57 protein-coding genes, 1 tRNA gene and 2 pseudogenes are annotated in these 53,922 nt (G+C 57.4%); 24 read left to right on the top strand and 36 right to left on the bottom strand.

Annotation, left to right across the window (positions count from 1 at the left end):
• From NZ705_07155 to NZ705_07140, 4 genes are all read left to right on the top strand, one after another.
• On the top strand, positions 1-859 hold an 859-nt coding region (locus NZ705_07155), incomplete at its 5' end, for a ribonuclease J (protein ID MCS7292733.1).
• Positions 856-1,674 carry a hypothetical protein gene (locus tag NZ705_07150; protein ID MCS7292732.1) on the top strand — a complete coding sequence of 273 codons (819 nt, stop codon included), beginning with the start codon at positions 856-858 and terminating at the stop codon, positions 1,672-1,674. The genes NZ705_07155 and NZ705_07150, both read left to right, overlap by 4 nt.
• Positions 1,640-2,056: a hypothetical protein gene (locus NZ705_07145; protein ID MCS7292731.1), complete on the top strand. Its 417-nt coding sequence runs from the start codon at positions 1,640-1,642 to the stop codon at positions 2,054-2,056. The genes NZ705_07150 and NZ705_07145 overlap by 35 nt, the downstream gene beginning before the upstream one ends.
• Positions 2,057-2,245: 189 nt before the next feature.
• Positions 2,246-2,554, top strand: a complete 309-nt coding sequence (locus NZ705_07140) for a hypothetical protein (GenBank protein MCS7292730.1) — start codon at positions 2,246-2,248, stop codon at positions 2,552-2,554.
• 799 nt (positions 2,555-3,353) lie between these two features.
• Here NZ705_07140 and NZ705_07135 read toward each other — a convergent pair.
• The 5 genes from NZ705_07135 to NZ705_07115 form a co-directional block, all read right to left on the bottom strand.
• Positions 3,354-4,175 (bottom strand): Dam family site-specific DNA-(adenine-N6)-methyltransferase, encoded by an 822-nt coding sequence (locus tag NZ705_07135; GenBank protein MCS7292729.1) that lies wholly within the window; start codon positions 4,173-4,175, stop codon positions 3,354-3,356.
• Between the two features lie 45 nt (positions 4,176-4,220).
• Positions 4,221-5,405: a substrate-binding domain-containing protein gene (locus tag NZ705_07130; protein ID MCS7292728.1), complete on the bottom strand. Its 1,185-nt coding sequence runs from the start codon at positions 5,403-5,405 to the stop codon at positions 4,221-4,223.
• 58 nt (positions 5,406-5,463) lie between these two features.
• Positions 5,464-6,489: a PstS family phosphate ABC transporter substrate-binding protein gene (locus NZ705_07125; GenBank protein MCS7292727.1), complete on the bottom strand. Its 1,026-nt coding sequence runs from the start codon at positions 6,487-6,489 to the stop codon at positions 5,464-5,466.
• A 199-nt stretch (positions 6,490-6,688) separates the two neighbouring features.
• Positions 6,689-6,760: transfer RNA gene (locus NZ705_07120), tRNA-Lys, on the bottom strand.
• A 105-nt stretch (positions 6,761-6,865) separates the two neighbouring features.
• The gene (locus NZ705_07115; GenBank protein ID MCS7292726.1) at positions 6,866-7,063 is read right to left on the bottom strand and encodes a hypothetical protein; all 198 of its coding nucleotides are present in this window, start codon (positions 7,061-7,063) and stop codon (positions 6,866-6,868) included.
• 216 nt (positions 7,064-7,279) lie between these two features.
• On the opposite strand from NZ705_07115, the gene NZ705_07110 reads away from it, so the two are divergent.
• Positions 7,280-7,597 (top strand): DUF1825 family protein, encoded by a 318-nt coding sequence (locus NZ705_07110; protein ID MCS7292725.1) that lies wholly within the window; start codon positions 7,280-7,282, stop codon positions 7,595-7,597.
• The gene (locus tag NZ705_07105) at positions 7,587-8,093 is read left to right on the top strand and encodes a hypothetical protein (protein ID MCS7292724.1); all 507 of its coding nucleotides are present in this window, start codon (positions 7,587-7,589) and stop codon (positions 8,091-8,093) included. The genes NZ705_07110 and NZ705_07105 overlap by 11 nt, the downstream gene beginning before the upstream one ends.
• On the opposite strand, the gene NZ705_07100 is transcribed toward NZ705_07105, so the two are convergent.
• Positions 8,068-11,763, bottom strand: coding sequence for a CHAT domain-containing protein (locus tag NZ705_07100; GenBank protein MCS7292723.1), 3,696 nt, complete (start codon positions 11,761-11,763; stop codon positions 8,068-8,070). The two genes, NZ705_07105 and NZ705_07100, sit on opposite strands and share 26 nt — an antisense overlap.
• Before the next feature lie 59 nt (positions 11,764-11,822).
• Positions 11,823-12,680 (bottom strand): N-acetylmuramoyl-L-alanine amidase, encoded by an 858-nt coding sequence (locus tag NZ705_07095; protein MCS7292722.1) that lies wholly within the window; start codon positions 12,678-12,680, stop codon positions 11,823-11,825.
• A 110-nt stretch (positions 12,681-12,790) separates the two neighbouring features.
• On the opposite strand from NZ705_07095, the gene NZ705_07090 reads away from it, so the two are divergent.
• Positions 12,791-12,907: a photosystem II reaction center protein Ycf12 gene (locus NZ705_07090; GenBank protein ID MCS7292721.1), complete on the top strand. Its 117-nt coding sequence runs from the start codon at positions 12,791-12,793 to the stop codon at positions 12,905-12,907.
• Here the strand turns inward: NZ705_07090 and NZ705_07085 are convergent.
• Together NZ705_07085 and NZ705_07080 are read right to left on the bottom strand one after the other, a co-directional pair.
• On the bottom strand, positions 12,878-13,552 hold the full coding sequence (locus tag NZ705_07085; protein ID MCS7292720.1) for an SDR family oxidoreductase: 675 nt from the start codon (positions 13,550-13,552) through the stop codon (positions 12,878-12,880). The genes NZ705_07090 and NZ705_07085 overlap by 30 nt on opposite strands.
• A 467-nt stretch (positions 13,553-14,019) precedes the next feature.
• Complete coding sequence (locus NZ705_07080) at positions 14,020-15,573, bottom strand: hypothetical protein (protein ID MCS7292719.1); 1,554 nt, start codon at positions 15,571-15,573, stop codon at positions 14,020-14,022.
• A 560-nt stretch (positions 15,574-16,133) separates the two neighbouring features.
• Between NZ705_07080 and NZ705_07075 the strand changes: the two genes are divergently transcribed.
• The 3 genes from NZ705_07075 (at position 16,134) to NZ705_07065 (ending at position 18,364) form a co-directional block, all read left to right on the top strand.
• Positions 16,134-16,511 carry a hypothetical protein gene (locus tag NZ705_07075; GenBank protein ID MCS7292718.1) on the top strand — a complete coding sequence of 126 codons (378 nt, stop codon included), beginning with the start codon at positions 16,134-16,136 and terminating at the stop codon, positions 16,509-16,511.
• 19 nt (positions 16,512-16,530) lie between these two features.
• Positions 16,531-17,892 carry an Ig-like domain-containing protein gene (locus NZ705_07070; protein MCS7292717.1) on the top strand — a complete coding sequence of 454 codons (1,362 nt, stop codon included), beginning with the start codon at positions 16,531-16,533 and terminating at the stop codon, positions 17,890-17,892.
• Positions 17,893-18,025: 133 nt separating this feature from the next.
• Entirely contained in the window at positions 18,026-18,364 is a 339-nt protein-coding gene (locus NZ705_07065) for a hypothetical protein (protein ID MCS7292716.1), read from the top strand.
• Positions 18,365-18,455: 91 nt separating this feature from the next.
• Here NZ705_07065 and NZ705_07060 read toward each other — a convergent pair whose 3' ends face one another.
• From NZ705_07060 to NZ705_07050, 3 genes are read right to left on the bottom strand one after another with little or no spacing between them, the layout of a single operon-like run.
• Positions 18,456-19,442: a hypothetical protein gene (locus tag NZ705_07060; GenBank protein MCS7292715.1), complete on the bottom strand. Its 987-nt coding sequence runs from the start codon at positions 19,440-19,442 to the stop codon at positions 18,456-18,458.
• Between the two features lie 29 nt (positions 19,443-19,471).
• Positions 19,472-19,903 carry a hypothetical protein gene (locus tag NZ705_07055; protein MCS7292714.1) on the bottom strand — a complete coding sequence of 144 codons (432 nt, stop codon included), beginning with the start codon at positions 19,901-19,903 and terminating at the stop codon, positions 19,472-19,474.
• 41 nt (positions 19,904-19,944) lie between these two features.
• Complete coding sequence (locus NZ705_07050; GenBank protein ID MCS7292713.1) at positions 19,945-20,820, bottom strand: AAA family ATPase; 876 nt, start codon at positions 20,818-20,820, stop codon at positions 19,945-19,947.
• A 65-nt stretch (positions 20,821-20,885) separates the two neighbouring features.
• Here NZ705_07050 and NZ705_07045 point away from each other — a divergent pair, with 65 nt between their 5' ends.
• The 3 genes from NZ705_07045 to NZ705_07035 are packed head-to-tail and all read left to right on the top strand — an operon-like array spanning position 20,886 to position 23,824.
• On the top strand, positions 20,886-21,563 hold the full coding sequence (locus tag NZ705_07045) for a hypothetical protein (protein ID MCS7292712.1): 678 nt from the start codon (positions 20,886-20,888) through the stop codon (positions 21,561-21,563).
• 8 nt (positions 21,564-21,571) lie between these two features.
• Positions 21,572-23,110, top strand: a complete 1,539-nt coding sequence (gene purH / locus NZ705_07040; GenBank protein ID MCS7292711.1) for a bifunctional phosphoribosylaminoimidazolecarboxamide formyltransferase/IMP cyclohydrolase — start codon at positions 21,572-21,574, stop codon at positions 23,108-23,110.
• Positions 23,111-23,113: 3 nt separating this feature from the next.
• Positions 23,114-23,824: an N-acetylmannosamine-6-phosphate 2-epimerase gene (locus NZ705_07035; GenBank protein ID MCS7292710.1), complete on the top strand. Its 711-nt coding sequence runs from the start codon at positions 23,114-23,116 to the stop codon at positions 23,822-23,824.
• A 562-nt stretch (positions 23,825-24,386) separates the two neighbouring features.
• Here the strand turns inward: NZ705_07035 and NZ705_07030 are convergent.
• Positions 24,387-25,673, bottom strand: a complete 1,287-nt coding sequence (locus NZ705_07030; protein MCS7292709.1) for an efflux RND transporter periplasmic adaptor subunit — start codon at positions 25,671-25,673, stop codon at positions 24,387-24,389.
• Between the two features lie 41 nt (positions 25,674-25,714).
• A complete protein-coding gene (locus NZ705_07025; GenBank protein ID MCS7292708.1) occupies positions 25,715-26,740 on the bottom strand; it encodes a hypothetical protein in 1,026 nt (341 codons plus the stop codon).
• A 202-nt stretch (positions 26,741-26,942) separates the two neighbouring features.
• Between NZ705_07025 and NZ705_07020 the strand changes: the two are divergent.
• Positions 26,943-27,842: pseudogene (locus NZ705_07020) on the top strand (methyltransferase domain-containing protein).
• Between the two features lie 259 nt (positions 27,843-28,101).
• On the opposite strand, the gene NZ705_07015 reads toward NZ705_07020, so the two are convergent.
• The 5 genes from NZ705_07015 to fdxB form a co-directional block, all read right to left on the bottom strand.
• Complete coding sequence (locus NZ705_07015; protein ID MCS7292707.1) at positions 28,102-28,635, bottom strand: DUF2854 domain-containing protein; 534 nt, start codon at positions 28,633-28,635, stop codon at positions 28,102-28,104.
• A 131-nt stretch (positions 28,636-28,766) separates the two neighbouring features.
• On the bottom strand, positions 28,767-29,834 hold the full coding sequence (locus NZ705_07010) for a sulfate/molybdate ABC transporter ATP-binding protein (protein MCS7292706.1): 1,068 nt from the start codon (positions 29,832-29,834) through the stop codon (positions 28,767-28,769).
• Positions 29,791-30,504 carry a molybdate ABC transporter permease subunit gene (gene modB / locus NZ705_07005; protein ID MCS7292705.1) on the bottom strand — a complete coding sequence of 238 codons (714 nt, stop codon included), beginning with the start codon at positions 30,502-30,504 and terminating at the stop codon, positions 29,791-29,793. Before modB ends, NZ705_07010 begins: the two co-directional genes overlap by 44 nt.
• Positions 30,501-31,280, bottom strand: coding sequence for a molybdate ABC transporter substrate-binding protein (gene modA, locus NZ705_07000; protein MCS7292704.1), 780 nt, complete (start codon positions 31,278-31,280; stop codon positions 30,501-30,503). The genes modB and modA overlap by 4 nt, the downstream gene beginning before the upstream one ends.
• Before the next feature lie 380 nt (positions 31,281-31,660).
• Positions 31,661-31,957 (bottom strand): ferredoxin III, nif-specific, encoded by a 297-nt coding sequence (fdxB, locus tag NZ705_06995; protein ID MCS7292703.1) that lies wholly within the window; start codon positions 31,955-31,957, stop codon positions 31,661-31,663.
• Positions 31,958-31,979: 22 nt separating this feature from the next.
• Here fdxB and NZ705_06990 point away from each other — a divergent pair, with 22 nt between their 5' ends.
• The gene (locus NZ705_06990) at positions 31,980-32,213 is read left to right on the top strand and encodes a molybdopterin-binding protein (protein MCS7292702.1); all 234 of its coding nucleotides are present in this window, start codon (positions 31,980-31,982) and stop codon (positions 32,211-32,213) included.
• Here the strand turns inward: NZ705_06990 and NZ705_06985 are convergent.
• From NZ705_06985 to nifB, 15 genes and pseudogenes are all read right to left on the bottom strand, one after another.
• Positions 32,210-32,533 carry an iron-sulfur cluster assembly accessory protein gene (locus NZ705_06985; GenBank protein ID MCS7292701.1) on the bottom strand — a complete coding sequence of 108 codons (324 nt, stop codon included), beginning with the start codon at positions 32,531-32,533 and terminating at the stop codon, positions 32,210-32,212. The genes NZ705_06990 and NZ705_06985 overlap by 4 nt on opposite strands.
• Before the next feature lie 10 nt (positions 32,534-32,543).
• The gene (locus NZ705_06980; GenBank protein MCS7292700.1) at positions 32,544-33,296 is read right to left on the bottom strand and encodes a HesA/MoeB/ThiF family protein; all 753 of its coding nucleotides are present in this window, start codon (positions 33,294-33,296) and stop codon (positions 32,544-32,546) included.
• Positions 33,289-33,612, bottom strand: a complete 324-nt coding sequence (nifW, locus tag NZ705_06975) for a nitrogenase-stabilizing/protective protein NifW (GenBank protein ID MCS7292699.1) — start codon at positions 33,610-33,612, stop codon at positions 33,289-33,291. The genes NZ705_06980 and nifW overlap by 8 nt, the downstream gene beginning before the upstream one ends.
• 2 nt (positions 33,613-33,614) lie before the next feature.
• A complete protein-coding gene (locus tag NZ705_06970; protein ID MCS7292698.1) occupies positions 33,615-34,070 on the bottom strand; it encodes a NifX-associated nitrogen fixation protein in 456 nt (151 codons plus the stop codon).
• Positions 34,071-34,074: 4 nt separating this feature from the next.
• A complete protein-coding gene (gene nifX / locus NZ705_06965; protein ID MCS7292697.1) occupies positions 34,075-34,470 on the bottom strand; it encodes a nitrogen fixation protein NifX in 396 nt (131 codons plus the stop codon).
• Between the two features lie 19 nt (positions 34,471-34,489).
• A complete protein-coding gene (nifN, locus tag NZ705_06960; GenBank protein MCS7292696.1) occupies positions 34,490-35,767 on the bottom strand; it encodes a nitrogenase iron-molybdenum cofactor biosynthesis protein NifN in 1,278 nt (425 codons plus the stop codon).
• Complete coding sequence (nifE, locus tag NZ705_06955) at positions 35,745-37,139, bottom strand: nitrogenase iron-molybdenum cofactor biosynthesis protein NifE (GenBank protein ID MCS7292695.1); 1,395 nt, start codon at positions 37,137-37,139, stop codon at positions 35,745-35,747. Before nifE ends, nifN begins: the two co-directional genes overlap by 23 nt.
• 7 nt (positions 37,140-37,146) lie before the next feature.
• Positions 37,147-38,676 (bottom strand): nitrogenase molybdenum-iron protein subunit beta, encoded by a 1,530-nt coding sequence (gene nifK / locus NZ705_06950; GenBank protein ID MCS7292694.1) that lies wholly within the window; start codon positions 38,674-38,676, stop codon positions 37,147-37,149.
• Positions 38,677-38,688: 12 nt separating this feature from the next.
• Positions 38,689-40,191: a nitrogenase molybdenum-iron protein alpha chain gene (gene nifD, locus NZ705_06945; GenBank protein MCS7292693.1), complete on the bottom strand. Its 1,503-nt coding sequence runs from the start codon at positions 40,189-40,191 to the stop codon at positions 38,689-38,691.
• A gap of 42 nt (positions 40,192-40,233) precedes the next feature.
• Positions 40,234-41,115 (bottom strand): nitrogenase iron protein, encoded by an 882-nt coding sequence (gene nifH, locus NZ705_06940; GenBank protein MCS7292692.1) that lies wholly within the window; start codon positions 41,113-41,115, stop codon positions 40,234-40,236.
• Between the two features lie 129 nt (positions 41,116-41,244).
• A complete protein-coding gene (locus NZ705_06935; protein ID MCS7292691.1) occupies positions 41,245-41,493 on the bottom strand; it encodes a NifU family protein in 249 nt (82 codons plus the stop codon).
• Positions 41,494-41,511: 18 nt separating this feature from the next.
• A pseudogene (nifU, locus tag NZ705_06930) lies at positions 41,512-42,075 on the bottom strand (Fe-S cluster assembly protein NifU).
• 10 nt (positions 42,076-42,085) lie between these two features.
• Positions 42,086-43,291: a cysteine desulfurase NifS gene (gene nifS / locus NZ705_06925; protein ID MCS7292690.1), complete on the bottom strand. Its 1,206-nt coding sequence runs from the start codon at positions 43,289-43,291 to the stop codon at positions 42,086-42,088.
• The gene (locus tag NZ705_06920; GenBank protein MCS7292689.1) at positions 43,288-43,566 is read right to left on the bottom strand and encodes a hypothetical protein; all 279 of its coding nucleotides are present in this window, start codon (positions 43,564-43,566) and stop codon (positions 43,288-43,290) included. The genes nifS and NZ705_06920 overlap by 4 nt, the downstream gene beginning before the upstream one ends.
• The gene (gene nifB, locus NZ705_06915) at positions 43,544-44,971 is read right to left on the bottom strand and encodes a nitrogenase cofactor biosynthesis protein NifB (GenBank protein ID MCS7292688.1); all 1,428 of its coding nucleotides are present in this window, start codon (positions 44,969-44,971) and stop codon (positions 43,544-43,546) included. The genes NZ705_06920 and nifB overlap by 23 nt, the downstream gene beginning before the upstream one ends.
• Before the next feature lie 605 nt (positions 44,972-45,576).
• Between nifB and NZ705_06910 the strand changes: the two genes are divergently transcribed.
• The 8 genes from NZ705_06910 to NZ705_06875 all read left to right on the top strand — a co-directional run bounded on the left by NZ705_06910 (position 45,577) and on the right by NZ705_06875 (position 51,746).
• The gene (locus tag NZ705_06910) at positions 45,577-45,837 is read left to right on the top strand and encodes a hypothetical protein (protein MCS7292687.1); all 261 of its coding nucleotides are present in this window, start codon (positions 45,577-45,579) and stop codon (positions 45,835-45,837) included.
• Between the two features lie 43 nt (positions 45,838-45,880).
• The gene (gene nifV / locus NZ705_06905; GenBank protein MCS7292686.1) at positions 45,881-47,074 is read left to right on the top strand and encodes a homocitrate synthase; all 1,194 of its coding nucleotides are present in this window, start codon (positions 45,881-45,883) and stop codon (positions 47,072-47,074) included.
• Positions 47,050-47,334: a nitrogen fixation protein NifZ gene (locus NZ705_06900; protein MCS7292685.1), complete on the top strand. Its 285-nt coding sequence runs from the start codon at positions 47,050-47,052 to the stop codon at positions 47,332-47,334. Before nifV ends, NZ705_06900 begins: the two co-directional genes overlap by 25 nt.
• Positions 47,335-47,636: 302 nt before the next feature.
• Positions 47,637-49,010, top strand: a complete 1,374-nt coding sequence (locus tag NZ705_06895) for a helix-turn-helix domain-containing protein (protein ID MCS7292684.1) — start codon at positions 47,637-47,639, stop codon at positions 49,008-49,010.
• Between the two features lie 25 nt (positions 49,011-49,035).
• Complete coding sequence (locus NZ705_06890; protein ID MCS7292683.1) at positions 49,036-49,356, top strand: DUF3067 family protein; 321 nt, start codon at positions 49,036-49,038, stop codon at positions 49,354-49,356.
• Positions 49,357-50,607: a hypothetical protein gene (locus NZ705_06885; GenBank protein ID MCS7292682.1), complete on the top strand. Its 1,251-nt coding sequence runs from the start codon at positions 49,357-49,359 to the stop codon at positions 50,605-50,607.
• 15 nt (positions 50,608-50,622) lie between these two features.
• On the top strand, positions 50,623-50,988 hold the full coding sequence (locus tag NZ705_06880; GenBank protein ID MCS7292681.1) for a hypothetical protein: 366 nt from the start codon (positions 50,623-50,625) through the stop codon (positions 50,986-50,988).
• Between the two features lie 56 nt (positions 50,989-51,044).
• Positions 51,045-51,746 carry a pentapeptide repeat-containing protein gene (locus NZ705_06875; GenBank protein MCS7292680.1) on the top strand — a complete coding sequence of 234 codons (702 nt, stop codon included), beginning with the start codon at positions 51,045-51,047 and terminating at the stop codon, positions 51,744-51,746.
• Positions 51,747-51,750: 4 nt separating this feature from the next.
• Here the strand turns inward: NZ705_06875 and NZ705_06870 are convergent, their stop codons facing one another.
• Together NZ705_06870 and rpe are read right to left on the bottom strand one after the other, a co-directional pair.
• On the bottom strand, positions 51,751-52,299 hold the full coding sequence (locus NZ705_06870; GenBank protein MCS7292679.1) for a M23 family metallopeptidase: 549 nt from the start codon (positions 52,297-52,299) through the stop codon (positions 51,751-51,753).
• Positions 52,300-52,357: 58 nt separating this feature from the next.
• On the bottom strand, positions 52,358-53,047 hold the full coding sequence (rpe, locus tag NZ705_06865; GenBank protein ID MCS7292678.1) for a ribulose-phosphate 3-epimerase: 690 nt from the start codon (positions 53,045-53,047) through the stop codon (positions 52,358-52,360).
• Between the two features lie 152 nt (positions 53,048-53,199).
• Between rpe and NZ705_06860 the strand changes: the two genes are divergently transcribed.
• A partial coding sequence (locus NZ705_06860) for an AAA family ATPase (GenBank protein ID MCS7292677.1) occupies positions 53,200-53,922 on the top strand: 723 nt, incomplete at its 3' end.

The following is a 53,922-nucleotide window of genomic DNA, read 5'->3' as shown; positions in this document are numbered from 1 at the left end:
GTCGCAAGGGGAGCCGTTGTCAGCCCTAACGCGCATCGCCAACCGCGAGCACAAGGACATCCAGATTCGCCCAACGGATACGGTGGTGTTTTCGGCCAACCCCATCCCGGGCAACACGATTGCGGTGGTCAATACAATTGACAAGCTCATGGCCCAGGGGGCCAAGGTGATTTACGGCAAGGAGCGGGGGATTCACGTGTCGGGCCACGGATGCCAGGAGGACCAAAAACTTATGCTGGCCCTGACCAAGCCCAAGTTCTTTATCCCGATTCACGGCGAGCACCGGATGCTGGTCAAACACAGCGAGACGGCCCAGGCGCTGGGCATCCCCAAGGAAAATATCGTGATTGTGGACAACGGGGATGTCATTGAACTGACGCCGGACCGGATACAGGTGGTGGACCGGGTGAAGGCGGGCATTGAACTGGTGGATGCGTCAGGCGATGGGATTGTCAGCGGTCAGGTGCTCCAGGACCGGCAACAGTTGGCGGGTGAAGGCGTGGTTACAGTGGCGGCGGCGATTGACGGCCAGGGACAACTCTGGGCTATGCCGGAAGTCCATATCCGGGGTGTAGTGACGACCCTATCCACGAACGCGCTGCGGCAACTGGTTCACGACACGCTCACCCAAACGGTACAAGAGCGCTGGTCGGAATTCGCCGTCAATGGCACCGAAATTGACTGGACAGGACTGCGGGATGCCCTGGAGTCGGCTCTGCAGCGGCTCATCCGGCGGGAGTTCAAAAGTCAACCCCTGCTTATCTTCCTGCTGCAAACGCCCACGCCTACGACTGCGCCAGCAACTGAGGACACCCAACGCCGGAGCCGCAAGCGCCGGAGTGAAGTGGCGACCCTATGACCACCCTGCGCCGGGACTTTGCCACGCGGGAAGCGTTAGTGGCTTACATCGCCCAGGAATTTCCTGAAGCCACAGGGCCAGTGAGTCCGATACGCGGCGGGCGGCAGGCTGCGTTGGCCCAACTGGCGACCATCCAACCAGAGACCTACGGGGATACCCGCAATTATCTGGATGGAACCGTCACCCGCCTGTCGCCCTATCTCCGGCACGGCGTGTTGACTCTGGTGGAAGTGCGGGACTGGTTGCAGCAACAAGGGTACTCTTGGAAGGTGGCGGAACCATTGGTGCGGCAATTGGCCTGGCGTGCGTACTGGCAAACGCTGTACGACCAATGGGGCGACGGCATCTGGGAGGACCGGGAACCCTACAAAACCGGGTGGCAGCCGGAGGACTACGCCGATGACTTGCCTGGAGATATTCCTGACGCCAGCACGGGGTTGCTGTGTATTGACAGCTTCAGCCGCGAACTCCAGGACACGGGTTACCTACACAATCATGTGCGCCTGTGGCTAGCGGCTTACGTGGTGCATTGGCGGCGAGTGAAGTGGCAAGCGGGGGCGCGCTGGTTTCTAGAGCATCTGCTCGACGGGGACCCAGCTAGCAATAACTTGTCGTGGCAGTGGGTGGCCAGCACGTTTAGCCACAAACCCTACTATTTCAATCAGGAGAATTTGGCCCGCTACAGCCGCCGTCGCTGGTGTGAGGCCTGTCCCCACGATGGTCGCACTACTTGTCCCTTTCGGGGGAGCTATGAACAACTCGCCCAGCGCCTGTTTCCCCATGCCGACCCCCATCGTCTGGGTACACGGCGATAGCTTGAGTCCTACCAATCCCGCTCTGGCGGCTTACCCCAATGCGCCAGCAGTGTGGGTTTGGGATGACGAATTGCTGCGAGAGTGGCGGATTAGCCGCAAGCGCATCGTTTTTATTTACGAATGCCTGCTGGAGTTGCCGGTGGAAATTCGCCGGGGTCATGTCGTCGCCGAAATTTGTGCCTTTGCCCAGGAAAAAGGAGCGCAAAAAGTAGTGACGACGAGCAGCCCTAGTCCCCGTTTCAAACAGTGCTGCCGAGAATTGGCGCAAATGTTAGAAGTAGAAGTTTTATCGGCGCCGGTGTTGGTACCATGCACGCCCGACATGGATTTGCAACGATTTTCCCGTTATTGGAAGGTAGCAGAAAAGGTCATTTATCGCTAAGTTGTTCATGCTCATGGTCCTTTGGAACGCAAGCCCGTTCTTGATTTTCCAATGATCTCTTCGACAAACTGAGGTAGCTTAGCTATCGGCGCAGGTTGAATCTTGCAGCTTCGGTTACCCTAAGGGATTCCCGACGCTTGAGATAGTGTGGTTTGATAAATCTTGGGAGTGGGCTATGTCGAATTTTTTATGAAGTTGTTGCGGCTGTACCTGATTCTGATGACGGTGGTCTGGGCAAGTATGTTGATAGCGGTTGTGTTGCCAGCCTTTGCAAGGGGGATGCTAGGATGGACCGAGGCGCGCACAGCAGCCCAACGGTTACTAGTAGGGGCCGTGTGGACCTTACCAGGGACGTTAGGGTCGGCTGTCATCGTAAGCTGGCTATGTTTTTGGCGGCGCTGGCAACGGTGGGCGTTTTACTCTTCGCTCCTACCGGTTGTGAACGTGCTGGTAGCAGGTGTGGCCTGGTGGTGGGAAGCTGGAGTCCAAAGCCGCTGAAGGATATAGCGAGTTGCAGGGCGAAGCTCCAACCCTGGTTTTCACTCTGACAAACTAAAGTCGCTTGGCTATATGGGCGGCGTGGCAGAGTCAAAAATTTCCCAAATGAGAACGTTACTGGCGCGTAAATTTACAGTTTCCGACTGTTAGCTAAGGCAATAAAATTTCCTATATCCATTAGTCGAACGCGGTGAGCCTGAGGAATGTAAGTACTGAGGTTTCCCCCCAGGTAGAAAGATTGAATATTGCTGTTCCAACCTGGGCCACCCAGAATGAGATAGGCGTAGGGAAACCCGAAATTTTGAATGGCATGAATAAGCTTTATAGCAGGAAACATTTAGGTTGTTGCGCCTGGGAAGCAACCAACAGCGAAACATGTAGGGTTCCGGTTGCCGCCTATGTCAAGCATTGTGTGCTTAGCTATATAACTTCAAATGGTGCCTTTTCTTGGGCTGTTCCAGACATCTGCTGCTATAGCTGGGCCATCTATGGTTGTCAGCTCTTGGGTCGCAGGGCGCAGCTCCACCTTGGGGTTTCCTGCCATCGCCCTGACAAACCGAAGCTGCTCAGCTATATTTTAGTGAAACAGGTATATAGCAGACAACATTTAAGTTGGCGTACTTGAGCAGCAGGCAAGGCAAAAGCGTCAAGGTTTCCAGTTGCTGCTCATGCCGAACATTGTGTGCTTAGCTATACCAGCAAGGCCAGGACTGAGAGCATATTGAGGCGTGAATGAATAACCATTCTGTTGCAGGACAGGGATAATCAGGGATTGAAACACTTGACCGCTTCTCATCCTCTATTCACGAGCCAACTTCATTGCCAGTATCTCTCTTGCCGGCGACCGGTCGCCATTGCAGGCAATCATGCGTGGAGCTTCCACCACCTGCACGTAAAACCCCAAATCACGGTACAGGCGGATTATTCTATCGGTCGCTTGATTCGAGGCTACAACTGGACCCGGATGCTGAGCTAACCAGTGGGCCAGGCGCACCTGGTCCTTCCAACCAAAGTCCTCCTGGCTATAACTGGTGAACTCCACATCGTAGGGAGGGTCAGCGTAGATAAAATCGGTAGGTTCCAACTCCAAATCACCAAAATCACCACAACGGAATTCCCAGCGCTGGAGCAAGGGCTGGTATTCCAGAAAATTGCTGCGGTAATGGATCACGCGATAACGACCAAACGGCACATTAAACTGACCCTGGCGGTTGAAGCGACAAAGGCCATTGTATCCGGTCCGGTTGAGATAGTAAAAAAGGGCGGCTGCCAGGGGAGTATTAGCCTGGTGGTTCGCAATCAACTCGTTAAATTTTTGCCGGTGTCTGTAGTAACAGGCAGCGTTATTTTCCATCGGCAAATCAATCACTAAACCGTTTTGCAGTTGGCGATAGAAGTTGATGAGATGGGGATTGATGTCATTTAGTAGCGCCCGCTGGGGACGCAACCCCAAAGCAATCGCCAAGCCGCCCACAAAGGGTTCCACTAGCCGGAAGGACGAGTAGGGTTGCCACAGGGATTTCAGCGTGGGGACTAACCAGCGCTTACCACCAGCCCATTTCAACGGTGGGGGTAGTTCAACAACTTCGGGGAGTAAAGCTGATAGAAAAGAAATTTGCACCAGAATCCAAGGGGAAAACCCGTCCTAGCTTATTTAACATTAACATCACCGCAACGGCGCAAAACCCGCTTCTTTAATCAGGCGTTGGCCCTCATCGCTGAGAAAGAAATTGGCGTAGGCGACGCTGGCTTTTTCATCAATCGTTCCATCGCGCTTGATGATGAGAAAAAGACGACGGGTAATGGGATAGGTGCCGTTGGTGAGTACTTCCAAATTGACCTCCCGACCGTTGATGTCAGGTGCAACGTAGGGAGCGCCCGCCTCCTTGGCAATCGGCACAATGCGCACCATCTCCTGGCGCACCACCTCGGAAACCGTCGCGTAACCAACTCCTCCCGGCGTTGCCCCAACCTTGCGTAGGGAATCTGTTGTATCACGGGGTTCGCGGACGTTCGGCCCTAGGGGGTTATTAAGCAGCACCGCTTCTTTGAAAAAGTCCACCGTTCCCCCGGCTTGCAGATTGCGGCTAAAGGGCACCACCGGCAAATCGGGGCCGCCCACCTGCCGCCAATTCGTTACTCGGCCTGTGAAAATCTCCCGCACCTGCGCCACGGTTAAGCCAGGGATTTTGACCTGGGGATTCACGTAGATGGCAATCGCGTCGTTCGCGATGGGGACTTGCTCGAGGCGGAACCCCCGTGTCTGGGCGCGTTGAAATTCCTCATCCTTCAGGGGTCGCGACGACTGGGCAATTGCTAGTTGACCATTAATGAGCATTTCAATCCCGGCACCGGAACCGGGTTTCCCCCCTGGCGGTTCCACATAGCGCAACCGGAACTGAGGATGGGCCTGATAGATTGCCTGGTTGATCCGCTCCGACCGCAAGGGCGCAAACGTGGTGGAACCCCCGTAATTGAACGTCCCTGCTGGCACATCCGGTACATCCGCCAAGCGGGAGACGATGGTGATGCCAGGCGACTGACCCGCCGGCGCAACAGGGGTTACAGCCACCGGTGCTGGGGGATTTCCGCTCGGGTCAGGACGCGCGGGCGCAACCGTCGCATTGGGGTTCGGCGACGAGGTGACCACTGGTGCTGGCCGCATCAACTGAGTCACGAGCCAGTACCCTCCACCCCCTAACACGGCAACTCCCGCCAATGTCATCAGAACCGGCACCACTGGCAACCCTTTCTTCAGGGAATAGCCACAAATCTCACACTTGCGGGCGCCAAGGGGATTCCGGTCGTAGCCGCACTGGGGGCACTTGTCGTAACTGTAGTCCTGGGTCATCTCCAGCACCCGAACAGTTCCACTCGTATCTTAGCCGCATCCTGCTAAAGTTTGCTACCTAACGTAGAGGCGCAAAACCCGCTTCCTTCACCAACTGTTGTCCCTCATCACTGAGAAACAAATTGGCATAGGCCACACTGGCTTTTTCGTCTAACGTCCCATCCCGCTTGATGATGATAAATAACCGCCGGGTGATCGGGTAAGCGCCGTTGGTAATGACATCCAAATTCACCTGCTGACCGTTGAGGTCTGGCGCTACGTAAGGCGCTCCTGGCCCTTTGGCAATCGGCACAATGCGCACCATTTCCTGACGCACCACCTCCGAAACCGTGGCGTACCCGACCCCGCCCGGCGTCTTACCCACCTGACGCAACGAATGGGTGGTATCGCGGATTTCTCGCACATTTGGCCCCAGCGAATCCCCCAGCAGCACCGTCTCTTTGAAAAAGTCCACCGTTCCCCCTGCTTGCAGATTGCGGCTAAAGGGCACCACCGGCAAATTTGGGCCGCCTACCTGTCGCCAATTCGTTACTCGGCCTGTGAAAATCTCCCGCACCTGGGCGACCGTCAGCCCTGGCAAGGCTGCTCTCACCTGGGGATGCACATAAATCGCCAGCGCGTCAAAAGCGATGGCCACCTGCTCGAGCCGAAACCCCCGGAGCTGCGCCCGGCGAAATTCTTCATCCTTGAGGGGTCGCGACGACTGGGCGATGGAGAGCTGACCCTCGAGCAACATCTGAATCCCAGCACCGGAGCCGGGTTTCCCCCCCGGCGGTTCTACGTAGCGCAGCCGGAACTGGGGATGGGCCTGGTAAATGCGCTGGTTAATCCAGTCGGCCCGCAGGGGCGCAAACGTGGTGGAACCCCCGTAATTGAACGTCCCCGCCGGCACATCCGGTACATCCGCCAAGCGGGAGACGATGGTGATGCCAGACGACTGACCCGCCGGCGCAACAGGGGTTACAGCCACCGGTGTTGGTGTGACGCTTGGACCCGCTGCGGGCGTGGCAGCCGTCCCTGACGTTTGCCGGGCCACCTGGGTCAAGACCCAAAATCCCCCTGCGCCTAGGACGACAGCACCCACTATCGTCGCTATGACAGGAACAATCGGAAAACGCTTTTTCAGCCGATAACCACAAATTTCACACCTGGACGCACCGATAGGATTCCGGTCATAACTACATTGCGGGCACTTGATATAGTTTCCGTCCCAAGCCATACGCTGTGCCCAAATGGTTTCACCCGTATCTTAGCGCTACCCAAAACGGCTGTAGCTTTCTCCATGGGTCGGCTGGGGATCGAACCCAGGGCCAATCGGTTAAAAGCCGAGTGCTCTACCGCTGAGCTACCGACCCGCGTCCAGTGCTCCAGTTTAACATAATTTCAATTTTTCCTTAGGAAACCAACAAAAATAGGGGGTAGTCAGACTACCCCTCGCTGCCCTAATCTGAAGACTCGACCTAGCTCAGAGCGCTCGGCCCGTGGTCGTAGTCAATGCGAAACGTCGGTTGCACCTTTCCTTGGATATGGCCAAAGTAACCCGGCAGTTGGTGAACTCCCGCTTCCGCCGCCGTCCGGCCTAACAGACTTTGCTGCCGATTCCGGATCTGGGCCGTCCGTTGCACCATCAGTAGCCGTGCCCGTTGTTGCATGTCCATCGTTCCTGTCCCTCCGCCTGACGTGATGTGGTCGTTGCTCTCTGCAGGAAATTATCTTACCTTTCTGTATCCAATGATACAGAATTTTTAGGGGATTTGTCCACAGGGGTCGTAAAAAACTGTCACAAACGGCGGGGATGGCGGATTTCCCCACTCCAGGGGGCGCTGGCTAGGCGTTAAGGTGAAAGAAAGCGGAGTTAGAGCAGGTTGGCGCCTATGAGTTTTTTTGACTCGGAGATTGTGCAGTCGGAGGCTCGCCAGATTTTCCAGGACTATCAAAACCTGTTGCAGTTGGGCAGTCAGTATGGCAAGTTTGACCGGGAGGGCAAGCGGCTGTACATCGAGCAGATGGAAAACCTGCTGGAGCGGTACCGGATTTTTATGAAGCGAGTGGAGCTGTCGGACGACTTCATGGCCAAGCTGACCTATAAGCAGTTGGAGACCTTTCTGGAGCGGTTTGGCCTGACGCCCCAGCAGATGTTTGACCAGATGAAGCAAGCGCTGGAACGGATGAAGCGGGAAATTGAGCCGTAGGGTCATTGTGGGCGTCATGGGGCCAGGAGAAGGAGCCAGCCCCGACATTTGCCGCGTTGCCAGAGTATTAGGGGAAAAAATTGCCCGCGCTGGTTGGGTGTTGTTGACTGGCGGTCGCAACGTCGGTGTCATGCGGGCAGCAACGGTGGGCGCACACCAAGCGGGCGGACTTACCATCGGTATCCTGCCGGAAGCGACGCCTGCAGCAGCCGTTCCCGAGTTGGACATTGTGATCCCGACGGGATTGGGGCAGGCCCGCAACGTGATTAACGTGCTAGCAAGCCAAGTGGTGGTGGGTTGTGGATGGGGAGCCGGTACGACCTCCGAGCTGGCTTTGGCCATCAAGTTCGGCAAACCGGTGATTCTGCTGGAGATGCCCCTAGTGGCGCAAACCTTTTTCCAGCACCTTTCACCGCAGGTTCACCTAGCGCAAACCCCCGACGAAGTCATCAGTTACATCAGCACACGACTCACCACGGACTCCCAATCAGGGTAAATCCGGCCCAGTAGTAGGGATGGTTCAGGGGCTGGTCACCTCGCTGGGCAATTGCAGGGGGCACCGGTACATTCCCACGCACACTGCGCAACTCCCCACCCTTGAACACTACTTGCCCCCGTAACAGCGCTATCTGGGCCTGGCGTAGCGCCTCCGCCTTGATGGGCGCCTGCTGCAAGTTCCGGTAAAACTCGTTCATCAGCGCCAGCGTCCCTTCGTCCGACACATACCACAGCGACGCCAGGGCACTTTTGGCCCCCGTCTGCACCGCCAAACCCGCAAAACCCAATTCAGCGGTGGCATCCCCCACCGCCGTGCGACAGGCACTCAAGGTCAGTAACTCCACTGGATTGGGTTCCCGTAACGGCAACCGGCGCAGTTGGGGAAACAACAACCGCTGGTTATTCCCAAACTCAATGTAGGAATTCTCCAACCGTCCAGGTGCAAAATCTGCGTGAGTAGCCAGATGCACAATCGGATACCCCGTTTGCCGGCGTTCTTGCGTCAGCCGTTCCACCGTGAATTCCTGATTCAAGAACCGGCGCCCTGGCCAGATGTCAGTAATCAGTTGCAGCTCCACCGGCACCGCCGGCAAGGGAGCCTGGTCGGCAAAGGTATCGGCGCCCATTGCCAGTACCGGCACATTGCGGAGTGGGCGATAGCGGGTATCAATCAAGTTGACGCTGGGAATCAGGGACAGGCTGTATTTTTCCACCAGGAATTGTCGGCCATCGTGCAGCGCCGCCAGGGGCAACAGGCGCAAACCGCTATCCAGGGAAAACATCAACGTTTCAATCCCGCGCGCCCGCAGTTCCGGTTCAATCGGCGCAATCAACCAGCGGTACAACTGTTGGGCATCTTTGAGATAGGCGTCACTAGTGCGCAGGCGGGGGTCGCGCAGGGTGTTCAAGAAGCGTTCAACAACGGGTATCACCTGGGAGCGTCTTGCTTCGGGAAGGCCCCGGACAATTGGTTGCGTTTGGTCGTTACTTTGTGCCACCCCCAGGGTTGTGGAAGCTACAAGACTTGACGCCTTTGCAGCCCGGCTCCCTGGCGTCAACGCAGCAATGGTCAACTGCTGTTCATCGACCATCAGGTACACAATCGCCGGTTTCTTCCCCGTCTCCTGCGCCAACCGGCTGAGCATTTCACCGACTTCATCAACCGTATTGAGATTATTGATGGCCTTGCTTCCCAGTGCCCGATTAAACTCACTCCCAAACAAATTGTCCAAGTTGATAATTGCGCCGTAGTCGCCAGCCGCCAACGCTTGGGCAATGACAAAAGGACTTGCGAGCACGAAGTCACCGAAGTCCTCCAGGCTGAAATCCAGAATTTCAAACAGCAAGGCAAACAAGTCTTTTAGCAGCAGAGACTCATCAGGGTCCCCAATCTGAATCGTTCCAGGTCGTTGAGTGCCGAGCTGTAGGCCGACGAATTGCTGGGGTGGTGTAACCAAAAATTCACCGGTAGTGATGCCCCCTGCAGTGCCATTGATTGCGGCATTCCCAACCGTAAATTGATTGCCCGGCCCGTATCGAATCAAAATATCGCCACCGCGCACGCTGCCACGGGTATCAATGCTAAAACCATCGGAATTGGTGCGGGTAACACGGACATCTCCTCGGCTCAGTAACCAGACATCACCACCGACTCCATTCGGTGTTCGGGTATCAATGAACCCTGTTTCTACCAAGTCTGGTGCATAGACATCAATATATTTTAAGAAAGGACCATCATAAGTGTTTATCAGATTACCTGTCCGCACACTACCTCTGCCGGTAGCAATCCAAAGCTCATCACCACTTGTGGTCACGTTACCAACTTGAATGTCTCCTCCCCGTCCTGAAAAGTTCACCGACTCATAGATTTGAATCGGCCTGTCACCAATACCTGGAGCAAGCCTAAAGCTGAGATCCCTATTCCTGAAACCACTAAACACAATAACATCCGCACCCGCACTAATATCCCCGATAGTAATACTCCCTTCAGTACGGATGTCCACCCTACCTTGCGATGCAATGTTGCCAATTGTCGTTGACCCTTGTGTCCGTAAGAAAACACTCTCAGCCCTTAAGTTTCTGAGTGAAATGCTATTCCTTGCATCAAAATTTATGCCAATATTGCTGAACAAAATATCTCCCCTTGCATCAATATTATTGCCGGCTTCGGCAAACAAGGTAGTAGGGAACTCTGAAGAACCACTGAGTTCAGTATTAAATTCGATATTGTTAGTGGCTTGTAAGAAAACGCTGTTTGAGCGCAGTTGTTCTAGCAGTCTAGACGCCCCAATTGTGAAGGTGGCTCCTGGCGCATCACTAAAGAGAATTTGATTATCCAATAACTCGGAGTCATTTGCACCTGTCCCCGCTACCACAAGGATATTTTCTGGGTCTAGCAACAGGGTACCTGGCCGACCCTTCGGTGCCGATGTATCCACCCGCCCAGTAAAGCGTAAATTTTCCTTACCTGAGACTTCAACAAAACCCCCATCACCTGCTGTTTGACCACCTCTAGCCGTGATTGTTCCTCGAAAATCCGTCGTTTTATCAGCCCAGACAATCACCCGGCCCCCATGGCCAGCGTTGATTGCATCCGCGCGAAGGATGACATCCCAGTCCACAAACGTGTATTCCGCGTTGGGAACTGGCCCGCGTCCCTGAAACTCACCTCCGATGAGAACATGTCCTCCGCCGGTTTCGCCAGAAGCATTTGCTTCACCCCTAACAAGAGCCACCCGTTGGCTAAAGATGCCCACCTGACCTCCCGGACGGTCTGGCGCAGAAACGTCCACTCGCCCTGAAACCACGGCTGTTCCTGGCTGCATCGGGATTCTGACGTTGGAACCAGCTACACTAATCGTCCCATCAGCGTGGGGAGTAAGGGTTTGGGTCCCCGTGAGCAACTCTGGCAAGCGCGTTACGGGAAGCTGGCCTTGGTCGTCCACTGCTTGGGCCAGTTGCTGGGGATGAAATTCCAAACTGAGCACCTGTCCCGGCACTGACAGGCGCACCAGATTTTCTCCCGGCACGGCGGCGATGGTGATAGTTCCCCCCGGCGCTTGAATGGTTCCTGTGTTGATGACTTGTCCACCCACTAGCCCCACACCCTGACCAGGGTTCACCGTCAGTTTCCCCTCGTTGATAATCGCCGCCGGATTCTTGCGGTCAAACCCAAAACCAACGGGGTCGCCCGTGAGTTGGCTGTAGTCGTTGGGGCCGTAGGCCGAAAAACTTCCCCCTGGAAACACAATCCGGTTGGCCGTTGTAGCCACAAACGCCGCCGGTACATGCAACGTCGCCTGGGAACCAAACAAAATCCCCGCCGGATTCATCAAGTACAGGTTGGGGGTGCCGCCGGTGACTTGAATCAAACCATTGATGAAGGACGCTGACCCCCCTGTAACCCGCGCCAGGATGTTGCGCAGGCTCGGGTTGGCTAGAAAGTTGGCGATGTGGCCTGGGTCAAGGTTAAACAGGCCAAAACTGTGGAAGAGATTGCGTCCGGCTTGGCGTCCGCCGCTGATGTCGTAGCGGTTGTCAAAGCGCTGGACCTGGGTGCCGGTGCCGTCGTTAGCTGGTGTGATGGACTGCGCCCATGAAACTCCGCCTGGTAGTGCTAAAAAGCCAGCAAGTATCGCTCCCCAGAATCGTAGACGCACCGAACCCACCCCTTAACGCACCGTTTTGAGTCTTACTTTACCCAGGATGTTCCCGTTCCAGCAAGGGGCTATTCATTATGAAAGCCGAAGAAAATTTCCCGGCGGCGGGGGTATTGGTTTAGGTAGCGGCGGAATTTGCGCCAGTCGAAACTGCGGGGGTCTACGCGCGTGCCAGACGTATCCACCGCTTTGTGGGTGGTGATGCGTTCCCAAGGCACACAGGTTTTGGCAATCAACCACGCCAGCGATTGGTACTGGGCGTCGGTGTAACCGCTATGAACCAGGGGATTAGCCGGCGGTGTTGGACTCGGCTCAGGTTTCGTGGTTCTTACTCCATTCGGCTGGGGAGTCAGTGACGGTTGGGGTGGGCGGTAGTAGCCATCCACTGGTGACTCCAACGAGATGTGATAGGCAAAGTTATTGACAGAAAACACGCCGTTGGGGTTGGTTTTTACCGCTTCTCCGCGAAAGGAGGACGGCGCTGCTCCGTAGGCGCGAAACTCCGGCGGCACCAGGTACACCACCGTCCCATCGCGGCGGATGAGCACGTGGTAACTCACCTGCAAATCGTCCCGACCCGTGTGGTCTGTCTGGAACAGGCTAATGGCGGCATCAGCGGGGCCAGCCGTCTCGTGAAGCACAATCAGCGGCGCGTAGTCAATCGGTTGCCCTTCTGCATCTAGCCGGTGCCGCAAGCCGTAGTTACTGGGATGCACAAAGGCTGTTTCTTCACGGGGCTGGTACTTGGGCCACGATTTCGCTGGTGACAATCCTGGTGGGCACAGCCCTGGCCCTGCCGGTAGGGGCGAAAGTTGGCTAATCAAAGGCGTCTCAGCCGGTTTTCGCCACCATCCCCACGCCTGAGTCGCTGCCAGCCAAAACAGAGCGAGAATGGTCCAAGCCAGCCAACGCCACCACCGTCGCATCGGCGCTCCTCACACCTCTCTCTTTTTATAAAACATCTTGTAGCGATTGAGCTGGCTGTAACCCGCTTCCCCTACAATGACTGGCTGGGTGTTCGTCTGGGAGGGAGTCTATGGCCGCACTGCTGGAGAACTGGGAAACGCTGGTGCAATTGATTATCATTGCCCTAATTATTCTAGCGGGACCGGCGGTGATTTTCCTACTGGCGGCTCGCAACGGCAACCTGTGAAAACCAGCACTCCGGCGGCGATTCAGGCTGCTCAGGGCGGGTAATGATTTCAAAAATGCCGTTCCGGGCTGCCGGTTGATGCAGCGCTTCGACACACACCTGTGCTACTTTTTGCCGGGGAATCCGCCCCTCAAACAGCGTATCCGGTCCTTGAATCACTAATCCTCCGGGGATGTCCTCATTCAATAAGCCCCCCGGTCGCACAATCGTATAAGTCAACCCGCTGTTTTGCAAATACAGTTCCGCCTGCTTTTTCCAATACAAAATAAACCAAAACAAGTTCAGGGGATGGAAGAACTGAGAGACGCACAATGAAGACACCAGCACAAAATGCTGCACCTTGTGAAACTTGGCCACATCCACCAGATTTTGGGTGCCGCAGCAATCCACCGCCCAGGGTTCTGTGACGTTGAACGAGGGCCGCGCTCCCGTCGCACACAACACTACATCACAGCCGGCAACTGCTTTGGGGAGTGTTTCGGGCTTGGTGACATCCATCAGCACCAGTTCTACATCTGCCGGAAGAATTTGGTTGGCCCGGTCCATATCCCGCACGCCTGCGCGCACAGCAACCCCCCGCTTGCGGAGTTCCTGGACAATCCTGCGCCCTGTCTGTCCCGTTGCGCCAGCTACAAATGCTCGCATCGTTTACCTTCTGAAGTTCCTCCTTTTGTCATTTTAGACTGCTAAAGCTAAATAGTCGTCAATATTCATCGAAACCGACCCAGCTCTTGCCTGGAAATTTGCCTTGCTCACCGACTATACATCTAGCCACCTTTTTCACAACAGCACTCGATTCTTTCCCATCAGCTAGTAACACAACTTCGGCATTATCGTACTCCCAAATATGGGCCGGCGTTTCTAACTTTGGATTTGTTTTGAAACCTTTAGATCCCATCTCAAGATGGACGGAGATGACTTCTGTAGCAGTGGGTTTAGCCTCAAGCAAATTATTGTACCGTAAAATGGCCGCTTTTTACCCGCCTATTTAGCTGGTTGAAAGTCTCCATAGAAAAAAACCTCAAATTTTCCTATCAGTTCTAGGATTTCTTGCCACTCTAAAAGGTGAATGGGGTCAAGCAAGTAGCTTCCCTTCACTCTTGCCTATCTCTTCACTTTTGCTCACAAGTGAGCACTCTATCCACAACAGCGCTTGGGCTAGCACCTTCAGTCGCCAATACAATTTTTGCATTGGCATAATCCCAGGTGTAAGTCGTCTCGCCGCTGAGAATGTCAGTCTCAATGGTCGCGTTGTCCCCTAGTAAGTCAATGACATCTTCTACAGTTACACGTTCCCTTTCCACACGCTCAACTAGTTGCGCGCAAGTTGCTTCTGAAAAACCATCTAGCTTTGCACGAGGCAAGGCAATTTCAGGATTAGGACGGCTTAGCCGCAAGAGAAATCCCCCAAAAGTTGCTATGAGAATGCCTAAAAAACTTACTCCCACTACGTACATTGCTAGACCTCTAAAACGAGCATACTTCATTAGTTCATATTCTTCCGGATCACCTATGATCCGTACGATTGAACGACAAATACTCCCAATCCAAGCGCCAGCTAAGCCACCAACCAAACCATAGGCCACCCAGGGAAGAAATAAGAGTGTAATAAAGTAAACAATTGTCCCTGGAATCAGAGCCAAAACCAACAACACAATGTGAGTAACTAGAGCCTTTGCGCTCATGCGACCAATTATCAAAAACTGTACTTCATTGCATAGGCTAAGATACCACCCGCCAAGGAGAGACAGTAAAAAAATAAGCTTACTTAGGATAGAGATTGAAAGGGTAATTGCTTGGCCAAAAATTGTAATGCCAATTGTCAAGGTGAATAAGAAGAGAAGAGAAAATGCTATGGTCAACGAATTGACGCTTGATTGATGGCTAGAGCTAGAGCGCGTTGCGGTTGGGGGAACAGATGACCGACGGCTACTGGGGACTGATAGAGAGCCTTTCGGTTCTGCCAAGCGAGCTTCCCGTTCCTGGCGCCGGCGTTCTCTTTCTGCTTCTTTAGCGGCTTGAATCGTCGCCTGCACTGTCTCTAAAGTCTTCTCTGGGTTGGCGCAATAGCGGCTCATCCAAATGGCAAAACTGCGCATATCTTCATCAGAGAAGGAACGCGCCCGCCCTAACCAGGCCCGCATTGTTTCCGACCAGGTTTGGGTGTTCACTGCATCGGGATTCCGCAAAAACTTCCCTAGTTCCTCCAAAATGGCTTGCTTCTCCGTATCCGTAAACCCATGAAAATCTCGAATCAACTCGGCAATGGATAACTTGGGACTGGGCAGGCTGGCAGTTAATAAACTCCGATTGCGGGTGAAACAATACTTGGAGAGAGTAAATGGCTCGGGTTCAGCAGCGGCGGCAACAAACGGATTTTCAGTGGAGGGCGCAGTGACCGGCGTTTTGAGAAGGGGTAGGCTTTCTTCATACTCAACTTCCTCTTGTCCGTACACGCGCCCATAAACAGCGACGTACTGGATTTCCGGCAAGTCCATCTGTCCGACTAGCTCAGCAATTCGACGGCTGAGGGCGGGGTAATCGGGACGGTCGCCCGTGCGGTTAACTACCACTTGGAGATAGGGAGCCGCCGAAGCCACCTGTAAGACTAAACAGGGGTCCTGCAAAGCTGTTTCTAGCTGTCGAAGAATTGTAATCTGGTTCATAACCTTCCCTTAAACTCAACACAAATTTTGCCGACCAATTGATGCCCCTAATTTCCACAAACCCAATCTAACCAACGGCTTATTCATTGTCAATCTTGGGCAGATTTTTTAGACTAGATAAAGCTTAATGTTTTCTAGTTAAATTCTATGCATATTAAACCTAAGAAAATTGATGAAAACAGATGGAGTTTGAAGGAGCAGCTTGCCAGGCGTCATTGCCCTTGGTTCGATGGAAAATTTTCTGCTGCATCCTGGGAAAGAGCACGGGCGGGCGTTAGAAACCCCTGGCTCCCCCACTGGTACGCACTAAACCTGATAGAATGACTGCAACAATATCCATGCAACCAACTACTTTATCGCCAAGTCAGCGCTTGCTTTACGCCTACTCGATTTAGCTTTAAGATAGAAATGCGATTAAATAATATCCCTGGCTTATGCTTTAGCTGTCTTGCATTATTGACTAATCTAGATAGGCTAAAAGCCAGTACAGATAATTTTTGCTTTACATTTACTTGGCTAAAAGGTAGATTGTTAGTGGTATTATGTGGCGGGGGTGTGGTATGGCAAAAGACGAGACGCGGCGTTTAAGGCCAGCTTTGCTCCAGGCGGACCAGGAGGCCTTGGCGGCGCTGCTGGCGTTTCCCGATTACAACCCAAGTAATCCGGCCTACCGGAAGGAGGTGCTTCAGGAAGCGCTGCAAACGATGAAGGAAAAACAGGCTTTAGAGGTTCAGGCGTTGGCAGCAGCCAAGGCGGCGCGGGATGAGGCCAACCGCAGTGAATGGCGATTCCATAACTTGATCCTGGGAGCGAAAGAGCAAGTGATTGCCCAGTACGGACGAGATTCGCTGCAGGTGCAGGCGCTGGGGTTACGCCGTAAATCTGAGTACCGGGGGCGCACACGCCGTTCCAAAACGGCTAACGCTGAATCCATTTGAGGCTCAAGGGACGCAGGTGATGCTCAAACAGCCATTGGACCGGGCGGCGGTGACGGTTTTGATTCTCCTGGCGCTGGTGACGGTGTTGTTGCTCAGCGGTGGCGACCGGTCGCGCCCGCGCGTGCAGCAGTTCTCCTGGCAGGAACGGGTCATCGGGGCGCAGGACCAGGCGTTTATCTTGACCTTCAATCGCCCGATGAACACCCGCACGGTGGAACAGGGGTTGCGCATCACGCCGGAGTTGCGGGGCAAGGTGAGTTGGGCGGGACGGCAAATGGCCTACACGCTGCTCGAACCAGCGCCCTACGGTCAGGCTTACCAGGTGACAATCACTGGCGCACAGGATAAGTTTGGTCAAGGGCGAGAGATGGAACCCTTTACAGGCCGGTTTCGGACGCGGGACCAGGCGTTTATCTACGTGGGAACGCAAGGGGATGAGGCCGGACGCCTGGTGTTGCACAATCTGACCCAGGGAACGCACCGGGTGTTGACGCCCCCCGAATTGGTCGTGTTGGACGCCCAACCTTTGCCCCAGGCGGATCGGATTGTGTTCAGCGCCCAGAAACAGGGCGACCCCGCCGTTGCAGTGGCCATTTACACGGTGACGACGGGCTTGCAGTATGCCACGCCGGAGGGAACGCCCCCCCGTCGGGAAGCGGGTCAGGTGGCCACGATATTGCCCAGCGAAGGGTTTCAGAACTTGAAGTTTGACCTGGCGCCGGATGGTCAAAAGCTCATTGTGGCGCGGGCAGGTTTGGCGCCTGGGACGCCTTCGGGCCTGTGGCAGGTGAGTTTGCAGGGTGACCGGCGGGCATTGGCAGTTGGTCTGGAGGGCGATTTCCGGGTGACGCCGGATGGTCAGAATTTGGTGATGGCCAAGGGTCAAGGTCTGGCTTTGATGCCGTTGCAGCCGGACGCGGCACCGCTGGAGTTTTTACCCAAATTCGGCCAGTTGCTAGAGTTTGACCGGCGGGGTACACGGGCCTTGATGGTGAAGTTCAACAGCGATTTCACCCGTTCGCTGTTTCTAGTGGGTGAGACACAGGAGCAGGAGTTGCTGCGGTTGCGCGGTTCGATTTTGAGCGCCTGTTTTGACCCACGCCGGCCCTGGGTGTACGTGCTGGCAACGGAAGCAAGTGAAACCACCAATTTTCAGGAGTTACCATACTTGGCCGCCATTGTCATACCAACGAAGCAAATCCTGCCGCTGGTGCAATTTGCCGACCCGACGCCTCCCCACATGGCCCTTTCTCCCGATGGCCGCCAGATGTTGCTGGAGATGAACGGGCACCTGTGGCGACTCCCGTTGGGCGCCAATCCGGTGGGTCAACAGCCGCAGGACTTGGGTCTCTGGGGACGACAGCCCCGCTGGTTACCATGAAGACGGGTTGAGCAATTCTGACGCTGCTGCTGGTGGATTCGTCGCCGTGTTTAACGTGGAATCGGGAAGCGCAGACCTGCAGGGCTAGCAGGTGCATGTCTGGGGGTTTTCCGAAGTGGAAAGCAACGCCTGGATGAAAATGTTTCGACAGGCGAGCCAATGGGACTACCGCTGGTTGCTGGGACGCTCCGAGAGCAGATACTCTACGATGCCCATTGACCTACCTGCAACACGAGGAACTGGAGCACATCAATGGTGGTGGAGTTTGAATTTCGACCGGCTCGGCAATTTGCATCGGGGCAATGGGCAAACGGCGAGTCGTCGGCATCAACAGGCCCAATTGCTCAACGAATGGGCGCGCACCCAGACCTTGCCGCTGGTTTTGACTGGGATATTTCAACAGGATGCGGGCTTTGATTTCAACCCCAATCAACTCGGTGCTGGACTTTGTGTTTGCGTCGCTCAGAACTGACCCGCAGCCAGCGATATTTTGTACCCCGAACCGGAGTATTGTCGTCCTGCTCACCGCGCCACTTACAGCGACCACCGGCCTGTGCGGGCTGTTAGCATACCCAGCGGGGCATGACCTCGGCGCAGGTGAACAGCCCGTAATGCCCCTGTTGATGTAAGTGCCAACCCGCTTGCAGATACCCCAGCGCCGGGCCGCAGACATTTGCCGCCATGCTGGTCTCGTCCCCCAGGGTGAAGGTGTGGGTGGAAATTTTGCCTTCAAAGGTGCGGCCCGTAATTTTGACGTGGGTGCTAATGGGTTTGCAGGGGTTGCGGGTATCCACAACGCCGCCCACCGTCACGCGCTCTCGGGGGCAGATCCCGGCCCATTCCAAAATCACATCGTCGGCGTGTTCCATGTTCTCCAGGTACAACTTGCCGTCGGTTTGGTCTAGCAGGGCATTGATTTCTTCGTCGGTCATGGCTTGGGCTTTGGCCACGTCGTAGCCGGGGAGATGGGCAATGTCCTCACGAATAGTGGCTCGATAAGCTTCCCAGTTGGCGATGCCCACCCCAAAGCGAATTTCGACGCTCAGGATTTCTTCGTAGCTGTGGGCTGCCAGCGCCGCCGCTGCTGTAAGTAACCCAGGTGTTGCCCCGCAACCAGTGAGATAGGTAATGCCCCCCGCCTGGAAATCCGCCTGGAGTTGCCGTAGCTGTTCCACCGCGCTGGTGCGTTTGAGGGCATCCACCAGTACCCCCCGCCATCCCTTGCTCAAAAAGCGGCGAGCCACCTCCGCCATGAAGGTATTCGGCAAATTGGGCAGGGCCAGGAAGTACGCCTGGATGCCGGGTTGAGCTATCAGTTCACCCAGACTGTCGTCGCTCAGGACGCCCCCTGGTTCCAAGTAGCCGACAGACCCCCGTTCGCTATAGACCTTTTGACAGTGGGCGGGGGATAAACCATCGGGATGAAACGCATACCCTTTACGGTCGGCTACAGCGACCCAACGCACCTGCTGCCGCCGTGATACGAGACGGGCCATCGCCTGCCCCAAACCGCCATATCCCAAAATTCCCAAAGCCAAGGGTTCGGTCATGGGTGGATTTCCTTATCGGTTCATCGTTCTTAACTAGAATAAAACAAGCGCTTCTTCCTGACAATCTCAGCCCATTTCTCAAACGCCATCAGGACAATGACTGACATAGGATATCTGCCACACATCCCAATCCCCAAACCCAGAATTTGCCTTTGAAATAATACCGCAATTGACGGGGAAATGCTATTAACAAATTGAGTCAGGCCACGATATGCCGGATGGTTACGATTGGACATGCCAATCCAATAAAGTAAATGGATAGACAAAAATACCAAACCTGCTACTAAGGATAGGATTTCCAACGTCATCAAAGGGGTTGAGAAACGAGCTTTCATGCTTGTGATACTCGCTCCCTCGAAAAAATGGGCGATGAGTTGCGTGTAGATGCTATAGAAACCAATGATTATCCCACCAATGGCCAATGCAGCAACGGCAACAATTGCAATAGAGAAGCCACGCATACCACTGCTCCGAGGGTGGGCTATGCCAAGATTCTGTCATTTCATCTGGATTGGCGTGAGTGCCATTGATACAACCGCAGCCAGGCGACTTCCCACACTAGTTGGGGTTGCACATAATTGAGCAGGGCTTGGCGCGTTTGCTCCCAGATTTGCACCAGTTCCGGTTGCGGATACCGCCGCCAGTAATACATCTGCAAATAGTCAGTTAACCACAGTTGCGTGGCCGGTTCTAGGGTTTGGGTTAAATGCCGGGCCAGTTCCAACGCCTGCGCCAATGTCGGGGGAGTTGTTTCCAAGCAAGATTGCAGGTCAGGGGGGAGCGCTTGCCATTGCTGCCAATGGGTGATGGCGGCGCCGGGAGAACCACCCGCTAAGGCTAGTAACTCCGGCTTTTGTCGGATGTCGCGGTAACCTTGTTCATCCAAAACCGCCAATAAATCGTCGGTCGCCAGGGGATAAAAGGGAATAATCTGGCAGCGGGAACGAATGGTTTGGAGCAGTTCATCCGGGCGGTCGGCCAGCAAGAGCACATGACTATGACCTGGTTCTTCCAACGTTTTTAACAGGGCGTCTTGGGCCGGTTCGGTTAGGCACTGGGCTGATTCAATCACCACTAGCGAACGGTTGCTTTGCCAGGGAGTGCGACTCACAAATTCACTGATTTCCCGCACTTGTTCGATACGGATTTGCGGTGGCTGGAGACGGGTTGTTTCTCCTGGTTGCACCCACAACAAATCGGGGTGGTGACTCCCAGACCCTAGGAGGGCGTGGGCAAAACATCGCGCCGTTAACGCCTTACCGACGCCCGCTGGCCCCTGAAACAAATAGGCTGGCGCCACGCGCTGCTGGACCAACGCCTGGGTCAATAGCTGCACAGCTAGGGATTGCCCCCGCACCGGCTGAAAAAAACGCAACACCGGTGGGTCAAACGGCGCGTTACCACCCATAATATGAAGTATGGACGAACCGGCAAGGGGTGCGCATGACCACGAAAATTTCCTTTGCACCGACGGATGACGAATACCAGCGGCTCAGCGAACTCAAGTCGCAACTGGGGGGTTCCTGGAACGATGTGTTGAGCTTTTTGCTGGCGAAACTGGACGACCCAACGACCCAACCGGTTCACAAGGGGGTGGCGGAATTGGCCCAAACGCTGCATCTCTCACCGGCGCAGGTGATTGATTTGTTAGTTGCCAGTTACCACCAATCCAAAGGCCAAGCTGCTGGTGAACTCACGCTGGACGCCCTAGGACTGACACCAGAAGACCGGGCCGCTGTCGAGCAGTTAATGGCCAGTTCGGGCAAGAGCCTGCGGGAGTTGATTAAATATGGCTTGATGTTGCAAATTCACCCCGACAAATCGCCATCACCCCACGTGTTGACGGTGGAACAGGCGTTCAACATGCTTACCGCGTACAACGACCAGGTCGAAGACCCCAATCACCGGGTTTACATTGACATTGCTGTACTGGAAATGCAGGCCCAATGTGACCGGCGCACGGCTCAAGACTGGTACGTAGCCAATCTGGAACGGGTCAAGGCCCACCACAAAAAACACGGTTTATCCGAAGTGAATAACCGGTTACGGTATCGGCTGCTGGGGCATCCCTTCCGGGGCGTAGAACTGGTGGACGGGGTGTACCGGGAACGTCAAGGTTAACCCGCCGGATGACCAGAAAAGCCCTGCTCAGCGTCAGTGATAAAACCGGCTTGGTGGAACTGGCCCAGGCGCTGGTTCAGGAATTTGGCTATGAACTGCTCAGCAGCGGGGGTACGGCGCGGACGTTGCGGGCGGCAGGATTACCTGTGACGGAAGTCGCTGAATACACCGGGTCGCCGGAGATATTGGGGGGGCGAGTTAAAACGTTGCATCCCAAAATTCACGGGGGTATCCTGGCGCGGCGGGATGTTGCTCAGGATGTGGCGGATTTACAACGGTTGGCCATTGCGCCGATTGACTTAGTGGTGGTGAATTTGTACCCCTTTACCCAGACCATCCAGCAACCCGACACCACCCTCGCCGATGCCGTAGAGCAAATTGATATTGGCGGGCCAGCCCTGTTGCGAGCAGCGGCGAAAAACCATGCCTTTGTAACCGTATTGTGCAACCCCCAGCAATACCCCGAATTTCTCGCGCATTTGCGGGCGCACCAGGGCCAGACCACCCAGGCATTTCGCCAAGCCTGCGCCGCCCAAGCCTTTTGGCATACCAGTCAATACGACCAGCAGATTGCCGCCTATCTCACCGAACCCGCCGAACCGTGGCCCCCCTACTGGGCGTGTTACGGGACATTAGTGCAGCCCTTGCGCTATGGCGAAAACCCCCATCAACAGGCAGCCTGGTATCGCACAGGGAATGAACCGACCGGTTGGTGCAAGGCGCAACAACTCCAGGGCAAGGAATTAAGTTTTAACAATCTGGTGGACTTAGAAGCCGCCCGCCGGCTCATTGCCGAATTTCCCTTGGAGCAACCCACCGCGGTGATTATCAAGCACGCCAATCCCTGCGGTGTCGCCTGTGCAGACGATTTACTCACAGCATACCAGCGAGCGGTGCAGGCCGACCCGGTTTCGGCGTTTGGGGGTATTGTAGCGGTGAATCAACCCTTGGATGCGGCGACCGCCCAGGCCATGACTGAGTTATTCCTGGAGTGCATTGTGGCCCCTGGTTGTACAGATGACGCGCGGGCAATCCTGCAACGCAAAAGTAAAGTGCGGGTGCTGGTGCTGCCCCAGCTGCAGGAAAGGCCCTTGGCGGAAGTACGGATGATTAGCGGCGGGTTTTTAGTGCAGACGCCGGATGTCGCCCCTGTGCAACCCCAGCAGTGGCAAGTGGTGACCCAGCGCGCCCCGACACAGACGGAGTGGCTCGATTTGGTGTTTGCCTGGCGGGTGGTCAAAGGCGTGAAATCCAACGCCATTGTGGTGGCAAAGCAGGGAGTAACGCTGGGAATTGGCGCAGGACAAACCAATCGGGTGGGGTCGGTGCGACTAGCGCTGGCGCAGGCCGGGGAACAGGCGCAGGGAGCGGTTTTAGCCAGCGATGGCTTTTTCCCGTTTGGCGATTCGGTGCAAGCTGCTGCCGCTGCAGGCATTACCGCCATCGTGCAACCGGGGGGTAGTTTACGCGATAGCGAGTCCATCCAGGCCGCCGATGCCGCAGGTGTGGCCATGGTGTTTACGGGCGTTCGTCATTTCTACCACTGAGCGATGGGGTTGCTGCCGGGATTGATTGTGTCTTGCCAAGCCGAACCGGGGAGTCCCTTTTACGGTGAGACGTTTATCCGGGCGTTTGCGGAAGCGGCGGTGCTCGGAGGTGCAGTGGCCGTGCGGTTGTGTGGCGTAAACAACGTAAAAGCCGTACGTCCCCACGTCGCGGTGCCGATTATTGCCCTAACGAAAAGCGCTTATCCCGATGGCCGGGTGTTGATTACAGAGTCGCTGGCCGATGTCCAGGCGTTAATCCAAGCCGGCGCTGATGTGATTGCCGTAGATGCCACTTGGCGGGTGCGACCCCAGGGGATAACAGGAACGGAGTTCGTGCGCCGGATAAAGCAGCAATGGCCCCATACGTTACTTGTGGCTGATGTGGATACTGTCGAGGCGGGAGTTGCCGCCGCCGCCGCCGGAGCCGACTATATCGCCACGACCCTATCGGGATACACACCAGCGACGGAACATCAATCGCTAGACACACCTGACTTGGAGTTGATCCGGCAATTGCGTCAGCAGGTCTCCCGACCGGTGATTGCCGAAGGTCGGATCCGCACGCCTGCCCAAGCTCGGCAAGCCATGGAGGCTGGCGCCTATGCCGTCGTCGTCGGTTCTGCAATTACTCGTCCGGTGGAAATCACCCGCTGGTTCGTGACAGCATTGGCGCCGGTAGGTAATTCTGGCATGGGCAGCAACTGGAAACCTTGACGCTTTTGCCTTGCCTGCTGCTCAAGTACGCTAACTCAAATGTTTTCTGCTATAGCTGAGCAGCTTCAGGTTGTTACAGTCAAGTTATAGCTAAGCTGCTTTAGTTTGTCAGAGAGAGGAGAGAAAACCCAAAGGCCAGGCCGTGCGCTGGGACTCAAGCGCTGACAACCATAGATGGCTTGGCTATAGCCGCCTGTGGGGGAGACAGAAGCATAGAGACAGCAAAAAAAGTTATGGAAGAGAGTGCCAATTGTTTGGCGAAAACGGGCAAAATTTTATACTGATTCTTGGCCAGTTTATCGGCGGGTGATTCCAAAATCTCAACACGAAGTCGGTGTCAAAGGGAGTGGTAAGACGTCCTTGATTGAGCGCTTCAACAACACTCTTAGGCGGCGAGTTAGTCGCTTGATGAGGAAAACTCTGTCCTTTTCTAAAAACCTAGAAAATCACATCGGCATTATATTCAACTTCATCCACTACTATAATGCATCATTACTTACATAGCACTACCGGAAAACCAAAGATGGAGCCGCGCCCTGCGTAGATGACTCAGCTACAACGGCTACGAACGACTCGGGAACATCCCGCGCGGCACATCTACGAACACCCGCGTCCCAGGTTGTAAACCTTTCAACACCTGCGTGTACTCATTCAGCGTGACCCCGAGCACTACCGGCTGAAACCTGGGTCTTCCTTGGGCATCCGGCACTAGGACCCCTGTTTTCCCTCGTTCGGTCACCACCGCCACTGTTGGCACAGTCAACGCTTGAGGCAAGCGTTCGCCGATAAAAACGGCATCCACATTCATGCCCGCCCGCAAACGGTTTTGGCCACTGGTGAGTCGCACCCGCACCTCAAAAAAGGTCACGTTCTGCTCCACCACCGCCTCGGGCGCAATCAAAGCGACTCGCCCGTAAAACGTCTCACCAGGATAGGCGTCGGCGGTAATTTCAACGGCTTGCCCTGGTTGAATGCGGCTGATGTCGGTCTCAGCCACACGGGCCACCATTTCCAACTCGCTGGCGAGCGCCACAATCGAACTTGACACGGCTGAAGAAGTAGCCGACGTGAAACTGCTGGGGGTGACAAACGCCCCCACCGAGGCATAGCGCTGGGTGATGACACCGGCAAAGGGCGCCCGGATCACGGTATCGGCAATTTGGACGCGGAGAGTTTGCAGTTGGGCCTGGGCAGCCGCCACCTGGGCACGCGCTTGGGCAATCACCTCGGGGCGATTCCCTCGCCGGAGCAATTCCAATCGGCGCTGGGCTTCCTGCAAGACCGCTAGGGCAGTGGCTTCTTCAGTGCGGGCGGCCTCCAGGGCATCCAGGGCGATGGCCCCTTGGGCAAATAGCTCTTCATTGCGCTGCCGGCGTTGACGCGCCAGTTCATAACGAGCTTGCGCCGCTTGCACTTGGGCCTGCGCCTGGGCGATTTCTTCGGGACGACTTCCCCGCTCCAACTCGGCTAACCGGGCTTGGGCTTGCGCCAGGTTGGCCAGGGCCTGTTGTTTGCGAGCTTGTAATTCCGCATCATCCATCCGCGCGATGATTTGTCCAGCTCGGACCCGGTCGCCTTGCTGCACGTACAGCGCGACCAACAGCCCTGGCGTCTTGGGACTCAGGTTCACCCGCCGGCGAGGTTCAATCCGGCCACTGGCGGGGATACGCACCGTTAAGTCCCGTAGCGTTGCTGGTACGGTCAGGGCGTCTACTTCTAAAGTCCCGACGCCGCGCCGATTCCCTAGCCAAAGGCCCGTGCCCACCAGCACCAGAGCGCCCATCACTCCCACACCCAGCCAGTGGGGCGCCATTTTGAGGCGTTTGTCCACCCAACGCAGAAGGGTCATCGGCGGGTCTGCTAAATCTTTACCAAATTGTAAAGGTGCCCTTAGGACAAGTGCTCGAGGAGAGCTTGGGCGACCGTTTCATTGCCATCCGTAGCCAGGCGGTCGGCCGTCTGGGGCGGGCACGGGTCTAAGGCGAGAAATTCCCAGGGATGGGCGTAGAAATCGGCAACAGCAATTACCCGGTGGTAGCTATACTTGCGAAGGCCCTGCAGGAGTAGCTCCGCCTCGGCAAACCCCTGGCGCTCCAGGGAGTAAATCGGCACCCCCAGCCGGTAGGCTTCGGAATAGGTGCTGTAACCGGGTTTGGTCACCACCCGGCCGCACAGGGGCATCACATCCACGGGGCGATAGGGGGTCTGAAAACAGGGCCGCAGGTAGGGCAAGGCCGGCGCTTGCGGGTCAAACACCAAAAAACACCAATCGCTGAACCGCTGGAGTGCATCGTAGGGAATGTTCCGCAACCCAAAGCCGCCAAAGGCAAACAGCACCGTGCGCTCAGGGGGCGTGTCCACTTCGAGCTGCGCTCGCACCTGCTCTGGGGCAAAGCGCGGCCACTGTCCCGTCAACCCTACATCGGTAATCCGGGGAAACTCGGCCATCGGCTCACAAAAGGGCACTCGGAACAGGTGATGACAATAGCGATAGCCCTCGGCGTACCGGTCTGCCAGTTCCACAAACACCCCACCCCATTGCCGGTAGATGAAGTCCCACCCGAAATTGCCCGACATCAGACAGGGAATTCCTGCAGCCCGTGCCATCAAACCCGCCAGCGCTGGAATATCCGCAAAGATGAGATTGACCCCTGTCGCCCGCATATAGGCTACCTCTTGGGCGATGCAGTCCTCCGCTTGGCTGAGCAGAGCTTCCAATGCTTGGCGGGTAGCTGTCACATCCTGGGTTAGGCTATCCCGCTGGCGGACCCCCACATCCAAGCGCACCAGACGATGGGTAAACGGCGGCGGCAAGTAGGCTTTCAGATCCGATACGGCGGCGGTTGTAGCCAGGGTGATTCGCACCTGCGGCTGGCGGCGACGAACTTCAGCCACGATGGCCAGGGTGCGTGTCACATGACCAAGCCCGTGATCGCTAATCGCAACGTAAAGATGCGCGGGTTTCGTTCTGTCCATGGCCCCACTCTAGCACGCCAGCAGCTCCTGGCTAGAGATGCTACACTAGCAAGAGCCTGCAACCCCGTCCCGACGCGGTATGTTCCAGTTCTTCCTAGCCACATTCAGCTTACTGCTTGCCTTCATCATCATCGGTCTTGCCTTATACTTCCTTTTCCCGCGCAAGTACGAATCACCCGCGTCGGTGGCCCGTTCTTACGACGATTGGACGCGCGACGGCATCTTGGAGTTTTACTGGGGTGAGCACATTCATCTAGGGCATTATGGCGACCCTCCTCGGCGCAAGGACTTCCGCCAGGCCAAGGTGGATTTTGTTTATGAGATGGTGCGCTGGGCCGGGTTAGACCGGTTGCCGCCGGGGACAACGGTGCTGGATGTCGGGTGCGGTATTGGCGGAAGCAGTCGTCTCCTGGCGCGAGACTACGGGTTTGTCGTCACCGGAATTACCCTCAGCCCTGAACAGGTCAAACGGGCGCAGGAGCTGACGCCTCCCGATTTGCCGGTTACGTTTCAGGTGGCGGATGCGCTGGCCATGCCTTTTCCCGACGAGTGCTTTGACGTGGTGTGGTCGGTGGAGGCGGGTCCTCATATCCCCGACAAACAGCGCTTTGCCTGGGAAATGATGCGAGTGTTGAAACCGGGCGGTCTCCTGGTCGTAGCGGATTGGAACCAGCGGGATGACCGGCAAAAACCTCTCAATCCCTTGGAGAAATTCGTCATGCGCCAGTTGCTCGATCAGTGGTCGCATCCGGCATTTGCCAGTATCGAAGAGTTTGCCGAGGCGCTGGAGGCAACAGGACTGGTGGAGGGCAAAGTGATTACAGCCGATTGGACGCGGGCGACCCTCCCCTCCTGGCTCGATAGCATCTGGCAAGGGGTCGTGCGACCGGAGGGCATCGCGCGGTTTGGACTCATCGGGTTGATAAAATCCCTGCGGGAAGTGCCAACATTTCTGTTGATGCGCTGGGCCTTTGGCACCGGGTTATGCCGATTTGGGATGTTCAAAGCTGTGCGTGCGGCCCGTCCGGTGGCGGTGAATTGACATCCCCAATAGCGAAGCGGGGGGACGCCTTTGTCAGCCTAAGATGTTCTGGCGTTGCTCTTCGTCGGTATTCCTACTACGAGTCTATAGCCAAGCACGTAATGCTTTGACATAAAAGACGACTGAAGCTCTTCCAGTTACGGGGCTGGCCGCTACCTGTGTGCGACAACTTAAAAGTTTTATAGGCAATATCCGAGCTACCGAGGACACCGATATCCTTGCCGGACAAAGCCCAACTCCTTTAGCCTCCTATCGCACTTTACGCCCGCGTGCTTATCAATGCCAACTCCACCAACGCCGGCTCTGGTTGCGCCAAGGCTACTTCAATGTCCGGGCCAAAAAAGCTTGTGAGTTTCTCCTGTTTGGCTTGCCATGTTGCCAAGGGCACTGCTGGCGAATCAAATGTCAGTACCAGGGTATAACGCCCGTCGCGCAATTCCTCGTGAATCCCGACCAGCACCGGCCATTCCATCTCCGTTTTCCCTAGTTGCAAACGCTCGAACGCTTGGGCGAGATGGGCCTTTTCCCCGTAGCGATAGCGGGTGACTTCCTGGCGAATCTGGGTTTGGGTGAGAGTGGCCTGGCGCCGTTGCGCTTTGACCTGTGGAGGAGTCGGTCGTAACCAGGGCACCGGCGGCAATTCTGCGGCTTTGAGGGCCAGTCCTCCCAACAGCAAGGGAATCCCGTAGAAAAAGCCCGCTAGATTCAACGTCGGTTGATTGGCGAAATAGGCGGCCAACCCCACCAGCGTCAGGACTCCCCCTGCAACAATCCCTAGCGTTCCCAGCGGCAAGCGTTTTTTACCGGTATAAAGCTACTCACTTGATAGTAACACGCCCAGGCCAACTAAGGAAGAAAGGAAAGCCATTTGTAGCTAAGTCATCTATTCTGGTCATCACAGCCCCGCTCCTGGTTTTTTGATGGCTAGGGTTTAAGTAATCGCAATTGCTGGGGGTGTAAGCTCACAAACCACGGGCAAGGAAGACCTTGGAGATGTCGCCATTTCTCTTTGAATACTTCCGCTTGCAGATGGTAATCATCAGCGTTTGCCGGCGGTTCTTTGAGCTTGAGATAAATCGTCATCCGATGAGGTGTTTCACTCGTCCACACCGCCCAGGCTGGAAAGGTATTGGGCTGGTCAGGGGTGTCCAAAAAAGTAATGTGATGCGCCCGGATGCTGATGTGAGTATGTTCGGGTAAAACTCTATCTTCTGTTTGCAACATGCAGCCCCAATCCAAGGCATAAACGGTTGCAGGACCTACGCTTTCAATACGAGAGTAGTTTTTACAACCGGTAAGTTGGGCGACCGTTAAGGTGTCAGGGTGGTCAAAAATTGCTTGTTTATCCCCAACCGCCACCACCTTGCCTTGATCAAGAACCAGGAGTTTTTGACAGACCCGATAAATTTCCTCCAGATTATGACTCACAAACAGCGTCAGCCCTGGATAGGTTGCTAGGGTTTTAACGAGTTGTTTTTCCAACTCACTGCGCAGGTGCGTATCCAAAGCGGAAAACGGTTCATCCAAGAGCAAAATATCTGGTGCAGGGGCCAAAGCTCTGGCCAGGGCAACCCGTTGCTGTTGACCACCCGATAATTGCTGGGGGTAACGGTTCTCCAAGCCCAAAAGCTGCATCTTTTCCAATTGCTCCCCAACCCGTTGACGCACCGCTTGTGGCGATAAACCCCGCAACCCATAGGCAATGTTTTGGGCAACTGTCAGGTGCGGAAAGAGCGCATAGTTTTGGAATAAAAAACCCACTCTACGCTGGCGACTAGGGAGATTGATTCTCTTTCGTGAATCATACAGGATGCGGTTGTGCAATCGAATCATGCCCTGCGTTGGTGTTTCAATACCGGCGATACAGCGCAACGTCATACTTTTGCCCGACCCTGAACTCCCCAGAATACCGAGCGTTCCCTGCTCAAGCGAAAAGTTCACTTCCAGGTCATAATGGGGCAGGTGTTTTTGGATGTGAACGACCAGGGACATGACAGTGATCAGGGAAACGTTGACTCTGGGGTTGATGCGCTTCGATGTGCCGCACCCACCACAGCACCATAAAGGCAATGCCAGTCATGATCAACACCATCCAGTTCGCCAGGTCGTACCGTTGCATCTGCACCGCATCGTAAATCGCCAGGGGCAAGGTTTGGGTGCGTCCAGGGATGCTACCGGCGACCATCAACGTGGCCCCAAATTCCCCCAGACCTCGCGCCACACTCAACCCAAAACCCGCCAGGATACCGCGATAGGCCAGGGGAATGGTGATTCGCCATAGCACTTCCCACTCTGGTGAACCCAACGTACGGGCGGCGGCTTCTAGTTCCGGATTCACATTGGCAATGGCCGCGCGAGTAGATTCCACCATCAACGGGAGCGCCACCACCGCCGAAGCAATCGCGCCTGCTTGCCACGTAAAGAGCAAATCAATGCCAAACCACTCTTTTAAGGGACTGCCACGCCCCAGCGCCAGCAGGAGCAAATAACCCACCACACTCGGCGGCAACACCAGCGGCAAATTGAGCAAGGTGGACACAAAAATCTGCCCAGGAAATCGCTGGCGAGCTAGAAAGATTCCTAGGCTCAAGCCCAAGATTAAAATCAACACACTTGCGAGGGCAATCACTTGCAGCGAAAGCAGCGCCGGTTGCCAGATCATGAGATGAGTTTCTCCCCTGGTAACACAAACCCGTACTTGCGCATTAACGCTCTTCCCTTTTGTCCATTGATAAATGCCGCAAACTGCTTGGCCAGTTCCGGATGGCGCGCACTTTTGGGAATGGCCAGCATCTGCTCAAGGGGCCTGTGCAAATGGTCGGGGATCAACGTCCATTTCCCTGGTCTATTAACACTGATGGATAGCGCCACAATTGCTGCATCTACATTGCCTGTTTCTGCATACTGCTGGGTCTGCCGCACATTTTCACCGAACACTAGCTTGGGTTGAATGGCGCTCCAAATTCCCACACTTTGCAGGGCTTCCCTGGCAGCTACTCCGTAAGGCGCATGGTCAGGGTTCGCAATTGCCACGCGTTTGACACCTGGTCGCATCAGGTCGTTTAACGTTCGCAATTCCTGGCGGCTATCAGGTCGTTGCCACAGGGTAATTCGCCCCACGCCGTAGAGCGCCTTACTGTCGGAATAAATCAGCCCTTTTTTATCCAGATCTTCGATAAATTTACGATTGGCCGCAGCAAACAAATCCACCGGCACTCCCCGTTCAATCTGATGGGCTAATTGCCCCGTCGAACCAAAGTTAAACGTTACCTTGTTTCCTGTTTCCTGCTCCCACTGCTGGCCGATCTCTGGAAAGACATATTTCAAGTCTGCTGCTGCTGAAACCACAAGGGTGATGGGTTGTTTCCCTGTGGTCACTGCAACCGGCTTGCCTTGGTGGACGATAACCGCCCCGCCAATCCCCATCAAAAATGCCAATATAAATAGAAGCAAACGGCACCATTTCCTAGCCATACATTAACAGTTTTTCAAATAATTCTAGCCGCCATCGCAATGATATTCTCCATAAAATATGGTGCAAAGAGACCGGAAAAAATTCTGTAGTCTATTGTACAAATTTTGGACTTGTTTAGCCAACTATTGAGCGGTAGTTATATGCAAGTTGTGGGACAAATTTTCATTCCTTTTCTCATAACCTAGACAGCTGATCCAGTGTTGTCAAAAACAGAAATAAAGACAGGGCTTTGTCCTACCACCCAAGGGATGACACGCCGTAATATGTTGGGCTTCAGCAGGTGTATCTTAGCCTGAAAAAAGTCTCATGGGTCCTTCGAGGGAGTTATCCCTGACGACGAAGGTTATGTAGTCACCAATTGGGGGGCGTGGGTGTAGCAGTTTTTAGGACAAATGCGAGCGCAGGCTTGACAACCAATGCACCATTCGGGATGGGCAATGGTCATCACCTTGCGTTCGCTTTCCTCTTCGTCCTCATCCACAAACTCGAAGTCTTCGTTGACCGCCTGGAGATGCAAGACGTTGCGGCCACAAACTTTGAGACAACGGCCACACCCCAAGCAGCGGGTCATGTCAATGGCCTGGACAAAGTAGGGGGTCCAGACGTGGCCGCCTTGGGTTAAACCGGTTAAGTAAGTCATGATGCATTCTCCTCTAGAATGGATGGTCGTAACGCGGGATAACGAGGTGCAAATCAGTGCGCGGAATGTCCTGAAGGGCAAGGTCAAAAATATTGTCACGGGGATGGTGATTGCCGAGGTCACCCTGGAGATTGCGCCTGGGATTGAGGTCACAGCACTCATCACGAGAGCGTCCTGTGAGAAGCTAGGGCTGACGTTGGGGAAGGAAGCCTACGCCGTGATCAAGGCGTCGGACGTGCTGGTGGCGGTTGACTAGCGGCTGGGACAGGACGAGGGGGCAAAGGACTGACCGCAGTGACAGCGGTAAGGATGTTGGAAGATAAAGCCGCGGTTGAACAGCCCGTCCACGTAGTCTAGGACGACCTCCTCTAGGTAGGGCGCGCTGCGGCGCTCGATGTAGAGCGGCAGGTCGGGAAAGGGTGGCACTAGGTCGTCAGGCTCCGGCTGACGCACGAGCTTGAGGTCGTAGGTATAGCCCTGGCACCCTCCTGGCACGACCCGCAGGCGATAGACGCACCCGGGATGGGCGCTGAGCAATGACCGGAGCCGGTCTTGGGCTTGGGGTGTAATGTCCATGGCAGGTCTCCTAACGCTGAAACAGTGAGCTGCAAACCGGACAGGCCGGCTCGCGGTACAGACGGTATTTGCGAAAGGTGAGGATGTTCAGATGCATGACCAGCAATTCTCCGCACAACGCCGGCGCGCAACCGGTCACGTATTTGATGACCTCTAGGGCAGCCAGGCACGCCAGGGTTCCGGCCACGGCCCCCAGCACGCCAAACCCGTATTTATCCCAAGGGGGAAATTCGGGAAACAGGCACTGCAAACAAGGGGTTTGTCCTGGCACGAGGGTGGTCAGGTAGGCGGTCATCTCGTCCATTGCCGCCTCCACCATCGGTTTGCCCTGTTCGACGCAGGTGCGATTGAGCAAGGCCCGCTCCTCGAAGTTGTGGGCACAATCCACCGCCAGGTCGCAACGGGCCACCAGTTCCCGCCGGTTGGCGTCAGTGAGAGAGTCGGGGACGGCCTCAATCGCCACCCCTGGGTTGAAGGCGTGCAGGGTGTCTTTGGCTTTCCAGACGCGAGGCCGGCCTATCCAGTCCTCGGTCATGAGCACTTGGCGGTTCAGGTCGTCCCAGCGTAGGTCCCCGCCCCGCACCAGGATGAGCTGGCCAATGCCGGCGGCGGCCAAATACAGCGCTACCGTACCACCCAACCCCCCCACGCCGGTGACCAGGACACGGGTGCGCTTGAGGGCTAACTGCCCCGTTTCCCCAAAGTGAGGAAGTTGCATTTGCCGGCGATACCGCTCGCGTTCTTGGGCAGACAGTTCAACCATGGGTGGGCGCCTCGACGAGGTCGGATAGCAGCACCACGTGGGGAGCGGGTTGCTGGAATACCTTGAACAGCTTTTGCTCCTGGGCTGAAGAAGTAAGAAAGGTCTGGTAGGCGGTCTCCAGCGCCGTGCGGTAATGCGTGAGCCGCTCCTGCAGGTCGGTCGTTTGCTGGTCAATGGCCTCTTTGAGCAGGCCAAACTTGCGCAGGATGTGCAGGCGGTAGACGTTGACCACCCGCGGGTCATAGGGCAGCCCAAAGAAGTGGAAGTAATCTTCGGCGTCAGTCAGCCGTTGGAATTGCTCCCAAGTGCCGGTCATGGCTACACCTCCGTAACAGCAGGAAAGCGGTCAATGAGCGCCAGGGCATTTTGCACGTCCTTTTCACCCGCCTGGGCCATCTGCTCCAGGGACGCAAACCCAAAGCGCTGGGCATCCCGCAGAGGACGGGCCACCAGCAACAGTCGCCCGCTGAAAATCAAGGCCCAGCCAAAGCCCTCGTCGTGGAGGGAAATCACCACCTGCGTGAGCTTACCCCGCTGCTGCTCAATGAGACGGGCAATGGCGCTGTAAAAGCGGGTGATGCGCTCGCGGGTGGCGGGGTCCACCGGCTGGTCTAGGGAAATCTGGCGCTTCTGTTCTTTGGTGAGCACGTAGGGTTGCAGGAAACGCTCGTCGCTCCAGGAAGCGTAAATGCCGTAGGGGTCCTGGGCGCGGTATTGGGCCACAAGAGTTTGTAAAAAAGGAGATGCCACGATGGGGCTGGTGGTGGTGCTCATGGGTCTAGTCCTCCGTAAAAGCGGGTTTGGTGCCGAGGGCTTTACGTAACCAGGGGGGTGGGTTGCCCTGCAGGGTGCGCACCAGGTGGTCCAGGGTGGCCGAGATGGGGTCGGCTTCTGAGCGGGATTTCACTGGCATCACCCCCTGGTTGACCAGGCGGGCGGCAGCACTCCCCCCAATCGCGGCGACGTACACAATCTTGCAGTCAGGGTGGGTTTTGAGAAATTCCAGCTTCGGCACGAGCTTGTCCTCGTTGCCGTCTTCGGTGCCGGTAGGAAAAGGGTGGTGCTCCACCAGGCGATAGCCCTCGGGCGTGACTTCGTACACCGACAGGAGCCTGGCCCAGCCAAAGTGGGCGTTGATGTGTTCCCCGTCGGTGGTGGCAAAGGCAACTTTCATGACAACACCTCCATAAGGTCTAGGGGTGATGGGGAGTTTCCAAGAGCAAATTGCTCAAGTCAAATAGCAACTGGGCGGTGCCCCGGTAACCCACGTAGGAACGCAGGTGATAGCCCAACCGGTCCCAAATCGGCAGGCCCATGCGCAACAGGGGCAGGCCCAACGCCTGAGCAATCGGCGCTGCACGGCAATTGCTGATGAGTACATCGGCGCCAGGGGCGTGCTGTTGCAAGTCGCTCAGGTCGCCAACAATGACCGTTTCGCAGGGCAGGTCCGCTAACCAGTCGGCCCGCGTGGGGGAGACCGCCGCCTGGATTTCCATCCCCATGCTCGCCAAAAAGTGACTCATGACAAAAAGCTGGTTGGGTTCCAAAGCCAGAGCTACCCGTTTGCCGCCCAGGTAAAAGTGGGTATCGAGCATGGCATCCAGCAGTTGTCGTCGCTGCTGGCGGTACAGGGCAGGCACGCTCTGGCCACTCCAGGCCATCAGGCAGCGCAGCAGGTCATCGCTGGCGGCCAGCCCAGTCACCCCCGGCACCAAGGTATAGGGCACCTGGAAGCGCTCGCGCCATTGCTCGGCAGCCCGGCGCAGGGATTGGCCAATCACCAGCACGTGAGCAGAGCGTCCGGCTGCGCGCAGTTCCGCCAGGGACGTGCCCCCGGTGGTGACGCTGTGGTAGCCATTGGCCCAGTGTCCATCCAAGGATGTGGAAAGGTCGGGGATGACGATGGGGGTTAAACCAAAGGCTTGGATCAGGGCCTTCACGTCGGCGACCTCCCCTGGGGTCAGGTCGGGACCCGCCAGCACTGTCACCTGGTCGGCCAGCAGCGGCCCCGGTTGGGGGAGTTCCCGGATGATGGCCTCCACCGCTTGGCTGTACCCGTCGCTCAGGGAACCGCCAAAGTCCGGCGCGCAGGCGTAAATAACGGGAATGGGCAAGTGCAGTTGCCGCAAAATGCCGGCAATGTCTTCCCCACGGGTTTCGGCAAGAGCGGTCGAGCATAGGCCAATGAGTTGGGGTTGGGCTTTGGCGAGCAGGGTTTCCAGGCTCTGGCGGATGTTGTCCTCGCCCCCCAGGATGGTGCTGACTTCGGTGAGCGCCGTCGTGGCCAGCGGAATCGCCTCCCGGAAATGGCGCACCAGCATCACCTTGGCAAAGGCGGTACACCCTTGGGAACCGTGCAGCAGGGGCAGTGCGCCTTTGATGCCCAGGAAAGCCAGGGCAGCCCCCAGCGGCGGGCTGAGTTTCAAGGGATTGATCGCAACGGCGCGTTCAGGTACTTGTATCCGAGCCATAACGCAGGTCCTCCTCCCAGGGAGCCGGTTGCCGCAAGTGGGTCCACACGGGGCTGTACAGGGCATGGGTCAACTCCCGCGCCAGGGTCACCAGGCCCCGGTAGCCGGCGTAACCGTGGTGCCGTTCCTGGTTGATGTCCAGAAAGGGAATCCCAGCTTTGAGTGCGGTGTATTGGTTGCGACCGCCGGCAATCAACAGGTCAGCGCGGGTGCGACGAATCACCTCCAGCAGTTCCTGGGTGCCGCCGCCTTCGATGAGCACGCCCTCGTCCCCCAACAGTTGCTGGATGCGGGCTTTGTCCTCAGCCGTGCTTTTGCGAGTGCTGCTAGCAACCACGCGCATACCCAAATCCTGGGCCGCCGCAATCACCGACCAGCTTTTGACGCCGCCGGTGTAGAGTACCACCCGCTTGCCTTGGAGCTTGGCGCGGTAGGGGGCAAGGTCCTGCTCCAGACGCTGGGTTTCCTCGGCAATCAGGGCCTCCACCCGTGCGCTCAGGTCGGGGTCCTGGAAATGCTGGGCCACTTGCCGCAGGCAGCGGTTCATCTCTCCCAGGCCGTAAAACGAGCCCTCGATGTAGGGAATGCCGTAGCGCTCCTGCATCTTGCGCGCCACGTTCAGCAGGGCCTTGGCGCAGATCACCAGGTTCAAGTGGGCGCGGTGGGCGTAGGTGATTTCCCGGTAGCGGGCATCGCCGGTGATTTTCGCCAGCACCTGAATCCCCAACCGCTCAAACAGGGGCAAGACGTCCCACAGTTCCCCGGCAATGTTGTACTCGCCGATGAGATTGATGGCGAAGCGGCCCACCGCTGGCGGTTCCCCCGTGCCGATGACGTACTCCAGCAGGGCTTCCCCAGCCAGACGATTGCCCAGGTTTTTCCCCCCCACAAACCCCGGCGCCATGACGGGAATCACCGGCAACCCCACCTTTTCCCGGGCCGCCTGGCACACCGCCACCACATCTTCCCCCGTCAGGGCCGGCACGCAGGTGCAATAGACAAAGATGGCGGCGGGCCGGTAGCGCTCAGCAATCTCCTGGATGGCCCGGTAGAGCCGCTTTTCGCCCCCAAAAATAATGTCCTGCTCGGTCAGGTCGGTGGTGAAACCCGTCCGAAACAGCAGGGGGCCGGACGACCCACTCCCGCGCGTACCCCAGGAATTGCCGGCACAGGCGATGGGGCCATGCACCAGGTGGGCGGCGTCGGTAATCGGCACCAGGGTAATACTGGCCCCGTCAAAGGCGCATCCACCCTGGGCCGCCCCCGGTTTGGCCTGTTGCCGACAGCTCCGGTTTTTCTGGTCCCCGTGCTGGTGGTGGTTGTGGGGGCAAGCCGGTTCCGTCAAAAGCTGGTTGATCTGGGTCCGAAACATGGGGTCTTCAGCGGATCAGGTCAAAGGAGAAGTCGGTCTTGGCGGGAAGAATGGTTTGCCGGTCGAGTTCGTCCAGCACCGTATTCACCAGCCAGTTGAGCAGGTTAATCGCCCCTTGGTAGCCCAAGGTGGGATAGCGGTGCAGGTGATGCCGGTCGAAAATGGGGTAACCAATGCGCACCAGGGGCGTTTTCGTATCCCGCCACAGGTATTTGCCGTAGGAGTTGCCAATCAGCAGGTCCACGGGTTCGGTAAACAGCAGCGAGCGCAGGTGCCACAGGTCCTTGCCACCCCAGACCGTTGCTTCCCCACCGTTGGGATAGCGGGCCAACAGCTCCTTGGCTTCCTGCTCAAAGGCTTCGTTGCTGTTGGTCACCACGATGTGTACGGGTTCCATCCCCATCTCCAGGGTGAACGCCAACAGGGACAACACCAGGTCGGGGTCGCCGTAGATGGCAAAGCGTTTGCCGTGCAACCAGGCCTGGGAGTCCGTCATCGCATCCACCGCTCGGCCCCGCTCGACCTCTAACTCGGGGGGAATGGGTTTGCCGGTGAGCTTGGAAAGCTTCATCAAAAAGGCATCCGTCCCCTGAATCCCAAACGGGCGCAGCACACAGGTGGGCTGTTGCCAGACCGTCTGGATGAAATCCCGCGTCTTTTCCGTGGAGTAGGCCTGTAACGCGACGGTGGCCTCCGCGTTGATCGCCTGGGCGGTCTCCTGCAGCGTGGTCCGCCCGTGGTACAGCACGTAGTGGCCGGTGTTGGGTGAATCGAAGGTGTCGGAATTGTCCGCCAGGATGGTGTGGGGGATGTCCATCAGGGTGAGCATCCGCCGCAGCTCCCGGATATTGGCGATGTAGGGGTCAAAGCCAGGAATGAAGTTCAATTTGCCCGTGCTGTCCCCTTTCTTGCCCTCCAGGGTCTGCAGGATGGCCTTGAGCATGTTGTCGTAGCCGTCAATGTGGGAGCCGACAAAGCTGGGCGTATGGGCGTAGGGCACGGGCACGTCAGCCGGAAGCGCCCCCTCGTTTTTAGCGGTGGTGATGAAAGCCCCCAGGTCGTCCCCAATTACCTCCGCCATGCAGGTGGTGCAGACGGCGATCATCTTGGGTTTGTAGAGCGCATAGGCGTTCATCAGCCCCTCAATCATGTTCTGGAGTCCCCCAAACACCGCTGCATCTTCCGTCATGGAAGTGGACACGGCGGCAAAGGGTTCCTTGTAGTTGCGGGTCAGGTGGGTGCGGAAGTAGGCCACACACCCCTGGGACCCATGCACAAAGGGCAGCGTTTGCTCAAACCCGGCAGCGGCAAAGATGGCCCCTAGCGGCTGGCAGGCTTTGGCGGGGTTGATGGTGATGGCCTCGCGGGCGAAGTTTTTCTCCCGGTAGTCCCAGGTTTTGGTCCACTCGGCTACCCGCTGCACTTCTTCAGGGCTGGGGCAGGCCTCAAACTGGCGCTTGCGCTCAAAGAGTTCCTGGTACTCCGGCTGGTGAAAAAGCTGGACGTGGTCCTGAATGGCGTTGACGTTTTGAGACATGGCAGTCCTCCCTCAAACGGTGTCGGTGTGGGTTTTCCAGGGCGCTTTGACCAACCCCCAGGTGGGACTGTTCAGGGCCAGGTCCATATCGCGGGCGAAAACGGCAAAGCCATCGTAGCCGTGGTAGGGGCCGGAGTAGTCCCACGAGTGCATCTGGCGAAATGGCAGGGCCATCTTCTGGAAGACGTATTTCTCCTTGATGCCCGACGCAATCAGATCGGGATGCAACCGGCGGGCGAATTCCTCAAATTCATAGGCCGTGACGTCGTCGTAGATGACCGTGCCAGGGTCGGCGTAGTGGGTGGTGCGCTGGTAGTCGTCGCTGTGGCCAAATTCATAGCCAGTGCCGATGACCTCCATCCCCAAATCCCGGAAGGCGGGGATCACGTGACGCGGGCGCAGGCCCCCCACCATGATCATCACCCGCTTGCCCTCCAGCCGCGGGCGGTACTTGGCAATCACTGCATCGGCCTGGGGTTGGTACTTGGCAATGACTGCTTCCGCCTTCTCCTGGATGGTGGCGTCGAAGTAGGACGCAATCTTGCGCAGGGAGTTGGCAATTTCCGTCGGCCCAAAGAAGTTGTACTCCACCCAGGGGATGCCGTACTTCTCCTCCATGTGCCGGCACAGGTAATTCATGGAGCGGTAGCAGTGGATCAGGTTCAGCTTGACCCGGGGCGCTAACTTCATCTCCTGGAGCGTGCAGTCGCCGGAGAACTGGCACACCACCCGCAGGCCGATTTCCTCCAGCAGGATGCGCGACGCCCAGGCATCGCCCCCGATGTTGTAGTCGCCGATGATGGCGATGTCGTAGGGCGACGGCGTGTAACCCAGCTCGTCGTTGCTGAGTTTGTCGTAGGCGGGAAAGACCCAGTCGCGGATGGTGTCGTTGGCGATGTGGTGGCCGAGAGACTGGGAAACGCCCCGGAAACCTTCGCACCGCACCGGCACCACCAGCTTGCCCAGGTCTTTGGTCTTGTGCCGCGCCACGGCTTCAATGTCATCCCCAATCAAGCCAATCGGGCATTCGGACTCGATGGTGATGCCCTTGGCCAAGGGGAACAGGGTGGCCAGCTCGTCCAGGGCTTTGGCCAGTTTCTTGTCCCCCCCAAACACGATGTCCCGTTCCTGGAAGTCGGTGGTGAACTGCATGGTGACGAAGGTGTCTACCCCAGTGGTGCCCACGTAGTAGTTGCGGCGACCGGACCAGGAGTAGTACCCGCAGCCTACTGGGCCGTGGCTGATGTGGATGACGTCCTTCACCGGTCCCCAGACCACCCCTTTGGAACCGGCATAGGCGCAGCCGCGCGTGGTCATGACGCCGGGAATGGATTTGATATTGGACTTGACCCCGCAGTCGGATTTGCCCTCCTCGAGAACGTTCAAGTGCTTTTGGCGTTTTTTGCGGGTCTTTTCCGGGTAGGCCGCCAGCACGTCCTGAATGACTTGTTTTCGCTCTTGATAAACGCTGGTCATGGTTGGGTCCTCCACGATGGATGGATGTGGGCTGGGCATCCAACCCCCGCCAGTGCTGGAAAGGGCCGGATGCCGGGGGAGTTACACACTCGCCAGGGATTTGGCCGCATCGGCAGCGGTGGCCCGCTCGTACTCCTTCTCGTCGTCCAAAATGCCGTATTCCACCAGCAGCGCTTCCAGTTCGTCCATCGCCAGGGGCGTGGGAATGGTCAGGTGGGTGTTGTTGAGAATCTTGCGGGCCAGGATGCGGTATTCCTCCGCTTGTTTGCTGTCGGGGGCGTACTCATTCACCGTCATGCGGCGCAGTTCGGCGTGTTGCACCACGTTGTCCCGGGGCACGAAGTGGATCATCTGGGTATTGAGCCGTTTGGCCAGGTTTTCGATGAGTTCCACCTCCCGGTCCACCTTGCGGCTGTTGCAAATCAGGCCGCCCAGGCGCACGCCACCCGAGTGGGCATATTTGAGAATCCCCCGAGCGATGTTATTGGCGGCGTACATGGCCATCATTTCCCCAGAGACCACGATGTAAATCTCCTGGGCTTTGCCTTCGCGGATGGGCATGGCAAACCCGCCGCAGACCACGTCCCCCAACACGTCGTAGGCCACAAAGTCCAAGTCTTCGTAGGCCCCGTTTTCTTCTAGGAAGTTGATGGCGGTGATAATGCCACGTCCAGCGCAGCCGACGCCCGGTTCGGGACCGCCCGACTCCACGCAGCGGATGCCCCGGTAGCCGGTGAGCATCACTTCCTCCAGTTCCAGGTCCTCCACCGACCCCCGCTCGGCGGCCAGGTGCAGGATGGTTTTTTGGGCTTTGCTGTGCAAGATCAAGCGGGTGGCATCGGCTTTGGGGTCGCAGCCCACGATCATGATCCGTTGCCCCAATTCCGCCAGGGCCGCCATCACGTTTTGACACGTGGTGGACTTGCCAATCCCGCCTTTTCCGTAAAACGCAATCTGTCGCATGGCTTCCTCCTGAACTCGTCTGAGAAATGAAACGTCAACTGGTTAATCGCTCCCCCCGGGTCAACGGTGGTTGCGATGGGGGCGACCGTTCACCCGGCACGCCACCTCGGCACATGACCATCTCCTGCGTTACGACACGGCTTCCACCACCAGCGTCGGCCACACCTCCTGGCGCAACCGCGCTTCGATGACCTCCTTCAAGGTGGTCCAACGGCTGCTGCAATCGCCGCAAGCACCGGTCAGTTGCACCCAGACCTGGTCGCCCTCGACTTCAACCAACTCCACATCGCCACCGTCTTGCTGGAAATAGGGGCGCAGTGTGCTCAGGACGGCCTGGATGCGGTTGATTTTTTGCACCGTGGTCAAGCGCGGGGGCATGACGGTCTGGGCTAAAAGGTCGGCAATGGCGTCGCGGCACATCCCGCAGCCACCTCCTGCTTTGATGTAATGGGTGACCGCTTCCACGGTGGTCAGGCGATTGTCCCGGATCACCTTACGAATGCGTTCCTCGCTCACCCCAAAGCAGGTACACACCAGGGGACTGTCGTTCTTGTGCTGCACCGGCACCGCCACGCCCCGGTACTTGTAAATGGCCTGCTCCAGGGCTTCCTGGCCCATCACGGAGCAGTGCATTTTCTGCGGGGGCAACCCGCCCAGGTAATCGGCAATGTCCTGATTGGTAATGGCCAGGGCCTCCTCCAGGGTGCGTCCCTTGACCATTTCCGTCAGCGCCGACGACGACGCGATGGCGCTGGTGCAACCGAAGGTTTGGAACCTGGCCTCCACAATCCGCTCGCTGGCCCGTTCGATTTTTAGGTGCAGGCGCAGGGCGTCGCCGCAGGCCAGGCTCCCGACTTCACCGGTGACCACGGCAAAGGCTGGGTCGCCCGTGTCCTCGATCACTCCCTGGTTACGGGGGTGATAGAAGTGCTCCAAAACCTTGTCGCTGTAGTCCCACATAACCAACCTCCTAACCCGCCGCCAGCAGCGCGTGGGTGCGTTGTTCCAGCCAGTCGCTCTCGTCATCCGTAAAGGGCGATAGAGACCGCAGTTGGGCCACAATCCCCGGCAGCACCGCCAGCAACCGTTCCACCTCCGCCGCTGTGGTATAGCGCGACAGGCTAAAGCGAATCGAGCCGTGCAGGACGCTGTAGGGCACGCCCATCGCCTTCAACACGTGGGACGGCTCCAGGGAATCCGACGTGCAAGCCGACCCCGACGACGCGCAAATGCCTTCCCGGTCCAGCAGCAGCAGGATGGCTTCCCCTTCGATGTACTTGAACCCGATGTTGCTGGTGTTGGGTAAACGGGGACTCCCCTGGCCGTTGACCACTACGTCAGGGATAGTCGCCAGGATGGCTTGCTCCAACCGGTTCCGCAGCGCCTGCACCTGCGTGGTCATTGCCGTCAGGTGGTGCTTGGCTAAAACCGCCGCCTGACCCAGCCCCACGATGCCCGCCACGTTTTCCGTGCCGCCGCGCCGGTTGCGTTCCTGGTGACCGCCGATGAGCCAGGGCCGAAAGGGAACCCCCCGGCGCACAAACAGGGCACCAACCCCCTTGGGCGCGTGGAACTTGTGCCCCGACAGCGTCAGGAAATCAATCGGGCTGTTCTGTAGATGGATAGGGACTTTGCCCACCGCTTGCACCGCATCCACGTGGAACAACGCCCCGTAGGACTTCACCAGGTCGCCAATGGCGTCAATGGGAAACAGCACCCCGGTTTCGTTGTTGGCGTACATCACCGACACCAGCGCCGTGTCCCCAGTCAGGGCCGCCTCCAGCTCCAGCAGGTCCAATTGCCCCCGCCGGTCCACCGACAGGTAGGTGACACGATAGCCCTCCTTCTCCAAGCGCTTGCACAGGTTCAGCACGCAGGCGTGTTCAACCTGAGTCGTGATAATGTGCCGCCGGTCGGGAAAGCTGGCTAGGGCCGAGCGGATGGCTGTGTTATTGCCCTCGGTGCCGCCGCTGGTGAAAATCACTTCGGTCGGCGTCGCCCCAATCAGGTCCGCCACCTGCTCCCGCGCCGTTTTGAGCGCCTTGGCCACCTGGCCGCCAAAGCTGTGCATGCTGGACGGGTTGCCGTAGTAGGTGGTCAGGTAGGGCAGCATGGCCTCTAGGACTTCTGGGGCAACCGCCGTTGTGGCGTTGTTATCCAGGTAGATGACATTCATCGGCGACCTCCGACGAGTTGACGTTCCCGCAACTGGGCCAGCCGTTGCTGGTATTCGCTAAACCACTGGCGCCAGTAGCTGTTGATGTCTTCGAGCTGGTAGGGGCAATTGTTTTCAAAAATGCCGCCGCAGCGGTATTCCCCTTGGCCCTGGCAGCGGTCGCACAGGCGCTGGTCCCACCAGTAGTGGTGGTTAGCTTTTTTAATCGCCCCTTTGGGACAGCGGGCCTGGCATTCCGTCCAGCTCATATATTCATTCGGCGTTTTGTAGGGCATAACCCACCTCCTTGTGCTGAGCCAGCCAGCGGTCATAGAACTTGCGGGCCACCACCTCAATCAGGTCGTAGTCCTCCACCGGTTCGATGCCCGCTTGGCGTAGTTTTTCTTGGGGACAGGGGCCGATTTTGGCGCACAAGACAGCTTGACAATCGCCGATGGCCTGCAAGATGTGGGTCATGGTGGCTTCTTCCCCGTAGCCGCCTTGGCAGTACTGGGCCACCTTGCGATGACCGACAAACCGCGCCCCTTGCCCGTCCACCTCGTAAACCATGAATTCCTTGGCATGGCCGAAATGTTGATTCACCAAGCCACCGCCTTTACTGGCGACCGCCACCAGGATGGCCGGTGTGGGTTGGGTGGTCTGCGGGCGCAGTTGCGCTTTCTTCTGGGCCATGACTTGGCGTTCTAGTTCAATGCGGGTTTGGTGCAAACGGCGTTTTTCTGGGTCGTACTCAACCGGCATGGTCATGAACTTCTGCTTGGTGAATTCCTGGGAACGGTCTTCGCCCAATAGCCCAATGGCATCCGCCCGGCACTGGCGACAATGGCGCATGACCCTCATCCCAGCGGCGCATTTATCCTGCAGCGCCTTCAGCTCTTGGGGCGTGGGTCCCCGCTGACCCGTCAGGCCGAAGTACGTGCCGTGTTCTGGCGCCGAAATCAGGGGCATGATGTTGTGGATAAAAGCGCCCTTTTCCCGGATGACTCGGTTGACCTCCAGCAGGTGCTCGTCGTTAATTCCCGGAATCATGACCGAATTCACTTTGCAGAGAATATCGGCCTCCTGAAGCGCCTGCAGTCCTTCCATTTGCCGCTCCAGCAAAATCTTGACCGCTTCTTTGCCGTAAATGCGTTTGCGTTGCCAGCGAATCCAGGGGTAAATCCGCACGGCAATGTCGGGGTCAATGGCGTTGATGGTAATCGTGACGTGGTCAATGTTCAGGGCTTTAATCCGGTCTACATAGTCCGGCAAATTCAAGCCGTTGGTCGAAAGACACAGCTTGATATCGGGCACGTGTTCCGCCAGCAATTCAAACGTGCGAAAGGTCTGCTTGGGATTGGCCAGCGGGTCCCCCGGCCCGGCAATGCCCACCACCGTCAACTGGGGAATTTTGCCGGCAATCACCAGCACTTTGCGCAGGGCCTCCTCCGGCGTCAGGACTTCGCTGACCACCCCAGGGCGGCTTTCGTTAGCGCAGTCGTACTTGCGGTTGCAGTAATTGCACTGGATGTTGCAGGCGGGCGCGACGGCCACGTGCATGCGGGCGTAGTGGTGATGCGCCTCTTCGCTGTAGCAAGGGTGTTTCGCAATGCGCGCCTGTAAACGGGCATCGCGTTGGGCTAAGGCATCGGCCAGCCCTTGCTGGGTACAGCTACAACTTTTTACGGTTTCGGATGCCATGGTTGGGGCCTCGCCATTGGATGCCATCGTTATAACACCGCCCTTTTTTGGCCCCAGATGGCCCCGCCAAAATTCTCTATTCAGCTAATTAAAGATGTACTCAGACCTGAAACTCCCGACTGGCGGGACAAAAGGCTTTTTGTTGAACTGGCAAACGGGAATTTCTAGCCGGCAAAAACCCTATTTTCTCCAGAGAAGTTACCCTAAAATGCACTCGCCTAACGTCTATCCCTAGCCCCGTTTGGTATCAAATATAACATGAACAATCTAAACTGTTAAATGGAATACTAAAATCAATCTTAAAATGCGATGTTTGACTGGCGACGGGAGGAGATAATCAGGGGTAGGAACAGAGGAATCCTCTGAGTGCAAGGATACCAGTTTAGATGAATAAAAATACCAATATCGCGCCTGTAAAATTCAGGTTCATCCCAAGTCTAGCTCTGTCCTTCCTAGCGGCAAACTCCCTTGGCAACGGCCTGAAGCGGTTGATGCGTTTGGTTGAGTACACCGCAATCAGCCTAAGAATAAGCTGGGCGCCGGTCGGGTCCAGCAGCGGGGCATTTGATATAACGGAGACAACAGCCCCAACGGAGTATTCAGCGATGTGGGATGCTATTCTGATGGACCATGTTGAAACAGTACCGGTGGGGGAGCGCTGGAGTGTGCGCTCTCGGCTGCAGGACTTTGGGATTCACTGTGAATGCCTAAACGATGGTTCCCTGCGGATTGAAATCAAAAATGCACTGGAAGCGATACTGGTATCCATGGTTCTATTTCGTTTCCTGACATCGCGCCGGCAACAAGTGGAGTGGTTGGAACGCTGTTGGCATAGTTGCGCTGCGCGTGGAGGCGAAATCCTATGACGGCTATCACGGTTGTGAATTTTGTGTGTTTCCTTGGCTTTCTATGTCTCTACACGGCGGCGATTTGGTGGTTCATCCAGCACCTGTTTCGGTAGGGATGAAGGTCTGGATCAACGACACGACGTTGCGAGATGGGGAACAGGCGGCGGGCGTGGCTTTTACCGTTGAGGAAAAGCTGGCGATTGCCCGACTGCTAGCTGAAATCGGCGTTCCTGAACTGGAAATCGGTATTCCGGCGATGGGCGGTGACGAAGCCCAAGCCATTCAACAGATTGTCCGTGCCGGTCTGCCGGCTCAACTCCTGGGCTGGAACCGCTGTCGGATAGAAGATGTGCAGGCATCGATTGCGTGCGGGCTGCAGCGGGTGCATATTTCGGTGCCGGTGTCAGAGGTCCAGATTGCGGTCAAATTCGGCGGCGACCGCTGGAGGATGCTCCAGCAACTGCGAGCGTGTATCGAATTTGCGAAATCCCACGGGTTGTTTGTGGCGGTGGGCGGGGAGGACAGTTCCCGCGCCGACCCTGACTTTGTGCTAGAGGTGGCCAGCTACGCCCAAGCCTGGGGCGCCGAGCGGTTTCGTTTTTGTGATACGGTTGGGTGCTTGGACCCCTTCCTGACCTACGAACGGGTGCGCCAATTGACGAGTGCGCTGGAGATTCCTGTGGAGATGCACACCCACGACGACTTGGGTATGGCGACGGCTAACGCCCTGGCGGGGGTCAAGGCGGGCGCGCGCTCGGTCAATACCACGGTCAATGGCCTGGGGGAACGGGCTGGGAACGCCGCCTTGGAGGAAGTGGTGGTGGCGCTCAAAACCCTGTACGGTTCGCCTTTGCCCATTGACACCAGGCGCCTATGGGAGCTGTCCCAGCGGGTGGCTCAGGCGGCCAACTGCCAGCCAGCACCCTGCAAGGCTATTGTGGGGGAAAACGCCTTTGCCCACGAGTCGGGCATCCACGCCCACGGGATTTTGGCAAACCCAACCACCTATGAACTCTATCCCCCAGAGCTGGTGGGACGCCAGCGACAACTGGTAATTGGCAAACACTCGGGTACCCATGCGCTGCGCCATGTGTTGCAGCAGGCTGGTTGTACGGTCACCCTGGAGCAGGCCCGAGCGATTTTGGCAATTGTGCGCCGGCGGGCGACCCGTCACAAGGGCGGCCTGTCCTTATCGGAATTGCTGACCATTGCGCGTCAAGTGCAGGCGTTATGGACCGCCGCTCTAGCGAATTAGATGCGCCGCCACAGTTTGAACTGGGCCAAAAGGTGCGCCTTACCCGCACGGTTCGCAACGACGGCACCTTTATCGGGCGGGGCGCGCGGGAAGTCCTAGCGCGCAAAGGGGCAGTGGGCTACGTAGTGGGCATTGGCACGTTTTTGCAGGCGTTTTACATCTACAGCGTCCACTTTGTGGAATTGGGAATTGTTGTGGGGTGTCGCGGCCACGAGTTGGAAAGCCTGGAGCCGCCGGACGATGGCTCGGTTGGGAGCTAGGTCAGCTGTCCTTCGTTCACAAACGCCAGTCGCTTGACCATCAACCACTAACGTTAAAAAAACCTGAAAATCGTTGATACTTGTCTGGCAAGTTACAAAACCTGACGGCTATCAAACCCTAAATTTCCTGATAGGAAATCCCATTCTGAATTGGCTGGTCACGCAGGAGAACAGCGATGGCGCAGGCAGAATCCATGTTGAATACGTGTCCTGTGTCAAGTTGCGGTGAATTCAACCTGAATGTCCATTGTGACCGTGCGTTGACTGAAACGGCGGTAGTTTGTAATCAGAGTTACCAGTGTTTGAGTCAGTTACTAACGTTGCCCCACGGTCGCCCTGCGACCACAGCGGTTCCTGCGCCGAATGTAGCCCTCTACCAGAACGGTCGCAACACGCCCTTTGCTTCCTGTTTGGTGATCTGGCAAGCCTGTCATTTGATGACCCAGCGACCCTACCACGCATGGCGCGAGGACAACGGTTTCCTGGTTTGGGAGTACCAGGGACCCTCGGGCCGGTTGCGCTACCGGTTACCCCGCGCCGACTGGGAGCAGCGGGACATGCGGGTGGTGACGATGCACCTGTTGCTGGCCGCCTGCGCAACCCAGAAGTCCCGCCCCTGGGAGGAAGCCCTGGTGCTCAACGACCGACTGGTTGCCGAGTTTTTGGGATGGCCGCAGCGCAAGGACCTGAACCGCCTGCGAAAACTCCTGCTCATCGAGGCCTGGATGCGGCAAGCAGCGGCCTTAGAAGTGGAAGTGTCCTGGCAACGGCGAGGGCAAATCCCGGCGGTTCATCTCCCGTTTGCCCCCCTGTGGCGCATCACCCCGACCTATCACATCGCCACTGCGAAAGACGGCTCAACGTACTTGAGCGGCCTGTCGTTTCAGGTGTTTGCTGGTCCCTGGGCCACCTACTTTCTCAACCGCGAGCAGGCCCGCCAAAAAACGGCCTATTACCAGTACGGTTGGTTGCCCCGCTCCTTAGCGCCGCAGGTCATGCACCTGTGGAAACGGCATCCAGGGGCGGTGGTGCTGCTGCTGTACTTCCTGTTTCAGTTGCGGCTGCGGCGAGAACCCCAGACCAAGGTGGCCACTTTGCTCAAGCTGGTCTATGGGGATACCTTGCTCCAGTCGGCCTGGCACCAAGCCAACCTGCGTCGCCAGCTCATGGCTGGGTTTGAAGCCGATTTGGCGCCTCTGTTCGACTACGGTTTCCGGCCCCTGCTTGCCGAGCCGTTTTACCCGCGCGCCCTTTGGCCCTGGTGGGCTAGTGCCCAAGAAGTCCCCGATGACCCCGAAGAAGCGTTGGAGTATTGGATGACCCAAGCGCCGGCACCCAAAACCAACTCCAAGCAGAAGTGGGTGCAGTTGGTCAACGCCGCTGTGCAGGTGACGGCATTCCCCGCCGACTGGCCTGCAAAAGCGCCGCCCAAGGAGCGTTCAACCCAGCCGAACTTGCCGACTCCGGCGGGTCTCACCGGCACCTTCGTGAAACAGGCGCGTCTCCAGAAGAGGCTCAGTCAGCGTCAACTTTGCGCCCTACTCAACAAAAGTCAAAGCTGGCTGCGGGATATTGAATCGGGCCGCTACCGGCTCAAACCCCAAGACATGGCCCTACTCCAAACGGTATTGAACCAGCTACCCGACCCCGCCAGCGCTGGAGCCGGATTAGGATAGAGGGGGAGCCAACCGGAGGGCCGGGATGAAAACGGCACAGGACTTGCGGCAGCTCCTGCAGCGCAAGTGGGGGCATGCCTACGATGTGCAACTGCGGCGCCTGCGGGACCGAGTTTACTTTCAGGTCATGTGGCGTTACTTGGAGCAGGCGTCATTCCCCCTGAGCGAAGAGGAGTACCTCGCCCATCTACAGCACATCCTGCTACATCTGCACGAGTGGCAGGTGGTGGACCAAGTGTGGCAGTGGCTGGAACAAACGCGGGAACGACCACGTTTAGGGCGAGCCGTGAGTTTGCCCTTGTCCCTGGGGCAGCGGGCGGTGGAATGGCTCGGAGAACCAGGGTAGATGCCGGAGGCGGACGTTCTCATCCTGACCAATGGGCCGGGGGAAGTGGCGACCTGGGTGCGCCCAGTTGTCCAGCAGTTGTGGCGGACCTGGGGCGAGCACCTGCGCATTTCCGTGGTGTTATCCCCTTGTCCCCACAGCACCGGCACGGAAACCCGCCTTTTGACCCAGATGCCAGGCGTCACGCGCGTGCAGGCGGCGCAGCATTTCTGGCCGTTTTTGCTCTGGGGACAAACCGCCGACGCTTGGGATTGGTTGCCGCGCGGTGTGGTCTTGTTTTTGGGGGGCGACCCTTTTTACACCCTGGTGTGCGGCTGGCGCTTGGGCTACCCGACTCTAGCCTACGCAGAGGTGCGGGTGCGCTGGCCTGGCTGGTTTAGCGGTCTGGCGCTGGCGCAACCCCATTTACTGGCCCAGGTTCCTCCCCGCTACCGGCAGCGGGCACGCGTAGTGGGGGACTTGATTGTGGCAGCGGCCCGGGCCTGGGAAAAACCCGCGCTTCCCCAGCGCCAGATCGGTTTGTTACCTGGCTCCAAAGCCTGCAAACTCACCCAGGGCGTCCCCTTCTGTCTCACGCTGGCAGCGTGGTTGGGGGAACGCTATCCCGACCTGACCTTTGTCCTTCCCGTCGCGCCGACCTTGACCGTGACCGATTTGGCCCGCTATGCCGACCCGCAAACCAATCCCCTGCTTAGGCGACTCCAGTGGCGCTCGGCGACCCTGGTTTCCGAACCCGAGCCTGCCTTTGTTCTAGAAAACGGCGTGCGGGTGCGGTTGGTGACCCAATTCCCCGCCTACGACGTTCTGCAACAGTGCTGGCTATGCGTAACGACGGTCGGGGCCAACACAGCGGAGCTGGGCGCGTTGGGCGTGCCCATGCTTGTCTTGTTGCTCACCCACCAGGGCTTGGGGAACATCGCGCGGGCGTGGGATGGTGTGGCGGGAATTCTGGCCAACTTGCCGGGCCTTGGACCCGTCTTTGCCGCGCTGTACGGACGGTGGCAACGGGAGCGCCTGGGCTTGCTTGCCTGGCCCAATCGGTGGGCGGGCCGGATGGTCGTGCCGGAACTCGTGGGAGCCATCGCACCGGAGACAGTGGGACACCTGATTGGCGAGTACCTGCAGCACCCCGAGCGTTTGGACCAGATGCGGCGGGAACTGTTACAACTGCGGGGGCCAGCGGGAGCAGACCAAGCCCTGGCAGAAATGGTGGCCCAGCTCCTGCGCGATGGTAGGATAGATAAAACGTAGGTGTAGGTCGAGCGGGTGTACGGAGAACCTCCGTATCTGTTGCTACTAATGGGGCTACTGGCCGCCCTAGCCTCCGGCAGCGCCTTGAATGCCCTGCTCAGGCAGGCGGTTCAGTCCTGGCAGACCCAGCATTCGACCCGCACCCTCGCAGACCTGCGGCAACAACTGCGCTTGCCCGTCATTGGCATTAATGGGGGCATAACAGGGTTTTTGACCGCTGGTCTCTATATCTTTGGATTTCCCTGGCAATGGTCGTTGGGGGCGGCGGTGGGCTTGGCGGTTTTGACGACCTGGCTGGTCTGGGTGCAGTTGAACCGCCTGCTAGGGGAACTGGAACGGGGCAATCGGGCGGTGTTGTCCTTGGACAACTTGTTTTTCTAAGCTTTCCCAGAATGCGACGTTAAGATGAGGAACAACGGCCCTCAGGACAGGCAACTGTGGCAACGCCGCTGGCTTCTGATGATTTTCTGGAGCGCTACGCCCAAGGAGAACGGGACTTCAGCAGGTGCAATTTGCAGGGGATTATTGTTGTCCAAACCCATTTGCCGGGGCTCAATCTCACTGAAGCCGATTTGACGGGCGCGGTGTTCTACATGGTAAATCTGGCGGGTTCCTGTCTCCAGGGGGCCTGTCTGCGCGACAGCAACTTTTATCGGGCTAAACTCCCCCAGAGCGATTGCTCCCAAGCAGTGTTTGCCGGGGCGCATTTTGCCAGCGCCGACTTGAGTTGGTGCAATTTGACCGGAGCCATTTTGCGCAACGCTGTCTTTCGTCTCGCGGACCTGACTGGCGTGATTTTACACCAGGCCAATTGTCGCGGCGTGGACTGGGTGGGAGCCAACTTATCCAAGGCCCTGATGCAGGGCGTGAATGCCTCCAGAGCCATGCTGACCAATGCCATTTTGGTGGGGGCCCATTTGCGGGGCGCAAATTTAACTGGCGCCAACCTGGTCAACGCCGACCTGGCCCATGCCTGTTTGGACTATGCCGAATGCGAAGGGGTGGATTGGAGCGGGGCAAACCTGTTCAAGGCGTCCTTGCGCCATGCCAACCTGCGCCAAGGCCATTTTTTTCAAACCCAATTGCTGCTGGCGGATGTCCAAGGCGCTGACCTGACCGAAGTGAGCTGGGAAACCTAACCCATCACCGTTGCGCTTGCCGTTGGCTGTACATCGCCCGCAGGATGAGAGCCGGGTCAATCCAACGACCGTCGTACTGAAGCCCCCAGTGCAGATGAGGTCCTGTCGTGCGACCCGTCATCCCCACCCGACCGATGCGCGCGCCGGTAGCAACCCATTGCCCTTCCCGAAGCAGGAGACCACTGCCAGGGTCGTCGAGGTAAGCAAGACCGCGATACTGGCGCGGTTGGCCCCGCAAGTGGCAGTAGATGTGCCGCCAGCGACCTGACGCAATGACCACCGTTGTACCGCAGTAGCCATCCTGGCGGACCTCCACCACTTGCCCAACCCACCAGTTGCGAACGTAGCTCCCTTCCGGCGCCGCAATATCTAACCCGTAGTGGAACTCGTCGCCGCGAGGCCCAAAGGGCGATGTGTAACCCAAAAATTGCTCAAGCGGAAATGACGCTTGATGCCAACCGCCCACCGTCACCCGCTGCGGTTGACTTGGCCAAGGCCAGCCTACCAGACCCGCCGTCACCAGCAGGCCCATTACTCCTCGCCACCACTGCATGCACCGTATCCGCCCACCTGGAATGCACTATACTCCAGCGACCGCGCAAGGGCAACCGTTAGGCTGTGACCAGTTCTGGCCGGCGCGAATGGCGAATCCCCTCAATCGCTGCCCGATAATCCGGCGCTTTGAATACCGCCGAACCCGCCACGATGGCGTTGGCACCAGCTTCGAGCACCTGCCAGGTATTGCTCGCCTTGAGTCCCCCGTCCACCTCGATCCAGGGGTCTAGCCCCCGCTCATCGCACATCTGGCGCAGGCGGCGAATTTTCGGCACCACCTGGGGAATAAAGCTCTGGCCGCCAAACCCTGGATTGACGCTCATGATCAACACCAAATCCACGATGTCCAGCACGTAGGTGATCAGCTCCAGGGGACTGGCCGGGTTGAGGACCACGCCGGCTTGCTTGCCCAACTCCTTGATTTGCATGAGGGTGCGATGCAGGTGAATGGTGGCACTGCTCTCAGCGTGGACCGAAATAATGTCAGCGCCAGCCTTGGCAAAATCGGCCACGTACCGTTCCGGCTCCACAATCATCAAATGCACATCCAGCGGTTTGGCCGTCACAGGGCGCAGGGCCTCCACCACCAAGGGGCCAATCGTGATGTTGGGTACAAACCGGCCATCCATCACGTCCACGTGAATCCAATCCGCACCGGCAGCGTCCACCGCTTGGACTTCCGCCCCAAGGCGACTGAAATCGGCCGATAGGATTGATGGTGCCACCACCACCGGTTTGCTGGTCATAGCTCCATTCTCTCGCTGTCCCTTCTCTAGTGTAGTGGGAAACATGAGACCAATCGAAAAATTTTCAGGGCATGGTGTGCTAGTCGAAAGCTGCCATCCCATGCTAGATATGTAGTTAATCGCACCAATGGCTTTTCTACGGGTGCCTAGACATGGCTTACCCTGAGTGCTTTTCAGTGACTGACGATTTAGACGCCCTGTTGGCTATCCTGCCACCTTCGATTCGCCAACCCCTTGAGTACCATCCCCAGCGTTCAGAAGTTATTGAGATTGTCTTGGATTTGGGACGTCGCCCAGAGGCCCGTTTCCCCAACCATACTGAGTACTTGCACGAGGAGGCGGTGACGCGGGCCGACCTGGACTACGCCATTGAACGGGTGGGAGAATTCAGCGGCGACAACCGGGCGGGCATCGAGCGCACCTTGCACCGGATTAGCGGCATCCGCAACCGCCAGGGGAAAATTATTGGCCTGACCTGCCGAGTGGGACGGGCGGTGTTCGGCACGGTCAACATGATCCGCGACTTGGTGGAAACGGGGCAATCCATCCTGCTTCTGGGACGACCGGGTGTCGGCAAAACCACCGCCCTGCGGGAAATTGCGCGGGTGCTGGCCGATGACCTGGGCAAACGGGTGGTCATCATTGACACGTCGAACGAAATTGCCGGCGATGGCGACATTCCTCACCCTGCGATTGGCCGCGCGCGGCGGATGCAGGTGGCCCGGCCCGAACTGCAGCACCAGGTGATGATCGAGGCGGTGGAAAACCACATGCCCGAGGCCATCATTATTGACGAAATTGGTACGGAACTGGAGGCGCTGGCGGCTCGCACCATTGCCGAGCGAGGCGTGCAACTGATCGGGACCGCCCATGGG

This window comes from Gloeomargarita sp. SKYB120 (assembly GCA_025062155.1).
Classification (GTDB): domain Bacteria; phylum Cyanobacteriota; class Cyanobacteriia; order Gloeomargaritales; family Gloeomargaritaceae; genus Gloeomargarita.
Note: the sequence above shows the minus strand (reverse complement) of the source record. Positions and strands in the feature narration are given on the sequence as shown.

Bases quoted from the DNA above. Each gene is read 5' to 3' on its own strand.
- NZ705_07095 (MCS7292722.1), bottom strand. From the start codon at position 12,680: ATGCGACGGTGGTGGCGTTGGCTGGCTTGGACCATTCTCGCTCTGTTT.
- NZ705_06990 (MCS7292702.1), top strand. From the start codon at position 31,980: ATGGTCGTAACGCGGGATAACGAGGTGCAAATCAGTGCGCGGAATGTC.
- NZ705_07075 (MCS7292718.1), top strand. From the start codon at position 16,134: ATGGCAAAAGACGAGACGCGGCGTTTAAGGCCAGCTTTGCTCCAGGCG.
- NZ705_07080 (MCS7292719.1), bottom strand. From the start codon at position 15,573: ATGAACCAGATTACAATTCTTCGACAGCTAGAAACAGCTTTGCAGGAC.
- NZ705_06980 (MCS7292700.1), bottom strand. From the start codon at position 33,296: ATGGTTGAACTGTCTGCCCAAGAACGCGAGCGGTATCGCCGGCAAATG.
- NZ705_07090 (MCS7292721.1), top strand. From the start codon at position 12,791: ATGGCCGCACTGCTGGAGAACTGGGAAACGCTGGTGCAATTGATTATC.
- NZ705_06910 (MCS7292687.1), top strand. From the start codon at position 45,577: ATGTGGGATGCTATTCTGATGGACCATGTTGAAACAGTACCGGTGGGG.
- NZ705_07130 (MCS7292728.1), bottom strand. From the start codon at position 5,405: ATGACCCAGGACTACAGTTACGACAAGTGCCCCCAGTGCGGCTACGAC.
- NZ705_07045 (MCS7292712.1), top strand. From the start codon at position 20,886: ATGACCACGAAAATTTCCTTTGCACCGACGGATGACGAATACCAGCGG.
- nifH (MCS7292692.1), bottom strand. From the start codon at position 41,115: ATGCGACAGATTGCGTTTTACGGAAAAGGCGGGATTGGCAAGTCCACC.
- NZ705_07070 (MCS7292717.1), top strand. From the start codon at position 16,531: ATGCTCAAACAGCCATTGGACCGGGCGGCGGTGACGGTTTTGATTCTC.
- NZ705_06900 (MCS7292685.1), top strand. From the start codon at position 47,050: ATGGACCGCCGCTCTAGCGAATTAGATGCGCCGCCACAGTTTGAACTG.
- modB (MCS7292705.1), bottom strand. From the start codon at position 30,504: ATGATCTGGCAACCGGCGCTGCTTTCGCTGCAAGTGATTGCCCTCGCA.
- NZ705_07140 (MCS7292730.1), top strand. From the start codon at position 2,246: ATGAAGTTGTTGCGGCTGTACCTGATTCTGATGACGGTGGTCTGGGCA.
- NZ705_07065 (MCS7292716.1), top strand. From the start codon at position 18,026: ATGAAAATGTTTCGACAGGCGAGCCAATGGGACTACCGCTGGTTGCTG.
- NZ705_07035 (MCS7292710.1), top strand. From the start codon at position 23,114: ATGGGGTTGCTGCCGGGATTGATTGTGTCTTGCCAAGCCGAACCGGGG.
- nifD (MCS7292693.1), bottom strand. From the start codon at position 40,191: ATGCCCAGCCCACATCCATCCATCGTGGAGGACCCAACCATGACCAGC.
- NZ705_06920 (MCS7292689.1), bottom strand. From the start codon at position 43,566: ATGCCCTACAAAACGCCGAATGAATATATGAGCTGGACGGAATGCCAG.
- NZ705_07145 (MCS7292731.1), top strand. From the start codon at position 1,640: ATGCCGACCCCCATCGTCTGGGTACACGGCGATAGCTTGAGTCCTACC.
- NZ705_07150 (MCS7292732.1), top strand. From the start codon at position 856: ATGACCACCCTGCGCCGGGACTTTGCCACGCGGGAAGCGTTAGTGGCT.
- NZ705_07060 (MCS7292715.1), bottom strand. From the start codon at position 19,442: ATGACCGAACCCTTGGCTTTGGGAATTTTGGGATATGGCGGTTTGGGG.
- NZ705_06870 (MCS7292679.1), bottom strand. From the start codon at position 52,299: ATGCAGTGGTGGCGAGGAGTAATGGGCCTGCTGGTGACGGCGGGTCTG.
- NZ705_06935 (MCS7292691.1), bottom strand. From the start codon at position 41,493: ATGCCCCCGCGCTTGACCACGGTGCAAAAAATCAACCGCATCCAGGCC.
- nifB (MCS7292688.1), bottom strand. From the start codon at position 44,971: ATGGCATCCGAAACCGTAAAAAGTTGTAGCTGTACCCAGCAAGGGCTG.
- nifW (MCS7292699.1), bottom strand. From the start codon at position 33,612: ATGACCGGCACTTGGGAGCAATTCCAACGGCTGACTGACGCCGAAGAT.
- NZ705_07030 (MCS7292709.1), bottom strand. From the start codon at position 25,673: ATGACCCTTCTGCGTTGGGTGGACAAACGCCTCAAAATGGCGCCCCAC.
- NZ705_07085 (MCS7292720.1), bottom strand. From the start codon at position 13,552: ATGCGAGCATTTGTAGCTGGCGCAACGGGACAGACAGGGCGCAGGATT.
- NZ705_07110 (MCS7292725.1), top strand. From the start codon at position 7,280: ATGAGTTTTTTTGACTCGGAGATTGTGCAGTCGGAGGCTCGCCAGATT.
- NZ705_06985 (MCS7292701.1), bottom strand. From the start codon at position 32,533: ATGGACATTACACCCCAAGCCCAAGACCGGCTCCGGTCATTGCTCAGC.
- fdxB (MCS7292703.1), bottom strand. From the start codon at position 31,957: ATGACTTACTTAACCGGTTTAACCCAAGGCGGCCACGTCTGGACCCCC.
- NZ705_06890 (MCS7292683.1), top strand. From the start codon at position 49,036: ATGAAAACGGCACAGGACTTGCGGCAGCTCCTGCAGCGCAAGTGGGGG.
- NZ705_07115 (MCS7292726.1), bottom strand. From the start codon at position 7,063: ATGGACATGCAACAACGGGCACGGCTACTGATGGTGCAACGGACGGCC.
- NZ705_06970 (MCS7292698.1), bottom strand. From the start codon at position 34,070: ATGAGCACCACCACCAGCCCCATCGTGGCATCTCCTTTTTTACAAACT.
- NZ705_07055 (MCS7292714.1), bottom strand. From the start codon at position 19,903: ATGCGTGGCTTCTCTATTGCAATTGTTGCCGTTGCTGCATTGGCCATT.
- nifV (MCS7292686.1), top strand. From the start codon at position 45,881: ATGTCTCTACACGGCGGCGATTTGGTGGTTCATCCAGCACCTGTTTCG.
- nifS (MCS7292690.1), bottom strand. From the start codon at position 43,291: ATGAATGTCATCTACCTGGATAACAACGCCACAACGGCGGTTGCCCCA.
- purH (MCS7292711.1), top strand. From the start codon at position 21,572: ATGACCAGAAAAGCCCTGCTCAGCGTCAGTGATAAAACCGGCTTGGTG.
- nifN (MCS7292696.1), bottom strand. From the start codon at position 35,767: ATGGCTCGGATACAAGTACCTGAACGCGCCGTTGCGATCAATCCCTTG.
- rpe (MCS7292678.1), bottom strand. From the start codon at position 53,047: ATGACCAGCAAACCGGTGGTGGTGGCACCATCAATCCTATCGGCCGAT.
- nifK (MCS7292694.1), bottom strand. From the start codon at position 38,676: ATGTCTCAAAACGTCAACGCCATTCAGGACCACGTCCAGCTTTTTCAC.
- nifE (MCS7292695.1), bottom strand. From the start codon at position 37,139: ATGTTTCGGACCCAGATCAACCAGCTTTTGACGGAACCGGCTTGCCCC.
- NZ705_07010 (MCS7292706.1), bottom strand. From the start codon at position 29,834: ATGTCCCTGGTCGTTCACATCCAAAAACACCTGCCCCATTATGACCTG.
- NZ705_06885 (MCS7292682.1), top strand. From the start codon at position 49,357: ATGCCGGAGGCGGACGTTCTCATCCTGACCAATGGGCCGGGGGAAGTG.
- nifX (MCS7292697.1), bottom strand. From the start codon at position 34,470: ATGAAAGTTGCCTTTGCCACCACCGACGGGGAACACATCAACGCCCAC.